A 45,280-nucleotide genomic window follows, 5' to 3' on the forward strand; every position below is an offset into this window, starting at 1 on the left:
TCGGCGCCGTGGTGTGGTTTTGTGGTGCGGGCGGGCCCCCCCCCCCCCCCCCCCCCCCACGACAAAGTGCCGAAGTGATGTGCGCGGACCCGGTCGAATCGATCCGGTCCGCTGACGCACAATGGCAGCATCGTGAGCTCCTCTTCCGGCCGCACCGTCGGCTCCGCCGCCCTGCTGGGTGCCGTCCTCGTGTTCGCGCTCAACCTGCGCGCCCCCGTCACGGCGGTCCCGCCCGTCGTCACGGACGTGGCTGCCGCGCTCCATCTCGACCCGGCCATGGCCGGGCTCCTGACCGGCCTGCCGGTGCTGTGCTTCGCCGTCGTGGCCCCCGCGGCCTCGTGGCTGATCGCCCGCGTGGGCCCCTACCGTGCGGTCACCGTCGCCCTGGTGGGCGTGCTCCTCGGCACGCTGGTGCGGTCCGTCGGCACCGGGACGCCGGGCGCGGTCGCGGCGTTCGCCGGGACCGTCGTCATCGGCGCGGCCATCACCGTCGGCAACGTCGCGGTCCCCGTGATCGTCGCGCGGGACTTCCGGCGCCGTGCGGCGTTCGCCACCGGCCTGTACACGTCCTCGCTGAACCTGGGCTCGGTCTTCACCACCACGCTCACCGTCCCGCTCGCCGCCCTGCTCGGGTGGCAGGGAGCGCTCGCGTCGTGGTCGGTCCTGGCGGTGGTCGCCCTGGTCTGGTGGCTGGTGGTGAGCCGCAGGCTGCCCGACGGCGGTCGGGCGGCTCAGGCGGTCGCGTCGCCCCCGGCGGCCGAGGCAGCGCCACCGCCGGCCCTTCCCCACGACGCGTCCTCGCTTCGCTCCGGTACGTCGCGGGGACCCCGGGGTTCGGGCAACGTGCTGCGACGGGCGATCACCTGGGTGCTGGCCGCCGCGTTCTGCGGGCAGGCGTTCTCCTACTTCGCGGTGACCGGCTGGCTGCCGGACCTCCTCGGCGACCTCCTCGCCATCGACCCGGCCTCTGCCGGCGGCGCGGCGTCGCTGTTCCAGGCGCTGGCGATCCTGGGCGGCGTGGCCGTCCCCGTCGCCCTGGCGAGCCGGGTGCCGATGCGGGCCGTGGCCGTCGCGATGGCCGCGATGTGGCTGTCCCTGCCGGTAGGCCTGCTGCTGGCCCCCGAGGCCTGGGCGCTCTGGTGCTCGCTCGCGGGCGTGGCACAGGGCGGCAACTTCGCGGTGATCTTCACGCTCGTGGCGCAGCGTACGGACACACCCGGCGAGGCGCGCTGGACGGCGGCCACCGTCCAGCTGGTCGGCTACGCGTGCGCCGCGACCGGGCCGTCGGTGCTCGGCGCCGTGCACGCGGCCACCCACGGGTGGGACGCGCCGCTGCTCGTGGTGCTGGGCGCCCTGACGACGATGGCGGTCGCGATGCTGGTGGCCACCGCACGGCGTCGGCCCCCGGCTACCGCTCGGGGTTGACGCTCCCCGCCATGCGCACCAGCTCCTCGACCGTGGGACCGCTCCGTCCGTCGGCCGTGCGTCCGACGACGCTGAGGAGGAGGTACGAGCCGTCGTCGTCGGCCCACTCGAGGCGCACCGGGCCGTAGCCGTTGTTGTCCACCCGGGTGAGCCTGGCCGTGCGGCCCTCGCCGAGGTCCGTGTCGGAGACGACGAGGTTGGGACCGCGGAGCTCCTGGGAGATCTCGGTCGCCCCCGGGTAGACCACGAAGACGATGGTGGTGGCCGGGTGGATGGCGCCCGCCTCGGCGTCGGCGCGGGTCCAGCGGTCGGGCGCGCCGCCGGGCAGCGCCTCGGCGTTCGCGGCGCCGTCGAGGGAGTAGACCACCCAGGTGCCCAGCCGGTCCGTGGCCGACAGATAGCCGATGCGGCTCGAGATGTCCTCGGGGCACTCCACCGTGGCCAGCGTGACCGACGACGGCACCCACGTCGGCTGTGCCAGGCCCTCGGCGCAGGTGCCGTCGGTGAGCGCCGTGGCGTCGGGCCGCACCACCGGCTCGTCCTCGCCCAGGGCGCGCACGCTCATCACCACCACGACGACGAGCAGCACCACGATGAGGACCACGCCGATCCCGATCATCAGCTCGGGCCTGGGGAGCCGGCGGTGGGAACCGGGGTTGTGCGTCACCACGGACGTCATCGGTCGCACCCGAGCTCGGCGAGGCCGTCGTCCCCGAACGCGTAGACGAGCTCCGACGACACGGGCGACGCCACCACGCCCGGGAACGCGTAGGTGCCCCAGTCGCACTCGGCGTGCGCGAACCACGCCTCCCGGGGCGCGCCCTCCACGCCGGGGAACCGGATCCGGTGGTCCGGGCCGCCGCAGTCCTGCCCGGGGGCGCAGATCGGCACGGCCAGCACCCGCATCGTGACCCACGTGCTGTCCTCGACGCAGCCGTTCGGCGGCAGCCCTGTCCAGCCCTGCAGGGCGAGGGTCGCCATCTCCGTGCCGCCGTCCCAGCGGCTGTCGGCGGGCGTGAAGCCGGTGGTCGCCGCGAGGATGCTCTGGAGGGCGAGCACCTCGCCCCCCTGCTCGTCGGACGTCCGGTTCTCGCAGGTGCCGACGCGGTCACGGTCCGTCCACGCGTAGCGCACCTCGTCCCGGAACGACACCAGGTACGCCACGAGGGCCACGCCCACGCCGATCCCGACGACGTGCACCCAGGGTCTGCTGCCGCCGTCCGCCACCGCGCACCTCCGCTCCTCGTCGGCGGGGCGAGCGTACCAATCTGGTCGTATCAGGCGGAACGCCAGTAATGGCCGGAACCGGACGGCGGCAACGGGAACCTTCCGCCGAGACAGTGCCCCCGTCGGACGGAGGCACTGTCTCGGCGACGGGCGACGCGCCCAGCGAGGGCGTGTCAGAGGGTCGCGAGCACCTCGTCCAGGGCCGCGACGCCGCGGTCCAGGGTGTCGCGCCCCACGGTGAGCGCCGGCCGGAACCGCACCGACCGCTCCCCGCAGCCGAGCATGAGGATCCCGCGCTCCACGAGGCCGGCGAGCACGGCGTCCCGCATCTCGCGCGAGGGCAGCGTCACGGCGCACATGAGCCCGCGGCCCCGCACGTCGGTCACGGCCGGGTGCCGCTCGGCGACCTCCGCGAGCCGGCCCAGCAGGTAGGCGCCTTCCGCGGCGGCCCGGGCGACCAGGCCCTCGGCCTCGTACACCTCAAGGATGCGGCGCGAGCGCACCATGTCGGTGAGGTTGCCGCCCCAGGTGGAGTTGATCCGGGAGGAGACGGCGAACACGTTGTCGGGCACCTCGTCGACGCGGCCGCCGGCCATGATGCCGCACACCTGCGTCTTCTTGCCGAACGCCACCACGTCGGGCTGCACCCCGAGCTGCTGGTACGCCCAGGCGGTCCCGGTGATGCCGGCGCCGGTCTGCACCTCGTCCACGACGAAGAGCGCGTCGAACTCCCGGCACAGTGCCTGCATGCCCTGCAGGAACGACGGACGGAAGTGGTGGTCACCGCCCTCGCCCTGGACGGGCTCCATGATGAAGCACGCGATGTCGTGCGGGTTCGCCTCGAACGCGGCTCGCGCAGCGGCGAGCGCCTGCGCCTCGAGCGCGTCGACGTCGCGCGGCGTCCCGTCCCGGTGCGTGCCCGTGTAGGGCGCGGGGATGCGCGGCCAGTCGTACTTGGGGAACCGGGCGACCTTGCCCGGCTCGGTGTTGGTCAGGGACATGGTGTAGCCGGAGCGGCCGTGGAACGCGTGCTCCAGGTGGAGCACCTTGGTGCCGAGCTCCGGCGACAGGCCGCGGGACTCGTTGAGCCGCGACTTCCAGTCGAACGCGACCTTGAGGGCGTTCTCGACGGCGAGCGCCCCTCCGTCGATGAGGAACAGGTGGGGCAGGGCGGGGTCGCCGAGCACCCGCTCGAACGTGGCGACGAACCGGGCCTGCTCGACGGTGTACACGTCGGAGGAGGACGGCTTGTTGAGCGCGGCGGTGAGCAGCTCGGTGCGGAACGTGGCGTCGTCGGTGAGCGCCGGGTGGTTCATGCCGAGGGCGTTGGACGCGAAGAAGGTGAACAGGTCGGTCCACTCTCGCCCGTCGCGGGCGTCGACGAGGACCGACCCGTGCGACTTCTCGAGGTCCAGCACGAGGTCGAACCCGTCCACGAGCAGGTGCCCCCGGAGGGTGTCCAGGACGTCAGCAGGGGTGACGGAAACAGTAGCGGCCATAGCCGCACGCTAGGGGAGAAGTTCCTGTCGTGACAACACTGGAACGGAAATCTACTTGTCCGAGTCGCCGGGGGCCGCGACCGGCCGCCCCTCGAAGTACGTCTGCAGCACCACCGTCGACCGCGTGTAGACCGACGCCGCGCGCCGGATCTGGCCCAGGAGCTCCTCGAGCGCCCGCGGTGACGCGACCCGCACCAGCAGCATGTAGTTGGCGTTCCCCGCCACCGAGTAGCAGGCCTCGATGCCGGGCAGGTCGCGCAGCCGCTCGGGCGAGTCGTCCTCCTGCGACTGGTCGAACGGGGTCACCTCCACGAACGCCGTCAACGGCAGGCCGACCGCCTCCGGGTCCACCACCGCCCGGTATCCGGTGATGACGCCGCGGGCCTCCAGCTTGCGGACGCGCACCTGGACGGCAGAGAGCGACAGCCCTGACACCTCGGACAGCTGTGCGAGCGTCGTGCGCCCGTCCTCACGCAACGCGCGCACGATCGCGCGGTCCACCTCGTCGTCCAGCATCCCTCGTCCTTTCCGAGCGGCCCGGCCGATCCAGCCGCTGCCTGCCGGCACCGCGTCCTGTGCGCAGGACGAACGTAAAGCACGAGAACCGACCGGCGACGTCTTTGACCGCCAGATGGCCCAGTCCTGCCGCGCCGCGACAGCGCGGGCCGGATCAGCCGGCGATCTCCGCCGCCTCCAGCCACGCCAGCTCCAGCTCCTCCTTCTCGGCGGCGAGGTCGCGCAGCTTCCCGTCCAGCCCTGCCACCGCCGTGTAGTCGGTGGCCTGGGCGGCGATCGCGTCGTGCAGCACCTTCTCCTCCTCGGCGATGCGCGACAGCCGCCGCTCGATCCGCGCCAGCTCCTTGCGCGCGGCGCGCAGCTCGCCCTGGCTCGCCGCCGGGGCGGGCGCGGCACCCCCGGAAGGCGCGCCGTCCGCCGTCGTCCCGCTGGTGCCCTGCGCCGGTCGCTCGCCTTCCGTACGCGACCCACCCGACGCGGGGGCCCGGAGGGCCGACGACCCCGTCGACGCCGCACCCCGCCGCAGCGCCAGGTACTCCTCGACGCCACCGGGCAGGTCGCGCAGGGCGCCGTCGCCCAGGAGGGCGACCTGCCGGTCGGCGACGCGCTCCAGGAGGTACCGGTCGTGCGACACGACGATCAGGGTGCCCGGCCAGCCGTCGAGCAGGTCCTCGAGCGCGGCGAGCGTGTCGGTGTCGAGGTCGTTCGTGGGCTCGTCGAGGAGGAGCACGTTGGGCTCCGCCACCAGCAGGCGCAGGAGCTGGAGCCGGCGGCGCTCGCCGCCCGACAGGTCCCTCGTCAGCGTGTAGGCGCGCTCACGGGTGAAGCCGAGCTTCTCGGTGAGCTGGGCGGCGGTGAGCTCCTTGCCGCCCACCACCACGCGGCCCTTCTCCTGCTCGACGACCTCGACAGCCGTCAGGTCGCCCAGCTCGTCGAGCTCCGCCACGTCCTGGCTCAGCTCGGCCACATGGATCGTCTTGCCGCGGCGCACCCGACCCTCGTCCGGGGTGCGGCGGCCCGCGAGGAGCGCCAGGAGGGTCGTCTTGCCCGCGCCGTTCACGCCCACCACGCCGTACCGGTCGCCGGGGCCCAGGCGCCACGTCACCGTGTCGAACAGCGTGCGCTCCGGCTGACCGCCGTCGCCGCCGACCCTCACGGTCACGTCCTCGAGGTCGAGCACGTCCTTGCCGAGCCGCCGGGTCGCCATGCGCGTGAGCTCGAGCGAGTCGCGGGGCGGCGGCTCGTCCGCGATGAGGGCGGACGCGGCGTCCAGCCGGAACTTGGGCTTGGACGTGCGCGCCGGGGCCCCGCGGCGCAGCCACGCGAGCTCCTTGCGCAGCAGGTTGTCGCGCTTCTCCGCCGCCGTCTGCGCCTGCCGCGCCCGCTCGGCGCGCGCCAGGATGTAGGCCGCGTACCCGCCGTCGTACCCGTCGACGTCGCCGGTCCCGTCGCCGCGCACCTCCCAGGTGCGGGTGCAGACCGCGTCGAGAAACCACCGGTCGTGCGTCACGACCACGACGGCGCCCCGGGCGCCGGGCCGGCCGTAGCGCTCGTTGAGGTGACCGGCGAGCCACGCCACGCCCTCGACGTCGAGGTGGTTGGTGGGCTCGTCCAGCAGCAGCACGTCCGGGTCCTGGACCAGCAGCGCGGCCAGCGCCACCCGGCGGCGCTGGCCACCGGAGAGCTCGGTCGCCGGCTGGTCGAGCTCGAGGTCGGCGAGGAGACCCTCGTGGACGGCGCGGACGCGGGCGTCGGACGCCCACGCGTGCGTCTCCGCGTCACCGTGGACCAGGTCGAGGATGGTCGCGCCAGGAGGCAGCTCGTCACGCTGGTCGAGCATGCCCACGGTGGAGCCGCCCACCCGGGTGACCCGGCCGTCGTCGGGCAGGGTGGTGCCCGCGAGGAGGCGAAGGAGCGTCGACTTGCCGGCCCCGTTGGGACCCACCACGCCGATCCGGTCGCCGTCGTCGAGGCCGAGAGAGACGTCGCGGAGGAGGGTGCGGGTGCCGACTGCGAGAGTGATGCCGTCGGCACCGAGGAGATGTGCCACGCCCCCAGGGTAGTTGGCCGCTACGCTCTGGCGGTCAGTGCAGACCCACCCGGAGGAACCCGTGGCCCAGTTCGACCTCCCCCTCGCCGAGCTCGAGAACTACTCTCCCCCGATCGACGAGCCCGCCGACTTCGACGGCTTCTGGAGCAGCACCCTCACAGAGGCCCGCGCCCTCGGCGGTGCGCCGGTCGTCGAGCGCGTCGACACGGGGCTCACCGAGATCGTCGTCGACGACGTGACGTTCCCGGGCTTCGGCGGCCACCCGATCAAGGCGTGGCTCACCCGGCCCGCGCACGCGGACGGGCCGCTGCCCGCCGTCGTCGAGTTCGTCGGCTACGGCGGCGGCAGGGGCCTGCCCCACGAACGGCTGGGCGCCGCCGCGGCCGGCTACGCGCACCTGGTCATGGACACCCGTGGGCAGGGGTCGGGCTGGGGCACGGGCGGCGACACGCCGGACCCGGTGGGCACCGGCCCGTCGTCGCCCGGCTTCATGACGCGGGGCGTCCTCGACCCCCACGACCACTACTACCGGCGGGTGTTCACCGACGGCGTGCGCGCGGTCGACGCCGTCCGGGCCATCGACGGGATCGACGCCTCGAAGGTGGCCGTCATGGGCGGGTCCCAGGGCGGCGGGATCTCCATCGCCGTGGCCGGGCTGGTCCCGGACCTGGTGGCCGCGATGCCCGACGTGCCGTTCCTCTGCCACTACCGCCGCGCCGTGCAGATCTCGGACGCCTTCCCCTACGGCGAGATCACGCAGTACCTGCACGTGCACCGCACGCACGAGGACGCCGTCTGGCGCACGTTCTCCTACCTGGACGGGGTGTCGTTCGCGCGCCGCGCCCGGGCCGCGGCCCTGTTCTCGACGGCGCTGATGGACGCGGTGTGCCCGCCGTCCACGGTGTACGCCGCCTACAACGCCTGGGGCGAGCGGGCAGGCGAGGTGGAGAAGGAGATCGACGTCTACCCGTACAACGGGCACGAGGGCGGCGAGGGCTACCGGTTCGCGCGGCACGTGGGCTGGCTGGCGAAGCACACAGCCTGAGCGCCGCGGGCTCGGTCCGCTTCGAGAACGTCATGAGGCCACGTCGGGCCGCTCGAAGCGGTACCGATGACGTTCTCGAAGCGGACCTCACCCGTGTTCGCCATCCGTACGGGAGCCGCACGTGTGTTCCCGTAGCGAGCGGCGCTACTCTCTGCGCAAGTGCTTCACCCGCGCGCACCAGCGCCCGCATCCGACGGAGGACCCGTGCAGTTCGACCTGCCGATCGTCGAGCTCGCCCCGGCGGCACCGCCCGCCACGGACGAACCCTCCGGCTTCGAGGAGTTCTGGGCCGAGGCCGTCTCCCGCTCCCACGCGGCCGACGTCGTCCCCGAGCTGGAACCCGCCCTCCCCGGCGCGCTCGGCCTGGTGGCGGACGGGGTGACGGTCCGCGGCCTCGACGGTCACCCCCTCCAGGGATGGCTCGTCCGGCCCTCGTTCGCCGCGCACGGGCTGCCGGTGATCGTCGAGGTCGTGGGCGACGGCGCCGGCCGCGGGCCCGTGAGCGCGCACACCCGGTTCGCCGCGGCGGGCTTCGCTCACCTCGTCGTCGAGACGCGGGGGCCCGACGACCCGCGCGACCCGCTCAACCGTCACGTCCTCGGCGACGGGCTGCTCGCGCTCCAGGCGGTGCGCGCGATCGCCGGGCTCGACCCGTCGCGGACGGCGATGGTCGGCGCCGGGCAGGGTGCGGCCGTCGCGATCGCCGTGGCGGGCGTGCTCGCCGACATCGCCTGCGTGGTGGCCGAGTCGCCGGCCGTCGGCGCGCACCGCGACGCCCTGGTGGCGGCCGCCCGGCGCGCCACCACCCCGGTGCTCTTCACGGGGAACCTCTCCGCCCCCGTCTGGCCGGCGCAGGACGGCGGCGCCGCCGACGTCGTCACCTCCTGGGGCGCTCACTCCGACGAGGCGATGGCGGCGATCGCCGGGAGGTCCGGCTCCCCGGTCCCGCCTGCCGACCGCGTGGTGGAGGTGGTCGTGGAGCCGTCGACCGGCGGCGTGCCGGGCCGGCTCGGCGACGACCGGCGGCCGCGCTACCTCGAGTGGGTGCTGGCGCACACGCACCAGTCGGAGTACTTCACGCCACGCGTGCTGTCCTGACCTCCGGCCCGCCGCCGGCGCGGAGCGTCAGCGGACGCCGGGGCCCGGCGACACGACGCGGGCCCCGTGCGCGGGCGCGGTGGCGCACCACACCGAGTCGCTGACGCCCCGCGCGGTCCACGTGGCGGCGATCGCGAGGGCGTGGCGCCGCGACCGGCCGAGCGCCGCGACCGTCGGGCCCGACCCCGAGACCATCGCGCCCAGGGCGCCGGCCTCCTGCGCGACGTCGAGCACCTCGGCCAGCGTGGGCCGCAGCATGAGCGCGGCCTCCTGCAGGTCGTTGTGGAGCGCCGCGCCCAGCGCGACGGCGTCGCCCGCGCGGAGCGCGGACATCAGCGCCGAGTCCATGGCCGGGTCAGGCGCCGGCGACGTGCTGCCCATCAGGTCGTCGTAGGCGGCGAACACGCGCGGCGTGGAGAGGCCCTCGGCCTGCACCGCGAACGCCCAGTGGAACTCACCCCGGGTCATCGCCGGCGTGAGGAGCTGTCCGCGGCCCGTCCCCACGGCCGTGTGGCCCATCAGGGGGAAGGGCACGTCGGAACCCAGCTCGGCGGCGAGCATCACCAGCTCCGACCGCGGCACACCCGTGTCCCAGAGCGCGTCGCACGCGACGAGCGCGGCAGCGGCGTCGGCCGACCCGCCCGCCATACCTCCCGCGACGGGCACACCCTTGGTGACGTGCAGCGCGACGTCGGCCGGGACGCCCGTGTGCTGGGCCAGCAGGTTCGCCGCACGCCAGGCCAGGTTGGTGGCGTCGACCGGGACCAGCTCGGCCTGCGGCCCGTCGACGGTGAGCGAGATGCCCGCTCCGGGCGACACCTGGGTGGCGGTGACGTCCTCGTAGAGCGCCACCGCCTGGAAGATCGTGGCCAGCGGGTGGAACCCGTCCTCCTGCACCGGCCCCACCCGGAGCGAGAGATTCACCTTTCCGGGCGCGCGCACGCGCACGGACGGCGGCGGTGCGGCCGCGAGGTGCGGCCTCACGCGCGGCTCCGGTGGCCCGACGCCGGCCCCTCGCCCACCGCGTCCTGCTCGCCGTCCGTGTCGGCCGGCCCGCCGTCGGAGGTGGCGCGCACCCGCTGGGCGCGGTCCACCCGAGACGCTCGCGCGAGGCTCGGCGAAGCGGTCGCGCGGGGCGCGACGGCGCCGTCGGGCAGCTGCTCGGCGATCCGGGCGAAGGCCTCGATGCCCAGCGTCTCCCCGCGGGCGCCCGGGTCCACGTCGGCGGCCCGCAGCGCCGTCTCGGCCGCCGCCCCGGACCCGAAGAGGCCGGAGAGAGCGGCCCGCAGCGTCTTGCGTCGCTGCGCGAACGACGCGTCGATCACGGCGAACGTGGCCTCGCGGGAGGCGGTGGTGCGGGGCGGGTCGCGCCGCTCGAGGTAGACCAGGGCGGAGTCGACGTTGGGGACCGGCCAGAAGACGGAGCGGCCGATGGTGAGCGACCGCCGCGCGGACGCGTACCAGGCCGCCTTCACGGACGGCACGCCGTAGATCTTGGAGCCCGGGGCCGCAGCGACCCGGTCGGCCACCTCGGCCTGGACCATGACCAGCACCCGCTCGAGCGAGCCGAACCGCTCGAGGAAGGTCAGGAGCACCGGGACCGCCACGTTGTACGGGAGGTTGGCCACCAGCGCGGTGGGCGCCTCGCCCGGCAGGGCCGTGACGTCCAGGGCGTCCGCGAGGACCACCTCGAAGTCGGCGTCAGGGAGGCGCTCGGCCACCGTCCCGGTGATCTGCCGAGCCAGCACCGCGTCGATCTCCACGGCGACGACCGACGCGCCCGCCTCGAGCAGGCCGAGGGTCAGGGAGCCCAGTCCCGGCCCGACCTCGACGACCCGCTCCCCCGGCGTCACGCCCGCGGCCCGCACGATCTTGCGGACCGTGCCGCCGTCGTGCACGAAGTTCTGGCCCAGCGTCTTCGTGGGGCGGACGCCCAGACGCCCTGCCAGGTCGCGGATCTCCGCGGGACCGAGCAGGGCGCCTGAGGTGTCGTTCATGCCGGTGAGCCTATCCGCTCGGCGTTCTCCGGGCGTCGCCGGGAGGGGCCGATGGCACGGGCCGGTCAACCGACGGTCAGTACCAGCCGACCGACTGGGAGTGGCCCCACGCACCGCACGGCGTGCCGTAGCGGCCGGCGATGTAGTTGAGCCCCCAGGTGATCTGGGTGGCCGGGTTGGTGCGCCAGTCGGCAGCGACCGAACCCATCTTGGAGCCGGGCAGCGACTGCGGGATGCCGTACGCGCCTGACGACGGGTTCGCCGCCAGGTGGTTCCAGCCTGACTCCTTCTGGAAGAGCCGGTCCAGGCAGGTCCACTGGCTGCCGGTCCAGCCGCGTGCGGCGGCCAGCTGCTGGCCGATCTCGCGGTTGGACCCGGACATGACGGGACCCGTCGACGAGGTGGGCGCGCTCGTCGAGCGGCTCGCTGTGGTGGTGGGCGCCGGAGCGGCGGGGCGCTCCTTGGTGCCCTCCACCACGACCTTGTTCACCGGCGCCTGCGTGACCTCGTCGGTCAGCAGCTCACGCGTCTCCTCGACACCGTCGACGGTGGTGACCCGCTCGACGACCGTGCGGACGCCCTCGGCGCCCTCCTGCTCGACCTTGGCGCCCAGGTCCTTGTACCGCTCGGCGTCCTGGCGCGTCTCCGTCTCGAAGGGGACCGCGCTCGTCGTGGTGACCTCCGCGGTCTCGACACGCTGGACCACGACAGCCACCTCGGCCTCGGCCGCGGCGGGCGCTGCGGCCTCGGCAGGCACGGCGGCGGTCGGGGCGACGCTCACACGGTCGTCACCGTCGAGCTCGACCTTGAGGTCGGCCAGCACGCCGTCGACCGTCTCGGCGCCGTTCTCGGCGAGGTGGGTGGCGCCGTCGACCACGACGGCCACGGGGCCGTCGGCGTCCAGGCGGAGCGGGAGCGACGCGCGGTCTCCCGAGCGGGACGCCACGAGGCTCACGTCGGTGCCGCGGTCGGCCAGGGTCTGCAGCGCCTCGGCGGCGTCCACGACGTTGAGCCAGACGTCGCTGTGCTCGCCGTCGGCGGCGACGGTCACCTGGCGGCCGTAGCGGACCACGATCTCCGCGCCGTCGGACAGCTCGGAGCCCGGCGCCGGCGCGACGAGGTCGCGCTCGCCGGTGCGGACGCCTTCACGTGCCAGGAGCCCGGAGACGGAGCCGGCGTAGGTGGTGACGGTCGTGGTGGTGCCGTCGATGTCGAGGGTGACGGTCTTGTGGGCCTCTGCGTGGGCCACGGTGCCGGACACGACGAGCGCGGAGGCAGCCAGGCCGGCCACGAGGGGCCAGCGGCGGCGATGCGTCGGGGTCTCGGCAGGGTTCTCGGAGGGAGCGGTCGGAACGGTGGTGGTCGAGCCGGAGATCTGCTGCTCAGGACGGTTGTTCACTCGGGTCCAGTCTTCGGACTTCCCGGGCACGGGCGGCGGGGCGGGCGGCCCCGAGGGGCAGTCCTTCCACGGCCTGTCGCGCTCGTAGGCGCGACCGTGGTCCCGACCGGCCGATCCGGCGGTCTGAGCACCGGGCGCGGGACCTGCGGGAGCGAGCCGCGACCGGTGCTGTCCCGCAGGCGTCGGGCCGACGTGGCATACACCACAGCCGGCCCGACGCCCACAAGGACACCCGACCGTAACCGACTCGTTATCGATCGGCCAACCGGATGCGCCTGTGGTGTCGGTCACGAGACGCGCTCAGCGCAGGCCGAGCTTGGAGGAGCAGGCGGGCCACTGACCCCAGCCCGAGCGCTGCTGCAGGATCTGCGCTCGCATCGTCTGCTCGCCCGCCGAGGCGTCCGAGGGCAAGCCCGACCCGCCGACGGAACGCCAGGTGGACAGCGAGAACTGGTAGAGCCCGTAGTAGCCGTTGCCCGTGTTGGTGGCCGGGTTGCCCCCGGACTCGCACTGCGCCAGCCGGGACCACACGTCGCCCCAGTCCACGGGCGCCGGGGCGGCAGCCGGTGCGGGCTGCGGCGCCGGCGCACGCGGCGCCGTCGGCCGGGCGGGGGCAGGAGCGGGAGCGGGTGGCGGCGGCGGAGCCGGCCGCTCCTTGGTGCCCTGGGCGAGGACTCGCTGCACCGGCTCCCGCGTCACGCCGTCGGAGACCAGGGTCCGCGACTCCTCGACCCCGTCCACGGTGGTGACCGAGTCGACCCGGGTGCGCTCGCCCTCGGCACCTTCCTGCACGAGAGCGGGCGCGAGGTCCTCGTAGCGGTTCGGGTCCTCCCGGGTGACGGTCTCGAACGGGATCGGCGTGGCGGTCGGCACGTCCTGCGTCACCACGCGCTGCACCACGACCCGGACGGTCGGGGCACCCGGCGCGACGGCGGGCTCACGGACCACGCTCACCCGGTCGTCCGCGTCCACGGTGACGCCCTGCTGGTCGAGCAGCGACTCGACGGTGGTGCCGCCGTCGGACACTGTGCGGGTGGCGCCGTCGGCGACCAGGGCGACCGGGCCCGTCGCGTCGAGGCGCAGCGACATGGCCAGCCGGTCCCCGAACCGGGACGGGACGAGGCGCGCCTGGGCGTCACGGTCGGCGAGCATGCCCAGCCGGGCGAGCGCCTCGTCGGCGTCGAGCGACGCGAGGGTCACGTCGGTCCGCTCGCCGTCGATCTCGACGGTGACGTCGTGGGCGTAGCGGACCACCACCAGGCCGCCGTCGCGGAGCGTGCCGCCCCCGGCGGGGGTGACCAGGTCGCCCTGAGCGGTGCTGATGCCCTCCTCCTCCAAGAGGCCGGAGACGTCGCCGCTGTAGGTCGCGACGGTGCGGAGCTCGCCGTCCACGTCGATCGTCACCGTCTTGTGGGCGGCGGTGAAGGCGTAGGCGCCTGATCCGGCCAGCCCCAGCACGGTCGCGACGGCGACGATCGCCGGCCACCGGCCGCGGGAGCGTCGCGGGGCGGGCAACGGCTCGGCGGGAGCGCCCGGCGGTGCGGCGCCCGGGGGCGCCTGCGGGGTGAAGACCTCGGTGATACCAACGTCGGGGGCCTCAGCGGCCCGGGCGGCACTGCCCGGGACGGTGCCGGCGGCTGCCGGGTGCGGAACGTTCACTCTCGTCCAGTCTTCGTCGTGCCCGGGCCACGGGGGTCGGGCCGACGACGCACCGCGTCGCCACCGCGCCAGGAGGCCCGGTCCCGACCAGCCGCTCCCGGCGGTCTCGACCGAACGTAACCCGTTCGTTATCGACCGCCAACCCCAGCGTGGGCGCTATGGCGGCATTGAGGAGGCAGGTCCCATAAATCCCTGCCACTCACCACGGGCTGGACGATCCCGCTCAGGAAAGGTGCGACCTCCACGGCGCGCCGGGGCGGGCGTCAGTACCAGCCCTTCTCCATCGAGTGAGCCCACGCACCGCAGGGCGTGCCGTACCTGCCGGCGATGTAGCCGAGACCCCAGGTGATCTGGGTGGCAGGGTTGGTCTGCCAGTCGGCTCCCGCTGTGGCCATCTTGCTGCCGGGGAGAGCCTGCGGGATGCCGTACGCCGAGGAGCTGGGGTTGTCGGCGTTCCAGCGCCAGCCGCTCTCCTTCTGCCACAGCTTGTCGAGGCAGGCGAACTGGTCGTCGCCCCAGCCGCGAGCGGCCGCGAGCTCCTTGCCGATGGCGCGGGCCGACCCGGGGTCCACTGGCGCGGTCGAGATGTCCATGGTGCCGACCACGACCACCTCGTTCACGGGCTCGCGCCGCACCTCGCGGGAGATCTCCGTCCGCTCGATCACCGCGCCGCCCATGACCTTGACCTCGTACGTGATGACCGCCTCGCCGGCCCGGCCCTTGGTCCGCACAGCGCGGTAGCCCTGGGGCAGCGAGGAGTTCTCCACCTCCTCGACCGCGAACGGCAGCACCTCCGTCACGGTCTGGCCCTGGTGCGCGCCGCGGTTGACGAGGACGACCATCCCGTCGACGGCGGCAGCGCCCAGAGGCACCGACGTGGCGTCGCCCTCGGCGAGCGTGATCCCGGCCTCCGCGAGGACGCCCTCGACCGTGGGCTGCGTGGTGTGCAGAGGCAGGACGGAGCCGTCGACGGCGACCTGCACCGTCTTGAGGGTGGACAGGCGCACCGGCTCACGGTCGAGGAACGCACCCCGCGAGGCCGTGGCCAGCGCACCCTCGCCACGCGGCCCCATGTACGACAGCAGCTCGCCCACGGTGTGCGCGGTGGTGAGGACCGTGAGGGGCTGCCCGTCGAGCTCGATCATGACCTCACGGCTCGTGCGCACCACGATGGTGCCGTCGTGCCGCGCCAGGCTGTCGGGGGCGGGCTGCACGGTGTCGGCCCGATCCACCTCGATGCCCTGCGACGCCAGCGCCTCCTGCACCGACGAGCCGTACACGCCGACGGTCCGCACCTCGCCGTCGTAGTCGATCGTCACGGTCTTGGCCTGCGTGGCGAAGAGCGCCGGGACCGCCACCAAGGACGCGATGACGAGCGCCTGCACCGACCGGCGGGCACGCGGTGCCTCGAGCCAGGGGCGGGGACGGACCGGCGGCTCGGCCTCACCGCTGTCCGCACGACGCCTCCGGCGGGGCTCCGGCCCCCCGGGGGCCGGGTCGGTCACGGAGGCCGGGCCGGGGATCGAGTCGCGCACAGGAGTTGCTGCTGCCAGGGCGGCGGTCCGCGGGCCGCGCGACCCGGCGCGCAGCTCCCGACGCGTCTTCGGGGTCTGTGATGCCGGGCCCTGCGGGCGGTCGAGCGTCACGGAGTCCACGAGCACCAGACCGTAACCGAACCGCGACCTCCTGCAAAGCCCGCCGAACGGGTTGCTCCGGGCCATACCAGGGCTGAAAGTGGCCATTCTTTCCCTTTGCCCGCGCGGACTACCAGGAGCCGTAGACCCGTTCCGACGTCTCCGAGAGCGCGGCACAGAGTGCCGCAAGGTCGGTGTCCAGGATCCCGGCCATCGCCCGGACGGTGTGCGCGACGGCGAACGGCGCGTTGGGCTGCCCACGGAACGGGTGCGGCGTCAGGTAGGGCGCGTCGGTCTCGACCAGGACCAGCTCCCGCGGGACCGCGCGGAGCACAGCCCGCAGCTGGTCGTTGGCCTTGTACGTCACCGGCCCGGCGAACGACAGGAACCAGCCCTGCTCGGCGCAGACCCGCGCCATCTCCTCGTCGCCCGAGAAGCAGTGGAACACGGTGCGCTCAGGGGCGCCGTCGGCGAGCAGGACCTCGATGACCTGGGCGTGGGCATCCCGGTCGTGGATCTGCAGCGCGAGGCCGAGCTCCTTCGCAAGCGCTATGTGCGCCCGGAACGCGTCCCGCTGGACCTGCTCGCCCTGCGGGCCGGTCCGGAAGAGGTCCATGCCGGTCTCGCCGATCGCGCGCACCCGGCCGTCGCCCTTGGCGAGGTCGGCGATCTCCGCGATCGCGTCGTCCAGGCCGACGGCGTGCCGGTCTGCCGGTGACGGCACCAGCCCGTCCGGACCGACCTCGTCGATCCCTGCGTGCAGCGTCGCCTCGTTCGGGTGGATGGCGAGCGCGGCGACGACCCGTCGGCGCTGGTCGGCGCTCAGGGGGGCGGCTGACGCGGCGGCCGCGCCGGCGTCAGCGCGGCCGCCGAGCAGCGCCGCCGTCCACCGCGCAGACACCAGGTCGCAGCCCACCTGCACCACCCGGTCGACGCCGGCGGCGAGCGCCCGGTCGAGGTGCTCGCCGGGCGTCGGCACGACGACCTCAGACGGCAGGACGTGCCCGATCGACTCGAGGTGCGTGTGGTTGTCGACGACAGGGACGGGCAGCGGCTCGGGGTCCGTGGGGAACCCGCGCTCACGGACGCGTGCCATCGGCGTCAGGCGCTCTCGACGCCGCCGAAACGCTCGCGGAACGCCGCCACGTCGTCGTCGGTGAGCTTGGCGAAGAGCACCGGCGGCACGGTGAAGGCGGTGCCGGGCGTCACGGCGTCGAGCGCGACGGCGTCGTCCGCCGCCACCCAGGTGGCCGTGTCGTCAGGCAGCGCGAAGACGCCGCGCAAGGCGGCTGCCGTGTCAGGCACGAAGGGCTCGGACACGATCGCGTACACGCGGATGAGGTTCATCGCCGTCCGGAGCGACAGCGCGGCCGCCTCCGGGTCGGTCTTGACCTGCTTCCACGGCTCCTTCTCGACCAGGTAGGCGTTCCCGGCCGACCAGAGGGCGCGCAGGGCGTTGGCGGCCTTGCGGTACTCGACGGCGTCCAGGTGCGTCTCGAGCTCGCCGACCAGGCGGGCCACCTCGTCGCCGAGCCGTGTCTCGGCCTCGCCGGGAACGCCGCCCGCCGGGACGGTGTCGCCGAACTTCTTGGCCGAGAAGGTGAGCACGCGGTTCACGAAGTTGCCGAGGGTGTCGGCGAGGTCCTTGTTGACTGTGCCGGCGAAGTGCTCCCACGTGAACGACGAGTCGTCGGACTCGGGCGCGTTCGCGATGAGGAAGTAGCGCCAGTAGTCGCTCGGCAGGATCTCGAGCGCCGCGTCCGTGAAGATGCCGCGCTGCTGGGACGTGGAGAACTTGCCGCCGTAGTAGGTGAGCCACGAGAAGCCCTTGACCAGGTCGGTCATCTTCCACGGCTCGCGCACGCCGAGCTGGGTGGCCGGGAACATCACCGTGTGGAACGGGACGTTGTCCTTGGCCATGAACTGCGTGTACCGCACGTCCTCGGCCTCGTACCACCACGACTTCCAGTCGCGGGACTCGCCCGCCGGGGCCGCGTCGGCCCACTCCTTCGTGGCCCCGATGTACTCGATCGGCGCGTCGAACCAGACGTAGAAGACCTTGCCGTCGGCCGCGAGCTCGGGCCAGGTGTCGGCCGGGACCGGCACGCCCCACTCGAGGTCACGGGTGATGGCACGGTCCTGCAGGCCCTCGGTGAGCCACTTGCGGGCGATCGACGTCGACAGCAGCGGCCACTCCTTGCCGTTCTCGTCGATCCACGCCTGCACCTCGCCCTGCAGCTTCGACTGCAGCAGGAACAGGTGCTTGGTCTCCCGGACCTCGAGGTCCGTGGAGCCGCTGATCGCGGAGCGGGGGTCGATCAGGTCGGTCGGGTCGAGCACGCGCGTGCAGTTCTCGCACTGGTCGCCGCGGGCCTTGTCGTACCCGCAGTGGGGGCAGGTGCCCTCGACGTAGCGGTCGGGCAGGAAGCGCCCGTCGGCCGGGGAGTAGACCTGGCGGATGGCCCGCTCCTCGATGAAGCCGTTCTCGTGGAGCCGGCGCGCGAAGTGCTGCGTGAGCTCGGCGTTCTGCGGCGACGAGCTGCGGCCGAAGTGGTCGAACGACATGCGGAAGCCCGCGTAGATCGACTTCTGCGTCTCGTGCGCCTGCGCGCAGAACTCCGCGACGGGCAGGCCTGCCGCGGCCGCCGCGAGCTCCGCCGGCGTGCCGTGCTCGTCCGTGGCGCAGATGTACAGGACCTCGTGACCGCGCTGGCGCAGGTACCGCGCGTAGACGTCCGCAGGGAGCATCGACCCGACCATGTTCCCCAGGTGCTTGATGCCGTTGATGTACGGAAGCGCACTGGTGACAAGGTGTCGAGCCATCGCTGGATGCTCCAATTCTTCGGGGGTTGCGGGCCGGAGACGGCCTCGACCCATCCTAGAGCCACCGCTCCCCCGGCCAGGCGGTTATCCACAGCCCTGCTCACTCCACCGGCGCAAGCCTCACCCGCAGCAGACGGTCGTCGCCCGGACCCGGTTCGCCGCGCCCGTCCGTGTTGTTGGTCAGGACCCACAGCTCCCCCGGCCCGGCGGCCAGCACCGCCCGCAGCCGCCCGTGCTCCCCTGCCAGCAGCGCCTGGGGCGTACCGAACCCCGGCGACGTCCCGGCCGCGACCGCCTCGGGCGTCCCGAGCAGCGGCACCCGCCAGAGCCGCTCCCCGCGCAGCCCCGCGAGGTACACCGCCTCGTCGGTCACGGCCAGGCCGGAGGGCGACGCGTCCGACGTCGGCCACCACGCCACCGGGTCCGCGTACCCGCCCGAGCCGGACGGCCCCTCGGCCGCCGGCCACCCGTAGTTCGCCCCGCCGACGACCACGTTGAGCTCGTCGAGCGTGTTCTGCCCGAACTCGCTCGCGAACATCCGCCCGCCCGCGTCCCAGCCGAGCCCTTGCACGTTCCGGTGGCCGTACGACCACATCGGCGAGCCCGGCGACGGGTTGCCGGGCGCGGGGTCGCCGTCGGCCGTGACCCGCAGGATCTTGCCGGCCAACGACGCCTGGTCCAGCGCGGCGTCCCGCAGCCCCGCGTCCCCGGTCGACACGTACAGGTACCCGTCCGGTCCCAGCCCGAGCTGCCCGCCGTCATGGTTCGACGCCTTCGGGATCCCTGTGACCACCGGCGTCAGCGCGCCCAGGACCAGCCCGTCGAGCGTCCCGCGCAGCACCGCGTTGTCCGAGGCGCCCGTGCGGTAGAGGAACACCGTCCCCCCGTCCACAGCCACCCCGAGCAGCCCGCCCTCGCCCTGCGGCCGGGTCTCGGCGGCGACCTGGTCGGCACCCGGTCCGGTCACCTCCTCGGTCGCGCCCGTCGCCGGGTCCACGACCACGAGCCGCGCGGCGTCGCGCAGCGTCACGAGCAGCCGCCCGTCGGGCAGCGCCGCCAGTCCCCACGGCACGTCCAGCCCCTCGGCCACGACCTCCACGCTCGCCGTCACCTCGCCGTCCCAGGCGTCGGTGCCCGACGGCGGGGCCTCACCTCCCGGCGTCGTCGCACCCAGGGAGGTGGTCGCGGAGGGCGAGGCCACGCCGGCCTCCGGGCCGCCCCCGGTGCAGGCGCCCAGGGCGAGCACCGCCCCGGCGAGGGAGCAGACCAGGGCGAGCGACCGGCGTCGGGCAGCGGAGCGGTAGGAGTCCACCCGGCCATCCAAGCGCACCCCCACCCGCCGAGACAGTCAGGTCGTCCGCCGACGTCACTATCTCGGCGTCGTGGCTGGGTGGCAGAGTGGAGGCATGAACTCCACGGACCTCACGGAGCCCGCCGCGCGGGCGCTGATCGTCGTCGACGTCCAGCCCACGTTCTGCGAGGGAGGCGAGCTCGGGGTCGACGGCGGCAACGCCGTCGCCGACCGGGTCGCCGCCTACGCCGCGGCACACCGCGACCGCTACGCGACCGTCGTCACCACGCAGGACTGGCACATCGAGCCGGGCGAGCACTTCAGCGACACCCCCGACTTCGTGGACAGCTGGCCGCCGCACGGCATCGCCGGCTCGCCCGGCGCCGAGCTGCACCCGGCGCTCGCGGACCTGGCGCCCGACGTGAGCGTCAAGAAGGGCCAGTACTCGCACGGGTACTCGGGCTTCGACGGCGTGGACGAGTCGGGGCGCACGCTGGCCACGATCCTCGCGGAGTCGGGCATCGGTGCCGTCGACGTGGTCGGGCTGGTCGAGTCCCACTGCGTCAAGCACACAGCGCTCGACGCGCGGCGGCTCGGCCTCGACGCCCGCGTCCTCACCGACCTGACGATCCCCGTGTCGCCCGAGCAGGGCGAGCAGGCACGGGTGGAGCTCGCGGCCGCGGGCGTGGCGCTGCTGGACTCGGCGTCGGCCTGAGCGCACCTCGGGTGCACGCCGGACTGGCGTGCACCCCCGCCCGAGGTGCGCTGGATCAGATCCAGGTGGGCAGCCACATCAGCCGGTGCCAGTACTCGTACGGGACCGGCTGCGCGGTCCAGAGCGGGTAGAACAGCACGCTCACGGCCACGATCAGCATCAGCGCCGCGGCGATCCCGACGACGACGGCCCGGCGAGCGCGCCGTCGTTCCGTCACCTCGAGCAGCACCGTGAACACGTAGGTGAGCGTGAGCACCACGAACGGCGTGAACACGATCGAGTAGAACGTGAAGATGGTGCGGTCGGCGAACGGCGCCGAGTAGAGGAACCACGGGAACCAGCCGGCGGCGGTGCCGGTCAGGACGGCCAGGCCGCGCCAGTCGGAGAACTGCACGATCATGCCCACCGCGACCGGGATCGCGAGAGCGGCGAGCCACCACAGGAGCGGGTTGCCGAGCGAGGTGACGGCGGCTGCACAGGCCTCCACGGCGTCGGCGGGGCAGCCGCCCTGACCGGGTTCGGGCCGCTCCCAGAAGAAGGACGTGGGCCGCCACTGCACGATCCAGCCCGCGGGGTGCGCGGCGTAGGAGTGTTCGGCCTCGAGGGTGGTGTGGAAGCCCCACATCGTCGTGTGGTACTCCCACAGCGAGCGGCCGCCCTGCCAGGCGCCCTCGGCCCAGGAGGGGATCCACGACGGCGTGGCCACGCCCGTGTCGGCGGCCCAGGTGCGCATGTAGGACTTGTCGGTGGCGAACCAGCCGGTCCACGTCGCCACGTACGTGAGGGCCACGGTGGGCAGCATGACCAGGGCGGCGGGGAGGGCGTCGGCCAGCAGGCCGTCCTCGAACCAGCGCCGCACCCCTGCGGCACGCCGGGCCGCGAGGTCCCACGCCACCGTGAGCAGGCAGAACGCCGCCACGAAGTACAGGCCCGACCACTTGACGCCGCATGCCAGGCCGAGCGACACCGCGGCGGCCAGCCGCCACCAGCGGAAGCCCAGCGGTGGCCCGTACAGGCCCACGATGCCGCCCGAGTCGATCACGCTGGCGACGCGGTCGGCGAGCCGCCGTCGGGCCCACTCGCGGTCCATGACCAGGCAGCCGAACGCCACCAGCACCCAGAACATGAGGAACTGGTCCAGGAGGCCCGTGCGGGAGTGCACGATCGCCCCGCCGTCGACGGCCAGGAGGAGGCCGGCGACCAGGCCCATCGCCGTGGACGCGAACAGGCGGCGGGCGATGCGGATGATGAGCAGGACCGCGATGACGCCGATCACGGCGCTGGCGAACCGCCAGGCCGTGGGGTCGGTGGCACCGCCCATGACCCGCATCCCCAGCGCGATCATCCACTTGCCCACCGGCGGGTGCACCACGTACTCGGGGTGGTCGAGGTAGGAGTCCACGTTCCCTGACTCGAACGCCGGGTTGGGGTTCTCCGGCCAGGCCGCCTCCCACCCGAGGCGCATCAGGGAGTAGCCCTCCTTGACGTAGTACGTCTCGTCGAAGACCAGCTTGCCCGGGCGTGCGAGCTCGTAGAACCGCACCAGTGCGGCCAGCGCTGTGACGAGGAGCGCGCCGAAGACACCCCAGAACCGGTCGCTCGCGAGGGTGCCGAGCTGGACCCGTCGGCGGCCCAGCAGGTCACGCAGGAGGCGGTCTCGGGTGGAGAGCTCGCCCTCGGCTCCGTCGGCGTGAGCCGCCGGCGGAGCGTCGGCTGACGGCGGGCGCGCCGCGGCGTCGTCCGGCGGCGCGGGCGCGGCGGGATCCGGGGCGGCGGAGCTCAGGGCTGCGGCGTCAGGCTGAGGCACCGGCCCAGCATAGGGCGTGGGACCCTGAGTTCCATGACCGACTTCTCCCAGGTCCCGGGACCGTCCGTGCCCGACGACGACGCTCCGGCTCCCGGGGAGCCCGCGGAGCCGGAGGAGCCCGAGGAAGCGGCCGGAGGCCTTGGCTCCGAGCGAGCGGCGCTCGTGCTGGCGGCCACGCCGATCGGCAACGCCCAGGACGCCTCACCTCGGCTGCGTCGGCTCCTCGCGTCGGCCGACGTCGTCGCCGCCGAGGACACCCGCCGCCTGCACGCGCTGGCCGCCCGGCTGGGCGTGACGGTGGGCGGCCGGGTCGTCAGCTATCACGAGCACAACGAGACGGCGCGGGCCGACGAGCTGCTCGACGTGGTGGACGGCGGCGGCACCGTCGTCGTCGTGACCGACGCCGGGATGCCGAGCGTCTCCGACCCCGGCTACCGCGTCGTCGGCCGGGCGATCGAGCGCGGGGTGCGGGTGACGGCAGCGCCCGGGCCGTCCGCGGTGCTGACCGCCCTGGCGCTCTCCGGCCTGCCCACCGACCGGTTCACGTTCGAGGGGTTCGCCCCCCGCAAGGCGGGCGACCGGTCCCGCATGTTCGCGAGCCTCGCCGCCGAACCGCGCACGATGGTCTTCTTCGAGGCGCCGCACCGCATCGCCGAGACGCTCCACGCCATGGCGGAGGCGTTCGGCGCCGACCGCCCGGCGGCGGTCTGCCGCGAGCTCACCAAGACGTACGAGGAGGTGCTGCGCGGGCCGCTCTCCACGCTGGCCGCCGAGGCGAGCGAGCGGGCCCTCCGCGGCGAGATCTGCGTGGTGGTCGCCGGAGCCCCGCCCGCAGCGGCGGCGTCGCCCGAGGAGCTCGTGGGGGACGTGCTCGAGCGGGTCGCCGCGGGCGAGCGGCTCAAGGAGGCGGTGGCCGCCGTCGCGGAGGCAGCCGGGGTGCCGAAGCGCGACCTCTACGCGGCGGCGCTGGCGGCGCGCTGAGCTCCTCTGCCGACACAGAGATACGCGCCAGACTGCTTCCAGGGCCGTTCAGCACCCGCTGGAGCGACCTGGAAGCAGTCTGGCGCGCACACCACCCTGCGGGTGGTTACCAGTCCACCTGCGGCGTCGGGTGGAAGGCCACCCCGTCGCGCCGCCACGCCGCCGCCTCGGTCACGACGCGCTCGCGGAACGACTCCCAGTCCTTCGCGTCCTCCACGGACCAGGCCGCCTCGGCGACGGCGGCCAGCCGGGGCAGCAGCATCGAGAACAGCTCGTCCCGGGTCGCCAGGGTCTCGGTCCACACGGCGGCGGACACGCCTTCGACCGCCGACTCGGGCAGCCCGGCGATCGCCTGGCCGGGGTCCCAGTCGTACGAGTCGCGCAGCTCCACGAAAGCGGCCCAGCTGAGCCCGAGCGGGTGCTCCGGCGTGTACTTCATGTCGAGGTAGCACCGCGTCGCGGGCGACAGCACGAACCGGGCCCCCGCCTCGGCGGCGCGCAGGAACGGCGCCGGGTCCGGCCGCACGTCCCAGAACTGCAGCACGGTGCCGGGCCGCACGAACGAGGGGGCGTCGTGCGCCTCCTCCACGTCGCGCAGGACGGCCTGCGCCACGGCGGCGACGGGCACCCCGCCCGCCTCGACGGCCCCCGCGGCAGCGGCGCCCGCGGCAGCCGCCGCCTCGGCGGCGGCCTGGTCACCGTGGGCGGCACCCGCGGCCTCCTGCCAGGCGACGGGCGTCTTGCCCGCCTCGATGAGGATCTCCTGGCACAGCCGGACGAAGCCCGCGTACTCGTCGGGCGCCATGGTGAGCACCTCGTCGCCGCCGAAGTGGACCCACGGACCCAGCGTCTGGGCCGCCACGTCGGTGAAGACGTCGCGCAGGAACGGCTCGGTGGCCGGGAGGTCCAGGTGCAGCCGGGAGAAGCCCACCTCGATGCCCTCGTACACGTCGGTGGGCGTGCCGTCCGGCGTCAGCTCGCCGTAGACGTGCGTCGCGGCGTTCACGTGCCCGGGCACGTCCACCTCGGGCACGACCACGACGAACCGCTCGGCCGCGTACTCCTGGAGCGCACGGAACTCGTCGACGGTGAGGTAGCCCGCGGGGCCGCCCCCCACCTGGCTCTGCGACGCGCGCTCCACGAGCTCGGGCCGCGACGGGATCTCGAGGCGCCAGCCCTGGTCGTCCGTGAGGTGCAGGTGCAGGCGGTTCATCTTGTAGGAGGCCACCAGGTCCACGACGGCGCGCAGGTCCTGCGGCCCGAACCAGTGCCGCACCACGTCCACGGAGAGGCCGCGCCACGCGAAGCGCGGGGCGTCGTGCACGACGACGGCGGCCACCTCGGGGGCGGCCTCCCCCACGTCGCCCGTGGCCGGGTCCACCGTGGCCGCGGACACGAGCTGTCGCAGGGTCCGCACCCCGTGGAGCAGGCCGGCGGGCTCGGGGGCGGTGACGGCGACGGCGCCGTCGCGCACCACGAGGCTGTACCGCTCGGGATGCTCCGAGCCGACAGGCCCCGCGGACGGGTCGAGGGTCAGCGTGACGGCGGTGCCGTCGCCCTCGGCCAGCACCGTGCTGCCTGCAGACTCCAGGAGCTCCGCGGCGAGGGCGCCGAGCCGCTCGTCCGGGGCGGCGACGACGACGGCGCCGAGGGAGACGGGGGCGCCGTCGGCCGGCTCGACGGCGAGCGGGGCGGGGATGACGGCGTGGAGGGGGGCGTCAGACCGGTCGGTGGTCATGTGGCCTCGTTTCGTTGGGGCGGTGCGCCGCGCGGTCGGGCGGCGCTCAGGAGGTCGGCGAGCGTCGGTGGTCGGCCGGGGTCAGGGTGCCGCAACCAGGTCAGGGGCGGGGGTCGGCAAGATGGTCATGACGTCGTCCGGGAGCGCGGAGGGAGCGGCCCAGCCGGACCGCGCACCCTCCGGGAGCTCCGTGGTCACGTCGTCCCACACGCCGCCGGCCGTGGCGCGTCCGCTGCCCGCAGCCGCCGCCGTGAACACCGTGGCGACCTGCGGGCGCAGGGCGAGCGTCGCGCGGCCGGTGACCGACGACGCCTGCGACTGGTGCACGACGAGCAGCAGCTGGGGCAGCTCGGAATTTGTAACCACCCCAGCAAGATAGTCCACGACCTCCTGCAGCTCGGCGACGTCCACGCGCCCGGCGCGTGCGGCCCCCGCACCCGCGATCCGGAACTCGGGGTGGAGCGACACGCCCACGCCCGGCTGGGCGAGGAGCGGCTCGAGCTCGCGCACCTGCTCCACGAGCGGCACGTCACCGGGGGCGACGTCGAGCAGCACGAGCTGGCCCGCTGCGCGCGCCGCGTCGATGACCGGCTGCAGCGCGGCCTGCGGCTGCTCGGTCACGTAGTCGCCGTCCGACCCGGCCGACGACGACCGCGCGGCGGCGACGACCTCGACGACGGGGACCACGAGGACGCCGTCGGCCGCCGCCGGGGAACCGGGCGCCCGGAAGGCGTCCGCCTTCTCGGCCGCCTGGGCGACGACGTCGTCGGGCGTCTCGGCCGGAGTCCCGGCCTTGGTGAGGGGGACGGTGTACGACGTCGAGACGTAGCGGGCCGGGAACACGTGCTGGGAGCCCGTCGGCAGCGTGACGCCCGACTCGGCGGCGGCGACCCGCCAGGCGAACTCCTCGTCGCTCCCGAAGCTCGCGCCGATGCCGACGACGCCGAGCGCCTTGGCGTCGGCGAGCAGGCGGACGGTCTCCTCGCTCGCCCCGGGGTCGGACCCGGGGACCATGAACGGGACGGCGCCCGCGGCCATCACCGTGCCGATCGCCGCTTCCTGGCCCTCTCGCGGATCCACGAGCGCCATCACCTCGCTGAGCGTGGAGGCGGTCCCGAGGTCAGGCAGCTGTGCCCGCAGGTCGGCCACGTCGTCGGCGTCGAGGCGCGACGGGTCCGGGATCGAGACCGCCACGGCGGGCTCGGCGTCCGCCTCGGGCAGCGGGTCCAGCTCGCCGAGCGCTGCGGCTGCGGCCGCGGCGTCGAGCGAGCTCGTCTCGAACGGCACCACCCGGGCGCCGGCCGCCTCGGCGATCTCCTGGGCGTCGGCCGTCGCCGCCCCCGGTTCGCCGACGGCGACGACCACCTCGGCGCCGAGCCGTCGCACCTCTTCCGCGATGCCGTCGCCCGAGATGCCACCGCCCTCGAGGAGGGCCGGCACGGACAGGGCGACGGCCAGGGCCGCGGCGGCGGTCGATGCGGACGGGTCCGTAGCGTCGGACACCACGACGACCGGGGCGGCCTCGAAGAACGTCTGCACGGCCGTCAGGGCGAGCTCGGCGGGGTCGGTCGAGCCGAGCACCACCGTATGCCGGGGTAGGTCACGGATGAGGACCTCCTCGGCCGTGCCGGGCTCCTCGCTGTCGGCGACGCGCACGGCACACCCCCCGAGCGCCAGCGCGGCGATCGTCAGCATGGAGACGGGCAGCGCAGCCGACATTCGTACGAATCGGGCTTTCCGGGGATCCACGGGGTTATCCTCCCGCATCGGCGTGGATCCTCGAAACGCGCTGGTCAAATGGGTGAAATTCGCCCAGAACATCAGATGCCCGAAGCACATGAAAGACCAATTGGTGACCGGAAAATGAACATTAGGGGAATCCCGTGCGATTTCGCCGATGAGCCCCTAAAGTGCGGGCACACTTCACCGTGTGCATGACGAACTCGCGCAGGTAGCCCGGCATACGGCGAGCCGTGGTCGCGCGCCCCTCGCGGGGGTGGTCGCCGACCTCGCTCGCCCCATCATGGTCGTGGGGTCGAGCATGCCCGTCGGCCAGCTCGAGGTGATCTTCCGCAGCCCGGAGGTGACCTCCGTGGCGGTGTTCGACGACGAGGCGGCCCCGCGCATCGGCCTCATCACCCGTGCCGGCCTCGCCACGGCCCTGACCGGGCGGCTCGGGTACGGGCGCGCGGTGCTGGAGCGCCGTCCGGCGTCGGCCGTCACCGACTGGTCGCCGCTCGTCGTGGACCCGGCGTTCCCCGTCTCCGAGGTGGCGACGCGCGCGATGGCCCGGTCCGGCGAGCAGAAGTACGACGACGTGCTGGTCCAGGGCCCGCAGTGGGCGTACGCGAGCACGGCGGAGCTCGTGCGGGCGCTCGTCGGCTCGCTGGCCGAGCGCTCGACCCGCGACCCCCTCACCCGCCTCCGGACGCGCACCTTCACCTGGGACTCCCTGACCCGGCGGTGCGAGATGGTGGTGCACAGCGGCACGCGGGTGGTCGTCGTCCTGCTGGACGTGTCCGGCCTGGGTGCCGTCAACGCGCGGCACGGCCAGGAGACCGGTGACACGGTGCTCTGCGAGCTGGCCGACCGGCTCGTCGCCTGCCTTCCGCGGGGGTGCGAGGCGGGCCGGGTCGACGGCGACCAGTTCGCCGTCCTCGCAACCCTGCCGCCCATGGACGACATCCAGGCCGCCGCGTCCGCCGAGGCCCTGCGGCAGCATGTGCTCGCGGCGCTCGAGTCCCCGTCCGGCGCGGTGCCCGTGTCGGCCTGGCCGTCGGTGTACTCGTCGGTGGTCTGGTCGGTGCGGGGGGCCGCCAACCCGGACGAGCTGGTCCGCGAGGCCGAGACCCGGCTGCGGTCCGTGGATGCGCGCGGCATCAGGGTGTGACCTCGCGTATCCGCCGATCGGTGGATACGCGGATGCGCCATTCCCGCATCCGTACGGTCGATCCGCCGGAGCACCCGCCTCCGCCAGGCTCGGGGCATGCCGATCATCGAGGTGTCACACCTGCGCAAGCGCTACGGCGACGTCGTCGCCGTGGACGACGTGTCCTTCTCCGTGGAGCCCGGGGAGATCTTCGGGATCCTCGGGCCCAACGGCGCGGGCAAGACCACCACCGTGGAGTGCGTCGTGGGGCTGCGCGAGCCCGACGGCGGCACCGTGTCCGTGCTCGGCCTGGACCCGCAGCGCGACCGCTCCGCGGTACGGCGTGGCGTCGGCGTCCAGCTTCAGCAGAGCGCCCTGCCGGACAAGCTGCGGGTGGGCGAGGCGCTCGACCTCTATGCGTCGTACTACCCCGATCCAGCGAACCCGGACGAGCTCCTCGACGTGCTCGGGCTGGCCGGGAAGCGGAAGGCGCCCTACGGCAAGCTGTCCGGCGGCCAGAAGCAGCGGCTGTCGATCGCGCTCGCGCTGGTGGGCAGGCCCCAGGTGGCGGTGCTCGACGAGCTCACCACAGGCCTCGACCCCCAGGCCCGCCGCGACACGTGGGACCTGGTGGAGCACGTCCGCGGCTCGGGTGTCACGATCCTGCTCGTCACGCACTTCATGGACGAGGCCGAGCGCCTGTGCGACCGTCTCGCCGTCATCGACGGCGGACGGGTGGTCGCGCTCGACACGCCCGCCGGGCTCATCCACCAGACCGACGCCGGCCAGCGGGTCCGGTTCCGCCCGTCGGAGCCGTTCGACGAGGCCCTGCTCGTCGCCCTCCCCGAGGTCACCGCGGTGCACCACCACGGGCCCCAGGTGGAGGTCACCGGGACCGGCAACCTCCTGCACGCCGTGACGTCGCTCCTGGCGCGGCACCAGGTCGTCGCACTGGACCTGCGTGTGGAGCAGGCCGGTCTCGACGACGCCTTCGTCGCCCTCACGGGGCGCCGGTTCGACCACGAGGAGACCCGCTGATGCGCACCCCCTGGCTCCGTCCCCTGGCCGCGACGATCGCCGTGGAAGGCAAGCTCTTCCTCCGCGAGCCGCTGTCCGTGTTCTTCGGCATCGCCTTCCCCACGGGCCTCCTCCTGCTCCTCGGCGCCGTGCCGACGCTGCGCGAGCCGTCGCCGGACTTCGGCGGAGAACGGTTCATCGACCAGTGGGCGCCCACCTCGCTCGTCTTCGCCCTGGTGGTCATCGCTCTCCAGCACATCCCGACGGTGATCGCGGCGTACCGCGAGCAGGGCGTGCTGCGCCGCATGGCGACCACGCCGGCGCACCCGTCCCAGCTCCTCGTGGCGCAGCTCCTGATCGCCCTGGCCGCCGCGGTCGTGTCGGGCGTGATCGTGGTCGCGGTCGGTCACCTCGTGCTCGACGTGCCCCTCCCCCGGAGCCCCGGCTGGCTCGCCCTCGCGTTCCTCGTGGGCTTCGTGTCGCTGCTCGCGATCGGCATGCTCATCGCCGCCGTCGCGCCGACCACCCGGGCCGCCACAGGGCTCTCCACCGTCGCCTTCATGCTGGCCATGTTCGCGGGCGGCGTCTACGTGCCGCGGTTCATCCTGCCGGAGCCGCTGCTCGTGGTCGGCGAGTGGACGCCGCCCGGCGTGCAGGCGCTCCTGGACGCCTGGACCGGGACGGGACGCCCGGAGCTGGCCCAGCTCGGCGCTATGGTGCTGGTCGCCGTCCTGTTCGGCGGCGCGGCGGCACGACTGTTCCGCTGGGAGTGAGGACGTGAGCGCGGGGAGGGACATGGACGAGCGGTGGAGCGGGCTGGGCGCGTGGCGTGACGCCCTCCTCGCGTCCGACTCCGACGCCCGGTACGAGGCGGCCCTGACGGCGGCGCCGTGGCTCTTCCTCGTCCTGTCGGTCGTCCTCGAGCAGACGGCCGTGCGGCAGGACCCCGTCGACCGGCTCATGACCCTGGGGCTCGCCGCCCTCACCGCCACGTGGGTGTTCCTCATGCACACCCGCGTGGCGCCCGCGCGGCGCAGCCCCGGCCGGATGCTCGTCTACTTCGTGGGCTTCCTCGTCCTCGCCGTCGCCCTGCTGCTCCGGGACCACACCTACCTGCTGTTCGGGGTGACGGGGTTTTTCCACGCGAAGTACCTGCGGCCCTGGCCGGTCACGATGGCCGGCGTGCTGGGCACCTCGCTGGCGATCCACGGGACCACGTGGGAGCTCGAGCCCGACCTGGCCTCGATCGGGCCCTTCGTCGGCGTGGTCGCGATCCAGACGTTGGCCAACGGCGGGGGCATCTTCTTCTCCGAGAAGGGCCTGGAGCAGCACCGCAAGATGCGCGAGGCGGTGAGCCGCCTGCAGGCCGCGCTCGAGGAGAACGCCGGCCTGCACGCGCAGCTGCTCGCCCAGGCCCGGGAGGCGGGCAGCCTGGACGAGCGGCAGCGGCTGGCCGGCGAGATCCACGACACGATCGCCCAGGGCCTCACCGGCATCATCACCCAGGTCCAGGCCGCCCAGCGCGTGTGGCACTCGCCCGAGCGGGCGCGGCCGCACGTGGATCGCGCGCTCGGCCTCGCCAAGGACTCGCTCACCGAGGCGCGCCGGTCCGTGGAGGCGCTCCGGCCCCGGCAGCTCGAGGGCACCCGGCTCCCCGACGCGATCGCCGACCTGACCCGCCGCTGGTCCGCGGACAGCGGCATCCCCGCCACCGTCGACGTGACCGGCGAGGCGGTGTCCCTGACGCCCGCTGCCGAGGTGGCCCTGTTCCGCACCGCGCAGGAGTCGCTCACCAACGTGGCCCGGCACGCGGAGGCCTCGCGGGTGGGGGTGACCCTCAGCTACCTGGGCGACGTCGTGCTGCTGGACGTGCGCGACGACGGCAGGGGCTTCCGCCTCGGCGATCCACCACGCCACGATGCCGCCCCGGGCACGGGCTTCGGGCTGCACGGCATGACGCAGCGCGTCGCCGGGGTGGGCGGCACCCTCACCGTCGAGACGGCGCCGGGCGAGGGCACCGCCGTCAGCGCGAGCGTGCCGACGTCGGGCGCAGCGGCGCCCGCCACCGCAGATGCCGCATGATCCGCGTCCTCGTGGCCGACGACCACCCCGTGGTCCGCAACGGCCTGCGCGGCGCGTTCGCCGACGAGCCGGACATCACGGTCGTCGACGAGGCCGCCAACGGGCGCGAGGCGGTGGACCGGGCGGTGCGCGGCGACATCGACGTCGTGCTCATGGACCTGCGCATGCCCGAGATGGACGGGGTCCAGGCCATCACGCTGCTCCGTGAGCGCGCGCCGGCCGTGCGGGTCCTCGTGCTCACCACCTTCGACAGCGAGACGGACGTGCTGCCCGCCGTCGCCGCCGGGGCGACCGGCTACCTGCTCAAGGACGCGGACACCGCAGAGCTGCTCCGCGCAGTCCGGGCGGCGCACCGCGGGGAGGCGGTGCTGGCGCCGTCGGCGGCAGGCCACCTCATGGTGCAGGCGCAGCGGCCCCGCCAGCGACCGGTGCTCACGGCGCGCGAGCTCGAGGTGCTCGGGCTCGTGGCCGACGGCGCCTCGAACCGCGAGGCGGCCCGCAAGCTGTTCATCAGCGAGGCAAGCATCAAGACGCACCTGCTGCACGTGTACGACAAGCTGGGCGTCCGCGACCGGGCGGCCGCGGTGGGCGAGGCGTACCGGCGGGGCCTCCTCCCCTGACTCCCTGCCCGCGCTCGGGTCAGCGCGCCCTTCTCGCTGCGCGGCGGCGCTTGCGGGCCTCCGCGGCGCGCTCCTCGGCGTCGTCGAGCGCGGCTTCCGCCTCCTCGAGCGCCTCGCGGGCCGTCCGTTCGGCGTCACGCTCCGCGGCGAGCGCCTCGCGGGCGGCGTCGCGCTCGGCGGCGAGCCGCTCGATCTCCGCCTCCAGCCGGGTGATCTCCTCCTCCCGCTGCCCGACGGCGGCGCTCGCCTCCCGCAGCTGCGTCTCTGCCTCGTCGTGGCGGGCTTCGAGCGCGTCCACCTCGGCTGACGTCTCCTCGACCTCGCGCTCCGCCGCGGCCAGGGCGTCGCCTGTCGCGTCGGCGTCGGCGTCGGCGTCGGCGTCGGCCTCGCCGGGTCGGCTCCCTGTCGCAGCGTCGGTCGGTAGATCGACCGACCTCGCGGCTTTCGACCGACGCGGCGGCCCGGCACCGCCGTCGTCCTCCGCCACCCCGGCGCGCAGCGCGACCACGTCCGCCGGCTCGCCCTCCTCGTCCACCACGCCGAAGCCCACGTGCTGCAGCGCGTGCGACAGGCGTCCCGCGCGCACCACCGCCGCGGCGGAAGGGTCCATGACCACGGCCGTGAGAGTCTCGGCGAGCCGGTCGAGCACGCCGGCCGAGACCGGCCGCCCGCCCACCTCACCCGCGTCGCGGACCTCCCCGACCAGGGACTCCGTCCGCTCGCGCCGTAGCCGGTCGAGCGCCTTGATCCGGCCACGGTCCCGGTCCGACGTCGCGGCGCGCAGCTCGTCACCGATCGAGGCCAGCGCCGCGACCTCCTCCGGGTGCTCGCGCGCGACCTGGTTGACGACCCAGGCCGCGACCGTGGGCTTCGGCACCTTCTTGAGGCGCTCGGAGCCGACCCGGTCCCCGCCCGCCGCGACCTTCCGGGAGGCGGCGTCGCGCCCGGAGACGAACTCGTCCAGAGGCCCCGCGTAGAGGGCGTCGAGGAGCGCGTCCACGTCCACCGGCTCGTCCGCGCTCACCCGTCCAGCCTGACACGACGCCGCACGGCGCGCCGGAGGGATGACCGCACGCCGCCGCACCCGTACGGTGGACGCGTGAACCAGCAGGCCGACGAGGCTCCGCCCCAGACCCACCCCGCGCCCGACCCCGCCGAGATCCGGGCGCTGATGGGAGACCTGCGGCGGATGGCCATGACGTACAAGTTCGGGATCGACGAGGTCATGACCAAGATCTCGATCCTCAGGGACGAGTTCCGCCACATGCAGAACTACAACCCGGTCGAGCACGTGGGCTCCCGGCTCAAGTCGTTCGAGTCGATCATCACCAAGTGCCGGCGGAAGGGCATCCCGCTCACGCCGGAGGGCATCCGCGGCCAGCTGTTCGACATCGCCGGCGTCCGCGTGACCTGCAGCTTCGTGACCGACATCTATCGCGTGCGCGACATGCTGGTGAAGCAGGCCGACCTCACGCTCCTCGAGGAGCGCGACTACATCGCACGTCCCAAGCCCAACGGCTACAAGTCGCTGCACCTCATCGTCCAGGTGCCGGTATTCCTGTCCGACCGGGTCGAGGACGTGATCGTCGAGATCCAGCTCCGCACCATCGCGATGGACTTCTGGGCCAGCCTCGAGCACAAGATCTACTACCGGTACCACCGCGACGTTCCGCGTCACCTCACCGACGCCCTCAAGCTCGCCGCCGACGTCGCCTGGTCCCTCGACACCTCGATGGAGCACATCCACGAGGAGGTCAAGGCGATCGCGGGCGTGGAGGAGCCGGTCGGCCACCGTGACGGCCTCCTCAGCCCGGAGGAGATGCTCCGGGACTTCTGGCGCACGGCCGAGGCGTTCGACGATGCGCGGCGCAAGGACTGAGCGCGATGACGGCCGTGTGATCGGTAGTTCGGTGCGTTATCGGCAGTTCGAGCTGCCGAACACGCACCGAACTACCGATCACGCGGAGCGCTGGGAGCGGGCGGTCGCGCACGTGGCGAGCCGGACCGCCGTCGGGCCGCCGCTGGATCCCGCCATGCCGGTGACCGTCCACTTCCATCCCGACCGCCTCGCGGGCGGCGAGCCGATCCTGCGGCGTCTCGCCGCGGACGGCGCCTGGCGCAGCCAGTTCGAGACCGGCACCAGCAACGGCGGCCTGACCGCCCACCCGGGCGGGGACAGGTGGCGGTGGGAGCAGCGCCTGTTCGGCGGGGTGTACGACGACGCGCCGCCGTCGTACCGGCCGAAGTACGGGGCGCTGAACCATCGCGGCCGGCCGGCGGGCGGGGCCGTCCGGTTCGGTTCGGCGCACCTGCGGCTCGTCCCGGCGGTCCTCGCCCGGACGACGTTCTGCTACCCGGACTCGGTGTTCGAGCCGGACGACGTGGGCACCGCGGCGAGCCTTCCGCTCCTCGCGCTGGCAGAGGCCGACGACGCCGCCGGGTCGCGCGACCTGCTCGACGACTACGTCGAGGCGCACGTCCACGGCCCGCTCGCGCCGGCCGACGTGGCGGCCCTGGTGCTCGACCCCTGCTACGCGGGCACCGACGTGGAGGCGGACGCACGGGCACTCGGCGTCCCGGTCGAATGGCACCACGGGTTCCGGCTGCACGTCGACGAGCTGGCGCTCCACGAGGACTACCGGGGGCCGCACGTCGTGGAGGTGGGCCGGTCCGTCGCGGTGGACGGGTGGCTCGATGCGCGAGTCGTCGGTGACGCCGTACGCTCGGGCCGGCACGACCCGCAGGACCTCAAGAAGGTGTGGCACCACGTGGCGCGCTGGGGCCACACCGGGTAGTCGAGCGTGCTTGACACCGGGGGTTGCGCCGGGCACGGGAGTGACTATACAGTCACTCACACCGGAGCAGACCAGGTCGGCGCATCACGGATCAGGGAGTGAGTGACTAATCACTCCTTCCTTGACATCCGCACCTCACGACCACGAAAGGACCGATATGGACCCGACCACGACGGCGACCGTCCCGGCCACGGCCACGGCTCCGCTCGCCACGGCCCCGCTCGCGCCGGCCCTCGGTCCGGCAGCCGACCCCCGGCTCGCTCCCGGCGTCGACGCCACAGGCCCGTCCACGGCCGCTCGCGGCGCGGTCCTCGCAGCGGCGAGCCTCACGATCATGGCCGCCGCGATCATCTCCCCCAGCCTGCCCGGCATGGCAGACGCGTTCGGCGGGACCGCCGCCGCAGAGGCGTCCGTCCGGCTGGCACTGACGATCACTTCGCTGGCGATCGCCGTCGGCGCCCCCTTCGCGGGGATCCTGGCCGACCGTGCCGGACGACGACCGGTGCTCCTCGGCGGGCTCACGCTGTACGCGGTGGCCGGCACCGCCGGGTACGTCGCGACCAGCCTGCCGATGCTGCTGACCACCCGCGTGCTGCTGGGCCTCGCGGTCGCGGCTGTCACGACGGCGGTCACGGCCACCCTGACCGACTGGTTCGCCGGACCCCGCCGGGCCACCTACCTGGGCCTGCAGCAGGCGGTCGCCGGCCTCGGCGGCGTCGTCTTCCTTCCTGCGGCGGGACTGCTCGCCAGCCTGAGCTGGCGTGCTCCGTTCTGGATCTACAGCATCAGCGTGGTCGTGGCGCTCGGCGTGCTCCTGTTCGTCCGGGAGCCACGGTCGGCGCGTCCCGCGCCGGGCGACACTCCCGTCCCAGGGCTCACGCCGTCGGCCACCCGGCGCGTCGCCGGGACGTACCTCCTCGCCTTTGCCGCGACCGTCGTCTTCTTCATGGCACCCACCCAGCTTCCCTTCCTCCTGGGTGAGCGCGGCGCGGGACCCGCCGTCGTCGGGCTGACGATCGCCGCCTCGACGCTGGCAAGCCTCGCCGGCGCACTGGCCTTCCCTCGGGTGCGCCGTCGGCTCTCCTCGTCGGCGATCACCTGGGCCGGTGTCGCGGCGCTCGGGGCCGGCTGGCTCCTCGTCGGCGTCGCGAACGGTCCCGGCCTCGTCGTCGGCGGGCTGCTCCTGGGCGGCCTGGGCGCGGGGCTCGTGGTGCCGAACCTCAACCTGCGCCTGGGCGAGCTCGTCCCGGCGGCCGGGCGGGGGCGGGCACTCGCCGGGCTCGTGACGGGCATCTTCCTCGGCCAGTTCGTCTCGCCGCTGGTCGCGGCCCCCGTCGTCGCGGTGGCCGGCACCGCCGGGACCTTCACCGTCGCCGGAGCCGCCGCACTCGTCGGAGCCCTCGCGGGGGCCGCTCTCCAGGCAGCCGCCCGCCACGCCCGACAGCACTGACCCCCTTCCTGACCCTCGCACCATCACACGAAAAGGACAGATCGATGATCATCCACGGCAACCGTTTCACCATCAAGCCCGACGCCTCCCCCGAGCTGCTGAAGGAGGCCCTCGAGAGCCTGCGCAACCAGGGGCGCGTCATCCCGTCCGTGAGGTCGTTCGTCGTGGGCCGGGACCACGGCGGCGAGTACGAGTGGGGCGCCACGTTCGAGATCGAGGACCTCGACGGCTACTGGGAGTACCTCACCCACCCCGCGCACCAGAACACCGACCGGATCGGGCTGCCGCTCGTCGACAAGTTCATGTCCTTCGACATCACCGACGACCTCGACCCCGAGATGGGCGCCAAGATCGCCGCGCTGCACCAGCGCCGGTACGACTCCGACGCCCACCTCACGCAGCTGGTCTCCGACCTGGGCGAGTACACCGGCAGCGCCGCGCCCGGCCCGCACGGAGAGTCCCGGCCCGCGGCCCAGCCACAGACCCCCGAGGAGCTCGTCACCGCCTGGGCCGCCATCTGGAACGGCGACCTGTCACTGACCGACCGCACCGTGCACCAGGACTTCGTCTCCCACGCCGCGCCCCTGCTCGGCGGGCCGTCCGCCGACGCCCAGGGCCGCGAGAACCTGAGCACGTGGGTGTCGGGCATCCGGGCCGCCCTGCCCGACCTGGAGTTCACGATCCAGGTGGGTCCCGTCGTGGACGGCCCGTTCGTCACCGTCCGCTGGCACGCAGAGGGCACCTACGCCGGAGGCATCCCCGGGACCGCTCCGGAGGCGGTGGGCCGCCGCATCGTGTTCGACGGCACCGACACCCTCCGGATCGCCGACGGCCTGCTCGCCGAGTACTGGGCCAACGCCGACAGCCTGTGGGCGGCCCAGCAGCTGGGCCTGGCGCCGGCAGCCGGCTGACCTCCCGGTCCGAGAACAACCTTGTGCAGGCAACCGCGGCTGGTTGCCTGCACAAGGTTGTTCTCGCCGCGATCGACTCAGGCAGCCACACCGTGCCGTGCCAGCAGCGCCGCGAGCGCCTCGTGCCCCACGGGGAGCGACCAGTGCACCGCAGGCATCCCCGCGGCACGGGCCCCCAGGACGTTCCGCTCGGTGTCGTCGACGAACAGCACCTCGGCGGGGTCGGCACCGATCCGCCGCGCGGCCTCCAGGAAGAAGCCGGGATCCGGCTTGGCGATCCCCAGCTCGTACGAGTAGCAGCTCACGTCGAACAGGTCGTCGTACCCGAGCACGGACCTCATGTAGGCACCGCGTCGCCGCTCCTGGTTGGTGCCCAGGTGGACGCCGTACCCGGCGCCGCGGAGCCGGCCGATCAGGTCGACGGACGCGGCGTCGACCTCCATCTGGTGCCACACCGCGGCGTACACCTGCTCCGCCGGTGCCGTGACCCCGAAGTCGCGCAGGGTGGCCGCCAGGACGGGGAGGTAGTCGCCGCCCTGCCCGGACAGCATGGGCAGCTCCTCGCTCCAGGCTGCCCGGAAGAACTCTCGGGCCCGGTCGCCGACGTACGGCTCCATGAGCCCGTACCAGTCGCCGGGAACGCTCTGGACCACGCCGTCGGCGTCGAGGAGTACATGGCGGATCGTCATGGCGGGAGTCTGCCACCGTCGGAGCGCGTTACGCTGGCTCATGCCTTCCGAGCAGCGCAGGGTCCTGACCGTCCTCGTCCTGGCCCAGGTCCTCAGCGGGGCGGGCCTCGCGGCCGGCATCACGGTGGGCGCCCTGCTGGCCGAGGACATGCTCGGCACCACCAGCCTCGCCGGGCTGCCCAGCGTCCTGTTCACGATCGGGTCGGCGGGGGCGGCGGTCGTCGTGGGCCGGGTCTCCCAGCGGTCCGGCAGACGTCCGGGCCTGGTGCTGGGGTACGCCGCCGGCGGTGCCGGTGCCCTGGGCGTGCTGGTCGCCGCAGTGGTGGGTTCGGTCTCGCTGCTGTTCGTGGCGCTGCTCGTCTACGGCGCCGGCTCCGCGACCAGCCTCCAGGCGCGCTACGCGGGCGCCGACCTCGCCACCCCGGACCGCAAGGCCCGCGCCGTGTCGACGGTCCTCGTGGCGACCACCCTCGGCGCGGTCGCCGGGCCCAACCTGGTCGCGGTGACCGGCACGCTGGCCGAAGGGTGGGGCATCCCCCGGCTGGCCGGGCCGTTCGGCCTGGCGGCGGTCGCCTACGGCGCCGCTGCGCTGGTCCTCTTCGTCCTGCTGCGCCCGGACCCGCTGGTCCTCTCCCGGGCGGGCGAGCCCGTGGCCGACGACGGCGCAGCCTCCGCTCCTCCCCCGGCCCGCGTGCCGAGCGGGGTGCGGCTCGGCGCGGCCGTGATGGTCGTGACCCAGGTGGTCATGGTCGCCGTGATGACCATGACCCCGGTCCACCTGCAGCACCTCGGCCACGGGACCGCCGCGATCGGCATCGTCATCGCCGTGCACGTGGCGGCGATGTTCCTGCCGTCGCCGCTGTCAGGCTGGCTGGTGGACCGGTTCGGCGCACGCCTCGTCGCCGGGCTCGCGGCCGCCACGCTGCTGTCCGCCGGGCTCGTGGCGGGTCTCGCCCCGGGCGGCGCGGTGTGGGCCCTGACGGTCGGGCTGGGCCTGCTCGGGTTCGGCTGGAGCCTGGGGCTCGTCTCGGGCACCACCCTGCTCAGCCGCGACCTGCCCGCTCACGGCCGGGCGCGCGTGCAGGGCAACATCGACGTCCTGGTCGCGCTGGCGGGGGCCGGCGGCGCCGGGCTGTCGGGTGTCGTCGTCGCGGGCGCCTCGTACACGGCGCTTGCCCTGGGCGGCGGCCTCCTGGCCGTGGGCCTCCTGCCGTTCGTCCTGCGGCACCGGGAACGCTGACCAGCCGCCTACTCCGCGAACGGGTCGGTCGCCGTCCGGATCCGCTCATGGGCGCCCGACGTGACGACCTCACCATGACCGAAGCCCGCCACCTGAGCCCCTGTGTCCGCCAGCCTCGTCAGCGAGCGCACCGCCTCGGCGCGGTCGGTGTTGAAGACGCCCAGGATCACCTCGCCGTTCAGCTCCGCGACGGCGTCGCCGGTCAGGAGCGCGTCAACGGCGGGCAGGTACAGCGCGACGCTGCCTGGCGTGTGGCCCGGCACCGAGATCACGCGCGCGCCGCCGGCGAAGTCCAGCACGTCGCCGTCGGACACCCGCACGTCGACCCGGCACGGCGGTCCCTGCGGGGGAACGTCGCTCTCGGGATGGATCTGCCGTTCCCCCGGCGTGAGCCGGGGCAGCGGGCCTGGGCGGCCCTCGACGAACGGGGCGTCGTCGGCCCCGGCCACCACCTCGGCCGACGACCAGCGGGCCAGCTCGGCGGCGCTCCCCGCGTGGTCCTCGTGGAAGTGGGTGAGGACGATGCGCCGGAGGTCGGAACGCGTCCGGCCGAGCGCCGTCAGCGCCTCCTCGACCACCGGGGCGCTCCCGGCCCAGCCGGTGTCGACGAGCGTCACGCCGTCGTCGGGCCCCAGCCAGACGTAGCAGTTCAGGAGGTGTGCCCCCTCGCCGGGGATCCTCAGCCGGTACAGGGACGGTGCCATCTCGAGCAGGTCAGCCACACCACCGACAGTACGAGGGTCGCCGCCCGAGGTCACGGGTCGGAGAGGACCGGTCCTGGCAACGGGCGAAAAGTGCCGTGACATCCGGGCTGGTCGAGCGTCTGGGCTGCATGAGAGACACGACAGACCGCACCCGGACCGCCGTCGGCCAGGGCGACGACCTGCCCGGTTCCGACAAGACGTGACCGGCGCCCGACCGGCATCGGCCGCCCACCGGGCGGTGACCGGCCGGTCGCCGTGGCATCGTGGCAGGGACCAACGCCGAGGCTCGGGAAGGGACGTCGGGATGCGCAGCGCAGACCTGCTCGTGGACGCGTTCGGCCGGATCCGGGAGGTGGTGGCCAGCGCTGTGGACGGCTTGACCGAGGACGAGCTCGCCTACCGCGCCGACGACGCGGCGAACTCGGTCGCCTGGCTCGTCTGGCACCTGACCCGGGTGCAGGACGACCACGTGGCCGACGTCGCCGGGACCGGCCAGGCCTGGACCGACGACGGCTGGCACGAGCGGTTCGCGCTCCCGTTCCCGCCTGCGGACACCGGGTACGGGCACTCGCCCGACGACGTCGCTGCTGTTCGCGCGCCTTCCGACCTGCTCAGGGGGTATCACCACGCGGTGCACGACCGGACGGTCCGGTACGTCGCCGGCCTGTCCGACGCCGACCTCGACCGGGTCGTCGACACCTCCTGGGACCCGCCGGTGACGCTCGGCGTGCGGCTGGTCAGCGTGATCGGCGACGATCTGCAGCACGCCGGGCAGGCGGGGCTCGTGCGCGGGCTGGTGCTGAGACGGCGATGACGGGCATGCTCGTCGGAGCCGTCGCCGAGCCGGGAGCCCTGTGTGAGTGAACGTCCGTACGTGCTGCTGTCCGTCGCGGCCTCGCTCGACGGCTACATCGACGACGCCTCGGCGGAACGCCTCATGCTGTCGAACGACGAGGACCTCGACCGCGTGGACCAGGTCCGGGCCGGCGTGGACGCCATCCTCGTCGGCGCCAGCACGGTCCGGGCCGACAACCCCCGGCTGCTGGTCCGGTCCGCCGAGCGCCGGGCCGAGCGCCTGGCCCAAGGCCGGGTGGCGTCGCCGCTCAAGGTCACCCTCACCGCGCGCGGTGACCTCGACCCGGACGCGCGGTTCTTCACGGCCGGGGAGGGTGACAAGGTCGTCTACACCACCGATGCTGCGGCCCCGGGGCTGGAGCGCAGGCTGGGGGCGGCAGCCGTCGTCGTCCCCCTGGGACCCGAGGTGGACCCGGCCGCCCTGCTGCGCGACCTCGCCGGGCGCGGGGTCGAGCGGCTCCTCGTCGAAGGGGGAAGCGCGGTGCACACGATGTTCCTCACCGCGGGGCTCGTGGACGAGCTGCACCTGGTGCTGGCGCCGTTCTTCGTGGGCGACGCGGACGCGCCGCGGTTCGTGCACCCCGGCTCGTTCCCGCGCCGGCCCATGACGCTCGCCGAGGCCCGCCCGCTCGGGGACTGCGTCCTGCTGCGCTACGTTCCGGCAGCATGAGCGTGCCCGACGTCGACCGTGCGTTCCTCCGGCGGGCCGTGGACCTGGCGTGGCGCTGCCCGCCGTCGGACACGGCGTTCTCTGTCGGAGCCCTGCTCGTGGACCGGGACGGGACGGTCCTGGCGGAGGGCTGGTCCCGCATGACCGACCCGCACGACCACGCCGAAGAGGCGGCGCTGGCCGCCGTGGCCCCCGCGGACCGGGACCGGCTCGCGGGCGCGACGATCTACACGTCGCTCGAACCATGCAGCACCCGGGCCTCGCGGCCGGTCACGTGCACGCAGCACATCCTCGACGCGGGCATCCCGCGGGTGGTCTACGCGTGGCGCGAGCCGGACCTGTTCGTCGACTGCGTCGGCGCGGAGACGCTGCTGGCCGCCGGTCGCGAGGTGCTCCAGCTCGACGACCTGGCCGACGCCGCCCGGGAGCCGAACCGGCACCTGCTGGGCTGAGGCCGCGGCCCGCCGCGACCGCGGGCCGGCGCACCCAGGCGCCACGAGGGCGGCCTCCCGGGGGCGCGTCGTCGGTCGAGAACAACCTTGTGCAGGCAACCACGGCCGGTTGCCTGCACAAGGTTGTTCTCGCCGGCGGGGAGGCTGCCTGGCGGCGAACAGCGCCGCGGCAACCATGCGGACCAGGCTGAGCGGCCTCCGTGCACGGCTCCCGGAGGCACACAGAATGCCGAGGCTGTCCTGGACCACGTGGCCCGGCGCCTTCCGGTGCCCGCAGGCGGCGCAGCAGCAGAACTGTCCGGCGGCGCGGACTCCGCGAACGTGCTTCTGACGGCCGCAGCTGTCCACGGAACCGTGCATACCGCGGGTATCGAGGTCGCCGGCTCAACCGGCCGTCATCAGCGTCGGCGCCGAACAGCTCTTGTCCGTCATATCGGGGCGCGCAATCAGACCGTCTACGCCGCCCATCACCTGCCGTTCGACGTAGCCGCACGACGGCGCCCACACGACCCGGGAACCGCCTACTACCGGGAGGTATTTGACGCACTGCGCGACCGCATCGCCTCGACCGGAGCCGCGGTCGTGTATTTGGGGCTGGGAGGGGATGAGGTCAACGCGCTACGTCTCAGCGAACGGACCACCGTCGGTGAGGGTCCCGAGGTCCCGCCACCAGCCTGGCTCGGCCCGAAGGCACACAGTGCGCTTGACGACCTGGAGGACGACGCGGCGCCAGTCTCTGCAGTTCCGATTCCCGCCCTGCACTCGTTCACGCTCCACAACGCCGCCTATCTGGACGCGGGCATCTGGCCCGTTTCCCCGCTCGCGCATCCCCTCGTCCGACGATTCGCAGAGCAGCTGCCAGTGCCCTTCCGGCGTGACAAGCACCTGTTCCGACAGCGGCTGACAGCCGCCGGGTTACCGCGGGACGTCGCCTACCCGTCACGACCCGAAAGCTTCCTCGGCCTGATGGACGAAGGCTTCCGCGCCAACGGGCTGCCAGTGCTGGAGTCGATGTGCCGCGAGTCGCTGCTCGCCGATGGCGGCTGGATCGATCAGGCTGGGATCGCCTCCGCGGTTGACGCCTTCCGTCGCACCGGACAGCGCGATCCTCGCCTGGCAGACGCCATCACGCTCGAGCTCAGCCTCAGGAGTCTGCAATGAATCCCAGCACCCTGCGTGCGCGGTCCCTCGCCGCTGGAAACGTGCTGTACCGAGACCCCGGCCTGCACGACTTCCTGGACGATGGCGGGACAGACGCCTCGACTCTCGTGGCTACGCTGGCGGCCGACTATTGCCACTCGCCGGCACCGACGCTGATCGACCTCGGCTCCGGGACCGGGTTGCTCGCTGGAGCGCTGCCTCGCCGCATCGCCTACCTCGGCGTGGACGTCCAGCCCCGGCTCGTGGACCACGCGCGCCGCAACCACCCGCGGTCCGCGTTTGAGGTCGGTGACCTACTCGGATACCGGGCGGGACGGACTTTCGACCTGATCACCTGCCTCGGCAACACGCTCGCCTACCTGCACACGGACGATGAGCTCTCCGCGGCTTGCGAGACATTCGCCGCCCATGCCGGCATCGGAACGCTTCTCATCCTGGGCACCTTGGTCACGCCGCCCCGGGTGGGCCGTTCCGAACAGACGATCACGGTTCCAGGTGGCACGGCCGACGTCGCCGTCGAGACCTCTTGGTGCGCTTCCACGTGCCTTGCGTCCACGATCCGCACGTGGGATCTGCCCGACGGGACCACGGAGACCGACCGTCTTGTGCGCCGAGTTCACGACCTCGACGCGCTCGGCCATGCACTGAGGCGGACCGGGTTCTCCGTAGTCGAGACCTTCGACCACCTCAGCCGGCGAGGGGAGCCCGTCATCGGGCCAACTGCGATCATGGTCGCTCACGCAAACGGGGAAGCGCGGCCTTCACACGCCGTCGGCTAAGAAGCCCGTAGAGCGGGTGCGGCGGGCTGCGAGTGCGGCTTCGATCCGAGGGGCCACCCGTGGCGGGAGCAGCGCCCGGCACTGTTCAGGCGTATGGAAGCCGAACCCTTCGAGCTCCTCATGATCAAGGACGATGTCGCGGCTAGCAGCGATCTGACCGCCGTCGAAGATGAAATTGACCAACGCGCGTGACCTCGGCCCCGCAGGCGACGCCCAGTCGACGACGAGCAAGTCCCCCGCCCGCACGGTGAGCCCAAGTTCCTCGCGCAGTTCGCGTTCCGCCGCAACCTTCGGGTTTTCCTGCTGGTCAACGTAGCCACCCGGGATAGACCAATGGTCACGATAGGTGGGCTTGACCAGCAACACTCGGTCGCTCACATCCGTGATGAACAGCGCGGCCGCCGAGTGGAACACCGCTAGTTGGGCGTACCACTCTGCCGGTTCGACCCATACCATCCGTCGAGCCTACTTGCGGCCTGTCAAGGCGGCGTACCCACGGGCACGCTCGAGAAACTCGTCAACGGAAGGGATGCCGCGGTATGCACCGACCTGGCGTACGAGATCGGCCATGCGGTCGGCGACCCGGCGCGACCGAAGACCTCGAGCAAGTTGCAACGCGCGGCTGCCGAGCTCGCTCGCATACTCGGGTTCAGGGGCGTGCCCTAATGCATAGATGCCGGCGATCAGGGCCGTGTGCAAGGCTCGCGTTCGGACGCTTCCCTCGCCGAGGTTGAGAGCCTGATCGGCGTAGCCCAACGCGTCTCTCACCTGTCCCAGGTCCACCAGGCAGCGGACAGCGGTGCCCGCGAGGTGGGCGCCAGTGAAGTAACCAGCCCATGATGGCTGGTCCTGCTCGGCCACATCAGAGCCACCCTGTTCAGCCCGCCAGAGTGCGGTACCGCAGCTACGCGCGTCACCGGCCAGTGCATGGGCGCCCGCCTCAGCACTGTGCAGCCGCGCCATCACCGGACGGCGTAGTCGCCCCTGCCCGCTGTCGATCGCTGCGCGGGCAAGCCTGACCGCTTCTCTCGGTTGTTTGAGATAAACGGCCTGGGTGGACATGTTGGCCAGGATGTGAGCCCCGAGACCGGAATCGTCTGCTGCCTTGGCCAGGCGCAGCGCCTGGATGAAGTGCCGCTGGGCGATCCCATGGTCGCCGGCGTCGAAGCTCATGAAGGCAACCTGGTTGGTCAGTTCAGCGACGGCGGCGAAGAGCAGCCGGCCCACACGGTCGGTGTACGTTCCGTGAAGCATCGGCTCGACTTCACGGTGTAGCCATCTCGTCACCTGGACGCGTGCATGGCCGCCTTGGCGACGGTCCATGCTCACGAACCGCTTCTGGCAAGCGCGCAGGAGCTCGACGTCGGCGAGAGTGACGCGACGCTGACCGCGGTGAGCGGCTGTGACGTCACGGGGATCGAGACGCCATCGCCAGCCGGCCTCGGCTGCTGCCGCGCGTACAAACGGAAGAGCACTCACCGCATCAGGGTTTGTGGCCTGAAATCGCCACAGGCCGACCGCGGTCGTACGAGCGTCGTCAAGGTCGTCGGCGAATATCACGCCGAGGTCCGTCTCGGCTGGTGCCTCGTTGACGGCGGCGCTGTCGGTCATCACCATCTCAATGGCATTCCGGGCAGCGCGGCCCCGCCTCGTGGGGTGAAAGCCGAGATCCGCATCGGCATCGACCTTGAGGATCGTGCGTAGTGCGGCGCGATAGACCTTGCCGGGCCAGCGGATCTGGCCGCGCTCGTACCGCGCGAGCGTTTCAGCATCAAGACAGACCGGCTTGCCCGTGGTGTTCCATACGTACTGGTTCACTGCTTCTGCCAGCTCGGCCCTCGTCATCGACAGGCCGCTGCCCGACGGAGATGGGATCGCCTCACGGCGTCGGCGCAGCAGATCGTTGGCCACAGCATCCCCCCACGCTGGCCTTGTTCAGGCTTGTCCGATCGTTCGGTCCCGTGACCAGCGTAGTAACCACGAACCCTTCGACGCGGGCTCTCGTCGCAGAATGCCGGGCGGCATTCTGCGACGACTCAGCCGAGCAAGAACCCCACCACGCTCTTGCCTGAGCGAGCACGT

41 protein-coding genes are annotated in these 45,280 nt (G+C 73.4%); 20 read left to right on the plus strand and 21 right to left on the minus strand.

Going from position 1 to position 45,280, the window contains the following annotated elements; genetic code table 11:
* Positions 1 to 132: 132 nt before the first annotated feature.
* On the plus strand, positions 133 to 1,425 hold the full coding sequence (locus AC060K_RS13300) for an MFS transporter (protein WP_483765873.1): 1,293 nt from the start codon (positions 133 to 135) through the stop codon (positions 1,423 to 1,425).
* On the opposite strand, the gene AC060K_RS13305 is transcribed toward AC060K_RS13300, so the two are convergent.
* From AC060K_RS13305 to AC060K_RS13325, 5 genes are all read right to left on the minus strand, one after another.
* Positions 1,409 to 2,104: a hypothetical protein gene (locus tag AC060K_RS13305; protein WP_483765874.1), complete on the minus strand. Its 696-nt coding sequence runs from the start codon at positions 2,102 to 2,104 to the stop codon at positions 1,409 to 1,411. The genes AC060K_RS13300 and AC060K_RS13305 overlap by 17 nt on opposite strands.
* Positions 2,101 to 2,652 (minus strand): peptidoglycan-binding domain-containing protein, encoded by a 552-nt coding sequence (locus AC060K_RS13310; protein WP_483765875.1) that lies wholly within the window; start codon positions 2,650 to 2,652, stop codon positions 2,101 to 2,103. The genes AC060K_RS13305 and AC060K_RS13310 overlap by 4 nt, the downstream gene beginning before the upstream one ends.
* A gap of 173 nt (positions 2,653 to 2,825) precedes the next feature.
* A complete protein-coding gene (lat, locus tag AC060K_RS13315; RefSeq protein ID WP_483765876.1) occupies positions 2,826 to 4,151 on the minus strand; it encodes an L-lysine 6-transaminase in 1,326 nt (441 codons plus the stop codon).
* A gap of 51 nt (positions 4,152 to 4,202) precedes the next feature.
* Positions 4,203 to 4,664, minus strand: a complete 462-nt coding sequence (locus AC060K_RS13320; RefSeq protein ID WP_483765979.1) for an Lrp/AsnC family transcriptional regulator — start codon at positions 4,662 to 4,664, stop codon at positions 4,203 to 4,205.
* A gap of 157 nt (positions 4,665 to 4,821) precedes the next feature.
* Positions 4,822 to 6,717: an ABC-F family ATP-binding cassette domain-containing protein gene (locus tag AC060K_RS13325; protein WP_483765877.1), complete on the minus strand. Its 1,896-nt coding sequence runs from the start codon at positions 6,715 to 6,717 to the stop codon at positions 4,822 to 4,824.
* 61 nt (positions 6,718 to 6,778) lie between these two features.
* On the opposite strand from AC060K_RS13325, the gene AC060K_RS13330 reads away from it, so the two are divergent.
* Positions 6,779 to 7,762 (plus strand): acetylxylan esterase, encoded by a 984-nt coding sequence (locus AC060K_RS13330; RefSeq protein WP_483765980.1) that lies wholly within the window; start codon positions 6,779 to 6,781, stop codon positions 7,760 to 7,762.
* A 204-nt stretch (positions 7,763 to 7,966) separates the two neighbouring features.
* Entirely contained in the window at positions 7,967 to 8,860 is an 894-nt protein-coding gene (locus tag AC060K_RS13335) for an acetylxylan esterase (protein WP_483765878.1), read from the plus strand.
* A gap of 27 nt (positions 8,861 to 8,887) precedes the next feature.
* On the opposite strand, the gene AC060K_RS13340 is transcribed toward AC060K_RS13335, so the two are convergent.
* From AC060K_RS13340 to AC060K_RS13375, 8 genes are all read right to left on the minus strand, one after another.
* Positions 8,888 to 9,844: a 4-(cytidine 5'-diphospho)-2-C-methyl-D-erythritol kinase gene (locus AC060K_RS13340; protein WP_483765879.1), complete on the minus strand. Its 957-nt coding sequence runs from the start codon at positions 9,842 to 9,844 to the stop codon at positions 8,888 to 8,890.
* A complete protein-coding gene (rsmA, locus tag AC060K_RS13345; RefSeq protein WP_483765880.1) occupies positions 9,841 to 10,857 on the minus strand; it encodes a 16S rRNA (adenine(1518)-N(6)/adenine(1519)-N(6))-dimethyltransferase RsmA in 1,017 nt (338 codons plus the stop codon). The genes AC060K_RS13340 and rsmA overlap by 4 nt, the downstream gene beginning before the upstream one ends.
* A 76-nt stretch (positions 10,858 to 10,933) precedes the next feature.
* Positions 10,934 to 12,256 (minus strand): aggregation-promoting factor C-terminal-like domain-containing protein, encoded by a 1,323-nt coding sequence (locus tag AC060K_RS13350; protein ID WP_483765881.1) that lies wholly within the window; start codon positions 12,254 to 12,256, stop codon positions 10,934 to 10,936.
* A 300-nt stretch (positions 12,257 to 12,556) separates the two neighbouring features.
* Positions 12,557 to 13,915 carry a transglycosylase family protein gene (locus AC060K_RS13355; RefSeq protein WP_483765882.1) on the minus strand — a complete coding sequence of 453 codons (1,359 nt, stop codon included), beginning with the start codon at positions 13,913 to 13,915 and terminating at the stop codon, positions 12,557 to 12,559.
* Between the two features lie 263 nt (positions 13,916 to 14,178).
* A complete protein-coding gene (locus tag AC060K_RS13360) occupies positions 14,179 to 15,576 on the minus strand; it encodes an aggregation-promoting factor C-terminal-like domain-containing protein (protein WP_483765883.1) in 1,398 nt (465 codons plus the stop codon).
* Positions 15,577 to 15,679: 103 nt separating this feature from the next.
* On the minus strand, positions 15,680 to 16,645 hold the full coding sequence (locus tag AC060K_RS13365) for a TatD family hydrolase (protein ID WP_483765884.1): 966 nt from the start codon (positions 16,643 to 16,645) through the stop codon (positions 15,680 to 15,682).
* Positions 16,646 to 16,650: 5 nt separating this feature from the next.
* Positions 16,651 to 18,372: a methionine--tRNA ligase gene (metG, locus tag AC060K_RS13370; RefSeq protein WP_483765885.1), complete on the minus strand. Its 1,722-nt coding sequence runs from the start codon at positions 18,370 to 18,372 to the stop codon at positions 16,651 to 16,653.
* A gap of 100 nt (positions 18,373 to 18,472) precedes the next feature.
* A complete protein-coding gene (locus tag AC060K_RS13375) occupies positions 18,473 to 19,684 on the minus strand; it encodes a PQQ-dependent sugar dehydrogenase (protein WP_483765886.1) in 1,212 nt (403 codons plus the stop codon).
* Between the two features lie 94 nt (positions 19,685 to 19,778).
* Here AC060K_RS13375 and AC060K_RS13380 point away from each other — a divergent pair, with 94 nt between their 5' ends.
* Positions 19,779 to 20,378: an isochorismatase family protein gene (locus AC060K_RS13380; RefSeq protein WP_483765887.1), complete on the plus strand. Its 600-nt coding sequence runs from the start codon at positions 19,779 to 19,781 to the stop codon at positions 20,376 to 20,378.
* Positions 20,379 to 20,433: 55 nt separating this feature from the next.
* Here the strand turns inward: AC060K_RS13380 and AC060K_RS13385 are convergent, their stop codons facing one another.
* Positions 20,434 to 22,185 carry a dolichyl-phosphate-mannose--protein mannosyltransferase gene (locus AC060K_RS13385; RefSeq protein WP_483765888.1) on the minus strand — a complete coding sequence of 584 codons (1,752 nt, stop codon included), beginning with the start codon at positions 22,183 to 22,185 and terminating at the stop codon, positions 20,434 to 20,436.
* A 33-nt stretch (positions 22,186 to 22,218) separates the two neighbouring features.
* Here AC060K_RS13385 and rsmI point away from each other — a divergent pair, with 33 nt between their 5' ends.
* Positions 22,219 to 23,166, plus strand: a complete 948-nt coding sequence (gene rsmI, locus AC060K_RS13390) for a 16S rRNA (cytidine(1402)-2'-O)-methyltransferase (RefSeq protein WP_483765889.1) — start codon at positions 22,219 to 22,221, stop codon at positions 23,164 to 23,166.
* Between the two features lie 106 nt (positions 23,167 to 23,272).
* Here the strand turns inward: rsmI and AC060K_RS13395 are convergent, their stop codons facing one another.
* Positions 23,273 to 24,904: a family 20 glycosylhydrolase gene (locus AC060K_RS13395; protein WP_483765890.1), complete on the minus strand. Its 1,632-nt coding sequence runs from the start codon at positions 24,902 to 24,904 to the stop codon at positions 23,273 to 23,275.
* An 81-nt stretch (positions 24,905 to 24,985) separates the two neighbouring features.
* The gene (locus AC060K_RS13400) at positions 24,986 to 26,653 is read right to left on the minus strand and encodes a hypothetical protein (RefSeq protein WP_483765891.1); all 1,668 of its coding nucleotides are present in this window, start codon (positions 26,651 to 26,653) and stop codon (positions 24,986 to 24,988) included.
* Between the two features lie 181 nt (positions 26,654 to 26,834).
* Here AC060K_RS13400 and AC060K_RS13405 point away from each other — a divergent pair, with 181 nt between their 5' ends.
* The 5 genes from AC060K_RS13405 (at position 26,835) to AC060K_RS13425 (ending at position 31,492) form a co-directional block, all read left to right on the plus strand.
* The gene (locus tag AC060K_RS13405; RefSeq protein WP_483765892.1) at positions 26,835 to 27,794 is read left to right on the plus strand and encodes a GGDEF domain-containing protein; all 960 of its coding nucleotides are present in this window, start codon (positions 26,835 to 26,837) and stop codon (positions 27,792 to 27,794) included.
* A gap of 96 nt (positions 27,795 to 27,890) precedes the next feature.
* Positions 27,891 to 28,811: an ABC transporter ATP-binding protein gene (locus AC060K_RS13410; RefSeq protein ID WP_483765893.1), complete on the plus strand. Its 921-nt coding sequence runs from the start codon at positions 27,891 to 27,893 to the stop codon at positions 28,809 to 28,811.
* On the plus strand, positions 28,811 to 29,563 hold the full coding sequence (locus tag AC060K_RS13415; protein WP_483765894.1) for an ABC transporter permease: 753 nt from the start codon (positions 28,811 to 28,813) through the stop codon (positions 29,561 to 29,563). Before AC060K_RS13410 ends, AC060K_RS13415 begins: the two co-directional genes overlap by 1 nt.
* Positions 29,564 to 29,567: 4 nt before the next feature.
* A complete protein-coding gene (locus AC060K_RS13420) occupies positions 29,568 to 30,872 on the plus strand; it encodes a sensor histidine kinase (protein WP_483765895.1) in 1,305 nt (434 codons plus the stop codon).
* Positions 30,869 to 31,492, plus strand: a complete 624-nt coding sequence (locus AC060K_RS13425) for a response regulator (RefSeq protein WP_483765896.1) — start codon at positions 30,869 to 30,871, stop codon at positions 31,490 to 31,492. Before AC060K_RS13420 ends, AC060K_RS13425 begins: the two co-directional genes overlap by 4 nt.
* A gap of 19 nt (positions 31,493 to 31,511) precedes the next feature.
* On the opposite strand, the gene AC060K_RS13430 is transcribed toward AC060K_RS13425, so the two are convergent.
* Positions 31,512 to 32,516 (minus strand): hypothetical protein, encoded by a 1,005-nt coding sequence (locus AC060K_RS13430; protein ID WP_483765897.1) that lies wholly within the window; start codon positions 32,514 to 32,516, stop codon positions 31,512 to 31,514.
* 147 nt (positions 32,517 to 32,663) lie between these two features.
* Here AC060K_RS13430 and AC060K_RS13435 point away from each other — a divergent pair, with 147 nt between their 5' ends.
* The 4 genes from AC060K_RS13435 (at position 32,664) to AC060K_RS13450 (ending at position 36,648) form a co-directional block, all read left to right on the plus strand.
* Positions 32,664 to 33,371, plus strand: coding sequence for a GTP pyrophosphokinase (locus tag AC060K_RS13435; RefSeq protein ID WP_483765981.1), 708 nt, complete (start codon positions 32,664 to 32,666; stop codon positions 33,369 to 33,371).
* A gap of 31 nt (positions 33,372 to 33,402) precedes the next feature.
* Positions 33,403 to 34,287 (plus strand): DUF3626 domain-containing protein, encoded by an 885-nt coding sequence (locus AC060K_RS13440; RefSeq protein WP_483765898.1) that lies wholly within the window; start codon positions 33,403 to 33,405, stop codon positions 34,285 to 34,287.
* 157 nt (positions 34,288 to 34,444) lie between these two features.
* The gene (locus AC060K_RS13445) at positions 34,445 to 35,737 is read left to right on the plus strand and encodes an MFS transporter (protein WP_483765899.1); all 1,293 of its coding nucleotides are present in this window, start codon (positions 34,445 to 34,447) and stop codon (positions 35,735 to 35,737) included.
* Positions 35,738 to 35,781: 44 nt separating this feature from the next.
* Positions 35,782 to 36,648, plus strand: coding sequence for an ester cyclase (locus tag AC060K_RS13450; RefSeq protein WP_483765900.1), 867 nt, complete (start codon positions 35,782 to 35,784; stop codon positions 36,646 to 36,648).
* A 77-nt stretch (positions 36,649 to 36,725) separates the two neighbouring features.
* Here the strand turns inward: AC060K_RS13450 and AC060K_RS13455 are convergent, their stop codons facing one another.
* A complete protein-coding gene (locus AC060K_RS13455; protein ID WP_483765901.1) occupies positions 36,726 to 37,337 on the minus strand; it encodes an HAD family hydrolase in 612 nt (203 codons plus the stop codon).
* A 40-nt stretch (positions 37,338 to 37,377) separates the two neighbouring features.
* Here AC060K_RS13455 and AC060K_RS13460 point away from each other — a divergent pair, with 40 nt between their 5' ends.
* Entirely contained in the window at positions 37,378 to 38,577 is a 1,200-nt protein-coding gene (locus AC060K_RS13460; RefSeq protein ID WP_483765902.1) for an MFS transporter, read from the plus strand.
* 8 nt (positions 38,578 to 38,585) lie between these two features.
* On the opposite strand, the gene AC060K_RS13465 is transcribed toward AC060K_RS13460, so the two are convergent.
* Positions 38,586 to 39,299 carry an MBL fold metallo-hydrolase gene (locus AC060K_RS13465; RefSeq protein ID WP_483765903.1) on the minus strand — a complete coding sequence of 238 codons (714 nt, stop codon included), beginning with the start codon at positions 39,297 to 39,299 and terminating at the stop codon, positions 38,586 to 38,588.
* A gap of 286 nt (positions 39,300 to 39,585) precedes the next feature.
* Between AC060K_RS13465 and AC060K_RS13470 the strand changes: the two genes are divergently transcribed.
* From AC060K_RS13470 to AC060K_RS13490, 5 genes are all read left to right on the plus strand, one after another.
* Positions 39,586 to 40,095: a mycothiol transferase gene (locus AC060K_RS13470; RefSeq protein ID WP_483765904.1), complete on the plus strand. Its 510-nt coding sequence runs from the start codon at positions 39,586 to 39,588 to the stop codon at positions 40,093 to 40,095.
* A gap of 42 nt (positions 40,096 to 40,137) precedes the next feature.
* Complete coding sequence (locus AC060K_RS13475) at positions 40,138 to 40,806, plus strand: RibD family protein (protein ID WP_483765905.1); 669 nt, start codon at positions 40,138 to 40,140, stop codon at positions 40,804 to 40,806.
* A complete protein-coding gene (locus tag AC060K_RS13480) occupies positions 40,803 to 41,258 on the plus strand; it encodes a cytidine/deoxycytidylate deaminase family protein (protein ID WP_483765906.1) in 456 nt (151 codons plus the stop codon). The genes AC060K_RS13475 and AC060K_RS13480 overlap by 4 nt, the downstream gene beginning before the upstream one ends.
* A gap of 321 nt (positions 41,259 to 41,579) precedes the next feature.
* On the plus strand, positions 41,580 to 42,419 hold the full coding sequence (locus AC060K_RS13485; RefSeq protein ID WP_483765907.1) for a hypothetical protein: 840 nt from the start codon (positions 41,580 to 41,582) through the stop codon (positions 42,417 to 42,419).
* On the plus strand, positions 42,416 to 43,198 hold the full coding sequence (locus AC060K_RS13490; protein ID WP_483765908.1) for a class I SAM-dependent methyltransferase: 783 nt from the start codon (positions 42,416 to 42,418) through the stop codon (positions 43,196 to 43,198). Before AC060K_RS13485 ends, AC060K_RS13490 begins: the two co-directional genes overlap by 4 nt.
* Here the strand turns inward: AC060K_RS13490 and AC060K_RS13495 are convergent.
* On the minus strand, positions 43,181 to 43,654 hold the full coding sequence (locus tag AC060K_RS13495; protein ID WP_483765909.1) for an NUDIX domain-containing protein: 474 nt from the start codon (positions 43,652 to 43,654) through the stop codon (positions 43,181 to 43,183). The two genes, AC060K_RS13490 and AC060K_RS13495, sit on opposite strands and share 18 nt — an antisense overlap.
* Positions 43,655 to 43,663: 9 nt before the next feature.
* On the minus strand, positions 43,664 to 45,109 hold the full coding sequence (locus AC060K_RS13500; protein WP_483765910.1) for an NsdA family TPR-like regulatory protein: 1,446 nt from the start codon (positions 45,107 to 45,109) through the stop codon (positions 43,664 to 43,666).
* Positions 45,110 to 45,280 lie beyond the last annotated feature (171 nt).

The sequence above is a fragment of the Antribacter sp. NEAU-D49 genome (assembly GCF_057158775.1).

Bases quoted from the DNA above. Each gene is read 5' to 3' on its own strand.
- AC060K_RS13305 (WP_483765874.1), bottom strand. From the start codon at position 2,104: ATGACGTCCGTGGTGACGCACAACCCCGGTTCCCACCGCCGGCTCCCC.
- lat (WP_483765876.1), bottom strand. From the start codon at position 4,151: ATGGCCGCTACTGTTTCCGTCACCCCTGCTGACGTCCTGGACACCCTC.
- rsmA (WP_483765880.1), bottom strand. From the start codon at position 10,857: ATGAACGACACCTCAGGCGCCCTGCTCGGTCCCGCGGAGATCCGCGAC.
- AC060K_RS13365 (WP_483765884.1), bottom strand. From the start codon at position 16,645: ATGGCACGCGTCCGTGAGCGCGGGTTCCCCACGGACCCCGAGCCGCTG.
- metG (WP_483765885.1), bottom strand. From the start codon at position 18,372: ATGGCTCGACACCTTGTCACCAGTGCGCTTCCGTACATCAACGGCATC.
- AC060K_RS13380 (WP_483765887.1), top strand. From the start codon at position 19,779: ATGAACTCCACGGACCTCACGGAGCCCGCCGCGCGGGCGCTGATCGTC.
- rsmI (WP_483765889.1), top strand. From the start codon at position 22,219: ATGACCGACTTCTCCCAGGTCCCGGGACCGTCCGTGCCCGACGACGAC.
- AC060K_RS13395 (WP_483765890.1), bottom strand. From the start codon at position 24,904: ATGACCACCGACCGGTCTGACGCCCCCCTCCACGCCGTCATCCCCGCC.
- AC060K_RS13410 (WP_483765893.1), top strand. From the start codon at position 27,891: ATGCCGATCATCGAGGTGTCACACCTGCGCAAGCGCTACGGCGACGTC.
- AC060K_RS13415 (WP_483765894.1), top strand. From the start codon at position 28,811: ATGCGCACCCCCTGGCTCCGTCCCCTGGCCGCGACGATCGCCGTGGAA.
- AC060K_RS13425 (WP_483765896.1), top strand. From the start codon at position 30,869: ATGATCCGCGTCCTCGTGGCCGACGACCACCCCGTGGTCCGCAACGGC.
- AC060K_RS13435 (WP_483765981.1), top strand. From the start codon at position 32,664: ATGGGAGACCTGCGGCGGATGGCCATGACGTACAAGTTCGGGATCGAC.
- AC060K_RS13445 (WP_483765899.1), top strand. From the start codon at position 34,445: ATGGACCCGACCACGACGGCGACCGTCCCGGCCACGGCCACGGCTCCG.
- AC060K_RS13450 (WP_483765900.1), top strand. From the start codon at position 35,782: ATGATCATCCACGGCAACCGTTTCACCATCAAGCCCGACGCCTCCCCC.
- AC060K_RS13455 (WP_483765901.1), bottom strand. From the start codon at position 37,337: ATGACGATCCGCCATGTACTCCTCGACGCCGACGGCGTGGTCCAGAGC.
- AC060K_RS13460 (WP_483765902.1), top strand. From the start codon at position 37,378: ATGCCTTCCGAGCAGCGCAGGGTCCTGACCGTCCTCGTCCTGGCCCAG.
- AC060K_RS13470 (WP_483765904.1), top strand. From the start codon at position 39,586: ATGCGCAGCGCAGACCTGCTCGTGGACGCGTTCGGCCGGATCCGGGAG.
- AC060K_RS13480 (WP_483765906.1), top strand. From the start codon at position 40,803: ATGAGCGTGCCCGACGTCGACCGTGCGTTCCTCCGGCGGGCCGTGGAC.
- AC060K_RS13490 (WP_483765908.1), top strand. From the start codon at position 42,416: ATGAATCCCAGCACCCTGCGTGCGCGGTCCCTCGCCGCTGGAAACGTG.
- AC060K_RS13495 (WP_483765909.1), bottom strand. From the start codon at position 43,654: ATGGTATGGGTCGAACCGGCAGAGTGGTACGCCCAACTAGCGGTGTTC.